Here is a 57,671-nt window from a genome sequence, read left to right on the forward strand (position 1 = left end):
TCCGCCGCTACATCATCTGGCGGAACAAGCACGCCGCCGACGAACGCCTCCGCAAGGTCGTGAACAGGGCGAACGTTGCCTGATGCGGCACTAGTACCAGCTGTTGGCCTGCCAGAAGGCCCAGGCGTTGCACGGAGAGCCGTAGCGGCCGTCGATGTAGCTAAGGCCCCACTTGATCTGGGTGAGGGGGTTGTCCTTCCAGTCGTCGCCCGCGACGTCCATCTTGGAGGCCGGCAGCGACTGCGGGATCCCGTAGGCGCCCGAGGACGGGTTGGTGGCGCTCCAGCGCCAGTTGCTCTCGTGGTCCCAGAGCGTCTCCAGGCAGGACCACTGCGCGGAGGTCGCCCAGGAGGTGTCCTTGTTGTTCATCAGCTCACGGCCGGCGGCCTTCACCGCGGCGATGTCGTCCCGGTCGACCGTCGTGGTGCTCGTGGCGCAGGTGTAGGTGGCCGGCTGGGCGGACAGCAGTTTCTGCGTCCAGCCACTGGTGTTGACCGGGTCGTCCAGGTGGTACGAGATGTCGGCACCGGAGCCGTCGGTCGGATTGGCGTCCTTGTACCAGTACATGGCGCCCGTCGCGAGGCGGCCGTAGTAGAGGCCGCCGCCGGGCGAGACCATCTGGTTGAAGCCGGACCAGCCGGCGGACTTCAGGGCGTTGCCCTTCCAGGAGCCCGCTCCGGCGACCGTGTAGTCGAGCAGCCGGCCGTCCTCGGTGGTGGCGGCGAGCCGGTCGTCACCGGTGGCGGTGAGGGTCTTCAGCACGAACCCGGTGTCGATCTCGGTGCGCGCGCCGATGTGCTGGGAGCCGGCGGGCTTGTCCTCGGTCACGTTGTAGCGCAGCAGCAGGCCGGCGGCGGTGGTGCCGTAGAGGTGGCCGTGGCCGTCGTAGGTGAGCTTGTCGTGGGTCCAGCCGCTGTCGGCGATCTTCACCGGCGCGTTCAGCAGGGCGAGGCTGGTGTTGTTGGTCTTGATGTCGACGCGGTAGAGGGCGCCGGCCGTCGAGGTGACGAGCACGGTGTTGAAGTTGAGCGTCGCCATGGCCTTCGGCTCGAAGCCGAGGTCAGGTCCGACGAGCACCTTGGCGAGGTCCCCGGTGGCCGGGTTGATGCTGCTGAAGGTCAGCCGGCCGTCGTCGAGGATGCCGTAGATGTTGACGCCGCCCGAGCAGGTGGTGGCCGCTTCGGCGGTGGGAGCGGTCACTGTGAGGAGTCCGGCGCTGAGAACGCCGGCGGTGAGCAGGCCCGCGATTCTACGGCCGTTCTTGCGGGTGTTCTTCATGTTCGTTTCCCCCTGGGGCGGTTGAGGTCGGGCATGCGGATGGTCGGACAGGCGTGGAAGGGCGGGCTGAGCGGCGTTCGCGGCTGCGGGTGGCCTACTGCCAGCCGGCGTCCGCCGGAGCGACCTGCCAGCCGGCGTCGGAGAGAACTGAGGAGGCCGCGGGTGTGTCCGCCTCGGGCTGGAACGCCAGGGCCGGAGCGGCGAGAGACGCCACGACGAGCAGGGTGGTCACCGCGGCGGCCTGGGCGATTCGAGTGCGAAGCATGACAGTTCGCGTTCCTTCCGGGTGTGAGTTCCGGACAGCCCGGATGACTCGGTGATCTGCGATGTGGCCGGTCGCCGTCGCGTTCCGCGGTGACGCTCGGTCCGGCCGGTGATCAATAGCTTCGTCGCAGCTCAGGCCGGTGAGAAGGGTTCATGGATGGACGGAAGGGGCCTTGGACTGATGCGTCCACGGGGGGCTTCGGTCCGGTTCGGCTCGTCTCCCGTTCAGTCCGCCGGATGGGGCAGGAAGGCGAGGGGCAGCAGGGGTACCCCGGCACCGGTCACGCGCGCGGTGTCCAACTGCGGTACGTCGCGCAGCAGTCGGTCGCAGACCCGTACGGCCCGGTCCTCCGCCTCTTCGAGCATGCCGGCCAGCAGATAGAAGCCGAGGGTGAGCGCGGAAGGTGAGCGGGGGTGGACGGCGACATGCTCGACGCGGTCCTCCGGAGCGATCGCGGATCGCACCAACGCCCGGATGTTCGGGGGAAGTTGCCGTCCCGAGGCCAGTTCCAGGTGCGCGTGGACGAGGTACATGCGCTTCAGCGTCTCAACGGAAAGCGTGTGCAACGCCGCCATGACGCTGGACGCTTGAGGCCACGGCCTGTTCCGGCCGGTCTCCGTGCCGACTTCGCGCCTCCGGTGGAGGCGCATCGTCGCCTGTTCGGGCTCTTCCGTCCCCCTGCCCGGTCGAGGAGTGGACGCAGCGTCAAGGAAGTGTGGACCGAGTGTTAACGACAGCGGGACGGGTCGAGGGCATTCTCTTCAGGGCCGTACTGAAGATGATCATGGGGGATCACATGCTGACCGCTCTCGGACTCGACCCTGTCGCGGAGACCGTGTACCGCGGCATGCTCAGACAGCCGGCGGACGGTGTCGCCGTGCTCGCCGACTCTCTGGAGTTGTCCGAACAGCAGGTGCGGGACGCCCTGGACACCCTGAGCGAGCTGGCCCTCGTGCGTCCCGCCGCGGGGCAGGCGGGACGGCTGCGCGCGGTCTCGCCCGACATCGGGATGGAGATCCTGATGGCCAGGCAGCAGGCCCAGCTCGCGGCCCACCAGCAGCGCCTCGAAGCCTCTCGGGCAGCCGCGGCCCAGCTCATCTCCGAGTACGCCGAACTCCGGCCGGCCGCCGCTCATCCGGGCGTGGAGCACCTCGTGGGCCTCGACCAGATCCGCGACCGACTGGCCGTGCTCACCCGTGAAGTGAGCGAGGAGTTCCTGGCGTTCGCCCCTGGCGGGCCCCAGACGGCGGAGAACATGGCGGCGTCACGGCCGCTCAACAAGGACCTGCTCGGCCGCGGGGTGCGCATGCGCACGATCTACCTGGACAGTGTGCGTGCCAGTCGGCCCACCGTGGAGCACGCCAACTGGCTCGCGGGGCTGGGCGGTCGGATCCGTACGGTGCCGTCCCTGCCGACGAGGATGATCCTCATGGACCGGCGTACGGCGATGATCTCGGTCAGCAGCGACGACACGGCCGCGGGCGCGGTTCTCCTCACCGGGCAGGGCACGCTCACCGCGTTGTGCGCGCTCTTCGAGACGACCTGGGAATCGGCCCAGCCGCTCGGTGAGGTCGTGCCCACCGACCCGCACGGACTCACCGGCCAGCAGACGACCGCCCTGCGCCTGCTGGCGGACGGCCACACCGACGAGACGATCGCCAAGCGGCTCGGCGTCTCGCACCGCACCGCCCGACGCATCGCCTCCGAACTGATGGACCGCCTCGGCGCTCGCAGCCGCTTCGAGGCCGGCGTACGCGCCGTCCAGCAGGGCTGGCTCCCGGCCTGCTCGTGACGGGCTGACTTCCAGCGCCGGTCGGGCCGTCCCGGCGGCCCCGCGAGGGGAGCTGTGACAGCTTCGTCCTCGCCCTGTACACCGGCCCGCGCTCGCCGGTGCGGAAGGCTGGCGGGCGCAACCGGAAGCCGTCCGCGGCGGTGTCGACTCGGCGCCGGTGCGGCCCGCGAAGACCGTCGAAGCCGCCATCCGGGGCTGAGACGCGGGCGAGGAAGTCACCGGCCGCAGGCGTTGCTTGGTGATGTGGCGTCAGCGCCCGTGTTGCTACCGTCATGCCACCAGCCCCTCGCCCGGGGCTGCACTCGGTGGGGAGGCGAAGATGCCAGGGCATCGACGGACACGGAGGGCGGCCCTCGCAGGCGCCCTGGCGCTGTGCGGTCTGCTGGGCGCCGGATGCTCGACAGCCGGGCACGGCCGGTCCGGCGGTGCGTCGTCCGACACCTCGCCGCGTACGGTGGCATCGGGGTCGTCCCCTGTATCCGGTCCGTGGCGGGCCTGGGACACCAAGCTCTCCCCCGCGGAGGCATCCGGTGTCTGCGGTGCGACGGCCCATCAGGTCGTCTGCGCGACCGGCTCCGGCGGATTCGTCGGGCGTTCCCGGGTTGACGGTCGTATCACCTGGACCGTGCCCGCGAGCGACCGCGGCAGGAGCGCCGGGCTGGTGGTCGACGCGGCGGACGAACGGGCCGTGACCGGAGTCGCGGGTCTGCTGCGTGCGGCGGATCTGCGGAGGGGTACGAGGGCGTGGACCCATCGGCTGCCTACCAGCAGCGCCTACGTGGCACTCGGTGCGGGGGACGGGGTCGTCTACGCGGTGGACGCAGCGGACCCCGCGTCCGGTACCGCCGTCCTCGACGCCGTTCGGGCATCCGACGGTACGGCCCTGTGGCACCGGACCGTGGCGTGGGAGCCGGGCGAGAGCATCACCGCCTTCCGGGGCCGTGTCTACGCCACCGACGGCACCCGGGTCACCGCCCGTGACGCCGGCACCGGCGACTCCGTGGCGGCAAGCCCCCGAAGCGTCGAGTGCCCGCACCTCGTCTCCGGCGGCCACTACCTGGTCTGCACCGGCAGCCGGCTCTCCGCCGGGGACATCTTCCCGCCCATGCGGCGCTTGGACCCGAGCACCCTCCGGCCGCTGCCCACCCCGAGGGACACGGGCGAGAAGCCCATGCGCGGGCTCATCTCCCCCGACGGGGTGCTGATGTTGTACGAGGCCCCCGCGGAGGACTCGAGCGCCGGCTACTGGAACGCCTACGACCTCGAAGGCCGGCGCAGGCTGTGGAGCTACTACGCCACCACGGAGGAGGGCGCCCTGGCCGGCGGCCGGTTCGTGACCTTCACCCCCGTCAACGATCGCGCCACGCGGGGACGCGTGATCGCGATCGACCTGCACGACGGCCCGCAGGCGACCGGGGCCGCCGCGCCGGGCATGTCGGCGCCGTACCCGCAGACCAGGGACGGCGAAAACCCCCTGCTCGTCGTCCCCGGCGGCAACCCACGCCACCTGGTCGTCACAGCGCGAACCCACGCCTCTCTGCGCGCACTTCCCCTGCCCTGAGCACCATTGTTGCGGCGACAAGAGCCTGTTCGAGCTTCACATTCGAACTCATCGGCTGGGCGGCACCCGCCCCGCTGTCGACGGGAGCCTTGTTCATCGCGCCGGCCGTGCGGATGCGGCCTCGCTTCGACAGGCCCACCAGAGCTCGGTGGCACTTCGTACTACACGGATCAACGCAACCCAACTCTCCCATGTCCGTCAGTCCGTCAGTCCGTCAGTCCGCCGGGGCCGGCGCCCGCCGTTCTGCTGGAAGTGGCCGCACACGAAGCGGCGCATGAACCCGGTTGCGACGGGCCGGGGAACTCGGTGGGATACATCCATGAACGGTGCGACAGATGATGTGAACCAGGCGATCGCGTGCGAGTTGCAGCTCATGGATCCGCATGTCCGAGCCTCGCGGGAGCTCGCCGGACAACTGCTGGACCCGGAGTTCGTGGAGGTCGGCGGGTCCGGACGACGGTGGACGTACGAGGCCATGCTCGCCGAACTGCCCAAGCATCCGGGTAGTTCAATGGATGCTCCCCGCTATGAGCCCTCAGACATCTCGGGAGTGCTGCTGGCTCCGGGGCTGGTCCATCTGACATTCGAGGCCGTGCTCGGTGAGCGCAGGACCAGACACAGTTCGATCTGGCGCAGGAGCGAGGGCGAGGCGGGCTGGCGGATGTACTACCACCAGGCCACACTCGTGCCGCCTGGTGTGGAGTAGGAGCCCAACAGACCGGCACCGGTCAGGTCGTTGGGAGCCGGCCGAAGCACGGCTGCTCGGGCTGCCGGCCCGGTGTGTCCCGAAGGTCCGCCGCTCGGGGGGGAGGTTGTCACGGCTCAGAGAGTCCCACTCAGCCGAGGAGAACTCCTCCTCGCCGCCGGTGTTCGGGGTGCGCGCCGCAGCAGGAGCAGATGGAAGCGAGATCCCTGGTCATGACGTGGAGCCCGGTGATCGGCTGCGCTCACCACGGACGGCCGGGGTGAGCGCCGAGCGCACGCCTTTTCGTGCGGACCCGCCGGTGGTCAGCCTGCCTCTGGCGGTAGGACGCCGTGGTCGGCCGTGTCGCTCAGTGGTGGGTCGGACGCAGGACCAGGCTGACGAAGCCGAAGGAGTCCCGGTAGGTGCGCAGCCATTCGCTGCGATGGGTGGTGGCTGTGGTCAGCGCCTGGGAACTGTGCGGATCGTCGGGGTGGTCCAGAGCCCACGAGGCCAGCGACCCCGTCCACGCCCATTCGTAGTCGTCGAACTCCCGGCGTGTGCTGATGTGGCCGTGGACGGGTGCCCACCCGTCAGCGATGACACGGTCCGTGGTGGTCGGCAGGTCAGCGAGGTCACCGAGCATGTCGACGGCGTCGGATGAGGGTGCCTGCTCCCAGAACCCGTCGCCGATCAGAACCCGACCGCCGGGAGCCAGGTGCTTGCGTGCCGCGGCAAGGGTGGCGAGCAGACCGCCGAAGGCATGGGTGGCCCCCACGCTGATCACCAGGTCGAAGGTGTGCGAGGCGGTGAAGGCCGCGGCATCCTCCTGGTGGAGGACGAGGCGCTCGTGAAGGCCGCGGACGCCCGCGTTCTCGCGAGCGTGCGCCAGCGAAACCTCGGAGGTGTCGACCCCCTCGGCCCGCAGGGTGTGTGCTCAGGGCTCGCAGGAGCCACTCTCCGCCACCGCAGCCGAGGTCGAGGACGCGCGCGTCACCGGGCGCGATCCCACGCTCCAGCAGCCGGCGTACCGAGTCGTCGTCGAGCGGGGCCGCGATCGGGTGATCCGCATGGGCGAGGCGCGAGAGCTGTTCACGGTTCACCGCCGCATCCTGCCAGGGGCGCACGCTGTGCGCACCTGCATTTCCTGCGGAGACGGAACGTCGGGTCGGCCAGGAACGCACACGAGGAGAGTGCTCGCGGGCGGAGCGAAGAAGCCGAAGGCAGACGCCGTACACCCTGGCCTCACTCCGAGCGAGGGAACCGATCGGCCCTGGCCTGCTGACACCGCTCCGGACGGGCGCCAGCAGGCCTGCTCGTAGCCGATTCCTGGCTCCAGCTGGGGAGTTGTCAGGCGCCGTCCATGCAGAAGACGCCCGGGGATGCTCAGTCGAGGCAGAACTCGTTGCCCTCGATGTCCTGCATCACCATGCACGACTCGTTGTCCTCGTCGGCGAGCAGGAGTCGCACGCGTGCCGCGCCGAGCGCCACGAGTCGTGCGCACTCGGCCTCGAGGGTGGCCAGGCGCTCTTCTCCGACGAGCCCGGTGGCGACCCGCACGTCGAGATGCAGTCGATTCTTGACGGTCTTGCCTTCGGGCACACGCTGAAAATACATTCGCGGGCCGACACCTGAGGGATCAACGCATGCGAACCAGGACCCCTGATCCCCGGGCGGCAGCGAGCGATCGAAATCGTCCCAGGTGGCGAACCCCTCCGGCGGAGGCGGTATGACGTACCCCAACACCTCGCACCAGAAGCGAGCGACGCGCTCGGGTTCGGCGCAGTCGAAGGTGACCTGGAACTTCTTGATCGTCGGCATCCGGCGCACGATAGCAGGGTGACATCCGATGCCGAAGCCTCAGCGGAACGGGGCGTGCTCAGCAAGTCGGCTCAGCTCGACGCACGGAGGCGGCGGTCCGCTGCCGACGGCGCGTAAGAACCCGCCGGCCAGGGGTGTACGCGCCCATCGCCCGGCCGCAGTGGCCGCAGTGGCCGCAGGCCGGCAGGAGGGCCCCGTCCCGGACGCGGTTGTGGAGGCCCGTCGGTGCAGGCCCGCTCGTGTCACAGATCGAGGATCACGTCGACGGGTGGTCGGGAGCAGCAGATGAGGACGTTGCCGTCGGCCGGGGCGTCGACGGGGTCGGGGGAGTAGTCGACCTGGCCGGTGAGGAGGGCGGTCTCGCAGGTATGGCACACGCCGCTGCGGCAGGACCACCGGACGGGGACGTCGCAGGCTTCGGCCAGCTCCAGGAGAGTGTCGTAGCCGGGGTCCCACGGGACGGTGAGGCCGCTGCGGGCGAAGGAGACCGTCGGTCCGGTTCCCGGTCCCGGCGGTCGGGTCGGAAGGTGGGGCGCCGGTGCGTCGGTGGGCACGATGCCGGGGGTGATGGCGGACACCGAGCCGAAGGTCTCCGTATGGATGCGGGCGGGGTCCGTGCCGCAGTCCACGAGCGCTTTGGTCATGTCGTCCATGAACGCGACGGGTCCGCAGATGTAGGCGTCTGCCTCCGGCGGCAGGCCCAGATCGGCGAGGACCTCGCGCGAGAGTCGGCCGGCGCTCTGGTAGTCCTCACCGAGGCGGTCGTCGGTGCGCGGCCTGCTGTAGGTGATGTGCTGGTGGCTTGCGGGCAGTTGAGCCAGCAGGGTGCGGGCTTCGTCGGCGAAGGGGTGCTCGCTTCCGTCGCGTGCCCCGTGGACCCACCACACCGGGCGTGGATCGCGTTGGTCGGCCAGGCTGTGCAGCATGGCCAGCACCGGGGTGGCTCCCACTCCGGCCGAGATCAGCACCAGGGGGGCCGGGGTGTCGCCCAGGACGAAGGTGCCTCGTGGGGCTGCCACCTCCAGAGTGTCGTGTACGGCCACGTGCTGACGCAGGTAGCCGCTGCCGGCGCCGTGAGGTTCCTGTTTGACGCTGATCCGGTAGTACGCCTCACCGGGTCTTCCCGACAGGGAGTAGCTGCGGATGACGGGCGGGCCGAGTGGGTCGGGTCGCATACGCACGGTGACGAATTGACCTGGCAGAGCCGGGGGCAGCGGATGGCCGTCCGGGGTGTCGAGGCGGAGCGAGAAGATGCGGGTGCTCTCCGGGACGATGTCGGTGACGGCGAGGGAGCGGAAGCCCGGCCAGGCCGGGGGCGGGCTGCCGGCAGCGGCGCTGAGGCCGGTGTTGCCTGTGGTCCTGCCCGTGCCGTCGTAGTCGTCGAGGAGCGACTGCATGGAGGTCTTCCAGCCGGGGCTCAGGCCGGGGATGCGCAGGGCCCGCTCGAGCTGCGGGCGGGGGTGGTCCGGCTTGTAGAGAAGCGCGTCGATCTCGGCCACCGTCATGGTCTCCGGGCCAGTGGCGATCTTGAGGATCTCGTCCCCCGCCTCGACGGTTCCCTCGGTGAGAACCTTCAGGTAGAACCCGGGACGCGCGTGGGCGACGAGCAGGGCGGGCATCCGGGGTTCGTTCATGCGCAGACCCACGCGGTAACAGGTCACGCGAGGCTGCGTCACCTCGAACACCGCGGAACCGATGCGGTATTGGTCGCCGACGCAGACCTCGTCGTCCGGCAGGCCGTCGACCGTGAAGTTCTCGCCGAACTGGCCGTAGGTGAAGTCGTCGCGCTGAAGGTGCTGCTGCCAGTGCCGGTAGGAGTCCAGCTGATAGACGAGGACAGCGCGATATGGGCCGCCGTGTCCGTTGAGATCGCCCTGTCCGTCGCCTTCGATGTTGAGCCGTCGGACCATGAGCGGCCCCGAGGCCGGTCGCTTCCAGATACCCGTGTGGGTGGTGCGGCCCTTCCAGGGCACGTCCTGCGGCATTCCCACATTCACCGCGACCAGTGTCGCCATGCGCGCATCTCCTGCCGGGTGGACATCCCCCGTGGCTACGCTAGTACGCCAAGTCGCGATGGCAACTCATGCGTCGTTGCCGTCTCAAGCCGGCGTGGCGACATTGGAATCCTCCGGGGGACCGGTCCTTGCGGGCTGATGGCGGAGGCTTGTGTGAACGCGGTCTCGTAGTCACCGGCCGCGAGGGCCCGATCAGTTGGGCGGGATCGTTGGCGTAGGTGTCCGAGTCGTCCGCCCTTTTGACGGGCTGGGCGTACACCGGTCCGCTCGCGTGAACGGCCCGCGTGGTCGTGGGCCGGCTCAGGTGCCCGCGGCGCGCGAGGGGGTGCGGGTCGCGTGACGCTGTGCGCGCAGCGTCTCCAGCAGGCGCAGCCAGACCTCGCTGACGGTGGGATAGCTGGGCACGACGTGCCAGAGCGTGGACAGCGGGACGCGTCCCACGATCGCCGTGGTCGCCGCGTGTACGAGCTCCGCCGTGTCCGCGCCGGCGAAGGTCGCTCCCACCACCAGGTCCTGGGAAGGGTCGACGACCAGCTTGGCGCGGCCGCGGTAGTCGGGGCGAAGGACGTAGGTTCCGGCGAGCGCGGCGAGGTCGTATTCGACGACTTCCGGGTCAAGGCCCTGCTCACGTGCCTGCTGTTCGGTGAGGCCGGCGCTGCCGACCTCGGTGGTGGTGAAGACGACCTGGGGCACGCAGGCGTGTCCGGCCGCCGCCGACGGCACGTCGATGAGGCCCGCACGGCGTGCGGCGATGACTTCTCCGGCGATGCGGGCCTGATACTTACCCATGTGGGTCAGCGGGGCGCGGCCGCACACGTCGCCGATCGCGTACAGCCAGTCACCGGCTGCATCGCGTACGGTCTGGTGGTCGTCGACTTCGAGGTATCCGCCGGGGGACACGCCGATGGTCTCCAGGCCGATGTCGTTGGTGTTGGGCGTACGGCCGGCCGCCACGAGGATCTCGTCGGCCACGATGAGCGTGCCGTCGTCGAGGGTCACGCTCACCTCACCGCCGTGGACCCTGCCCGTGCCCGTGTCGCGGGCGTCGGCGCGCTCGACCCCGGAAATGGTCCGCCCGGGACACAGCCGGACGCCCGCTTCCCGGAGGTCCTGGCCGACGAGGCGTCCCACGAAGGGTTCGTGGCGGGTCAGCAACTGCCCACCGCGGTGGACGACGCTCACCTCGGCTCCCAGACCGCGAAGCCAGGTGGCTGCCTCACAGGCGACCACGCCGCCGCCCAGGACGACCACGCGCTGCGGCACCTGCTTCATGTTCGTCGCGTCCCGGGAGTCCCAGGGCAGGGCAGCCCGCAGACCGGGAATGTCCGGCCGGGCGGGGCAGGAGCCGGTGTCGACGACGACGGCGTGTTCGGCCCTCAGGGTCCGGGTCCCGCCGTCCCGGAGACGGACCTCGATCGTCCGTTCACCGGCGAGCCTGCCATAGCCGTGCACCACGTCGATGCCGGTCTTCAGTGCCCAGGTCACCTGAGAGGTGTCGTCCAGATCGTTGATCACACGGTCGCGCATCTCGAACACGCCGGCCGGGTCGAGCCGCGCCGACACTCCGGGGAGGTGCGCGGCCGCTTCGACCACCTCCACGGGCCGCAGGAGGGCTTTGCTGGGCATGCATGCCCAGTAGGAGCATTCGCCGCCCACAAGCTGGTCCTCGACGAGCACCGAGGACAGCCCCGAGAACTGGCTCGCGTACTGGGCGGCGTTCTCGCCCGCCGCGGCGCCACCGAGGACGATCACATCCCAGGTCGAGCGATCCGGGTCCACGGCTGCGGTCATGAGCATCTCCCGGTGTGGTCGTGGTGCAGGGGCAGGGGCAGGGGTGCGATGTCGCGGTGCCGGCGGTCGATCCTCGGGCGGGGCGGAGGTCGGGTGCCTGCGCGGGCGCGGCAAACGGGGCCGCCGCGCGACGACCAGGAGGCGGCAGCCCTGTCCTCCCTCGTTGTCCTCGGACGCGACAGTGTGTGGATCCGGCGCGCGACGGGCCTGGGGGTCATTCCTCGCGTTCGAACTCCGCCTGGGCCCGTTGGGCGTCCAAGTCGTCCTGTGCGGTCCGGTAGATGTCGGTGACAATCTGCCTGGCGGCCCGGCCGTCCTGAGCTCCGGAGAGGCCCTGAACGCGGTCGGCCCACTCCTGCACCCCGTGAGGTGTCTCCTTGTTTTCCTTCATCTTTCGTTTGTACTCCTCTGTGGGGACGGCTGCCTTTCGTACCGCTTCGCCGGGGGCCGGTCCGGAGCCCGCGGACAACCGACGCGCCCGCCGACGTCGACACGGCCCCCGGCAGGAGGCCGGAGGTCGTCACCGGCGTGGCCTGCCCCGGCCGCCGTACCGGGCACTTTGCGGACACGGTCCGGCAGCGGCGCCGTAGGGAACACGCACGGCGCCGTGACCGCGGAGGGGCGTTCGCAGCGGCTGGTGCGGGCCGGACCGGGAGTCAGGGAATCGGGGTCCGGTGACCGGGCGAGGTTGTTCCGGCCCCGCCGGGCCACCGTTGCGGCTGTTCCAGCAGGGCGACGGCGTCCTCGCTCAGGGGGTGGGTTCCGCCGAGTCGGGCGCGCAGACTCTCTCGCCCAGGCGTGCGAAGTGCACCGCGGCGAGTCGTCCAACACGCGCAGGGCCTGGGCCTTGAGCAGCAGACGTACCCGATGTACAGGTGGTCCGGTGCGTGGACCTCGCCTGACGGGCGTGCGGCGGCCTTGCCTGACAGGCGTCCGGCGACGCCCGCCGGGGCGCACCGGCTGACACGTCACCAGTGTTGGCTGCCATCGACATCCGGTGGCGGAGCCGTCAACCGCCTGGAGACGGGGACGACCCAGCCGACGGCCGGTTGTCCGGCCGTGAGCTGGGGTGCGTGCCCGGCTCGTCGCTCAGTGACGCAGTGCCGCCGCGTCGGCCGCCGGGGCCACGCGTGCCGCGCTGCGGTACGCGCAGATGCCCAGGGCCAGCAGCCAGTAGCTGAGGAGGGCGCCCATCAGGGAGGTCGTGCCCCAGCCGTTCGCCGCGTAGAAGAACGCGGGGTCGTTGCCGAAGAACAGTGAGGGTACGAAGGCCAGGTTGAGGCCGGCCAGGAGGTAGGCGGAGCGGCCGGTCCAGCGCGGCAGCAGGTGGGTGCGGGTGACGGCATGGCCGAGCGCGGTCAGGAAGAGCGCCAGCATGAGCCGGGAGATGGAGCCGTAGAGGATGTGGGTGCCGCTCACGTCGATGGTCGGGTCGACCGGGTGGTCGACGGCGATCACCGCGCCTGCCTCGATGCCCATCGAGACGAGGGTGATCGTGGCGTACACGAGGCCCGTCGCGAAGGCGATCGAGCCCACCCACTCATGGGCCGGGCTGACCCGCCTGACCAGCTCCCGGAAGGCCGTCACGAACACGACCAGGACGGCGAGCGCGACGATTCCGACGAGGAGCCGGGACAGGACGTTGGCGTCCGGCGGCGGGCCGGAGTAGAGGAAGTACAGCGGCACCTGGACGATGAGGGCTCAAGCCGGGCCTGATCGTCCACAGCGTCTACAACGGCTACTGGTTCTGGGGGCGCCCCTCGCCCTACGACCTGTGGCGGGATCTCGCTGCGGTCACACGGGAGATCCGACCCGACTGGGACCTGAGCACTCCCGGCCTGCGCGAGGCATGGGACTCCGGTGACCACTCCGCCTTCCACGGCTGGGACAGGCGCCCCGCCGACGCGGGGGCGCAGGCCCGGTAGGGCGCTGCGAAGTCGGCGTGGGCCGCCTCGATGGCCTCGGGGTACGTCTGGGCTTGTCACGAACATCTTTCAGAAGGGGGCGACTCGCCTCTTCCCGCGAGAACGGCTCCTGAGAGCCGATCCAAGATCAACGGCGGCCCGGCGGCCCGTTCTTGATCTTGCTCCGGCAGAGGAACGTTTGTGAGAACGCCAGCCGCGTACGGCGCGTGTGGGGGCGGGTCAGCGGGTGCGTTCGTAGTGGCGGCGTGCTTTTTCGCGGTTGCCGCAGACGGCCATCGAGCACCGGCGGGCGCGGTTGGCGCGGCTGCGGTCGAGCAGGAACAGCCGGCACTCGTCGTTGGCGCAGGGGCGAAGCCTGCCGGGCAGTTGCTTCTCGGTGGCGGCCCAGGCGAGCACCACCTCGACGGCCAGCCGGGCATGCGGGGGTGATGGTGCTGGTCATGCAGGCCGGGCGTCGAGCGGCGCGGGAGCGGCTGCCGGGTGTCGGCGCATTCCGGGAACGTGGCGGAGGTCCCGGCCGGCTCGCCTCGGGGTTCGTCATGAGCTCGATGCGGCACCAGTGGGCATCGGCCTGACGGCGCCGCCACACCGGCCGGCGGACCCTTCACCGACTAGTTTTCTTGCCTTGACAAAAATAATTGTCGGAGAGATCCTGGAGCGGAGCTGGACGCTGCTGTGACGGAGCACCCGCTCTGCCTGAGCCAGTGGGTGAAGCCGAGCCGGACGCCCGAAAAACGAACAGACACCACAGACCCCAGGAAGAGTTGCCATGCGCACTGTGATCAGTACGGCCTTCGTCTCGCTCGACGGCGTCGTCGAGGCGCCCGGCGGCGAGCCCGGGTACCGCAACGCCGGTTGGACGTTCAAGGACATCGACTTCGTCCCCGAGGCCTTCGAGATCAAGGGGCGGGAACAGCAGGAGTCCAGCGCGGTGCTCATGGGCCGCGCCAGTTACGAGGCCTTCAGCCCTGTCTGGCCGAACATGCCGGAGTTCGCTCTGTACAAGACCATGCCGAAGTACGTCGTCTCCACCACCCTCACCGAAGACAAGCTCGTCTCCGACTGGGGCGAGACCACCATCCTGCGCTCCCTCGACGACGTCGCCGCCCTCAAGCAGACCGACGGCGGCCGGATCATCGTCCACGGCAGTGCCCAGCTGAACCAGGACCTCTCGGACGCCGGCCTCATCGACCGCTACCACCTGCTCGTCTTCCCCCTGTTGCTCGGCGCCGGCAAGCGCCTGTTCAGCACCACGGACAAGGACACCCAGAAGCTGAAGCTCGTCGAGCACGAGGCATACTCCAACGGCCTCCAGAAGAACGTCTTCGACGTCGTGCGCTGACCGCGCCGGGAGAGACCGGACGGGCTACGAGTGTCAGATCCGCTCGGGCTCCCCCGGGCAGATGGCACAGGGCCCCTTCCAGAGTGTCCCGGGCGTCCTCAAGGTCGGGACTCTCGACACGGTCGCCGCCGCCGGTCTCGTGCCGTACGTCGTCGGCGCGATCATCGCCCGCCTGCGAGTGGGCTCCCGTGACATCGCGGGCGGGATCGTGTTCCTGCTGACCGCGTCGGCGGCCTTGGTTCTGGGGCTGGTGCAGCACGGCGCCGGCTGACCGACTGGAGTCCTCCCGTGCGCTGCGCCTCGGCTGTCGTCGTTGCAGGGCGTCCGCCGCGTACGGTGGCCCCGCGCCCGCGGTGCGTGGCGGACGCGGGGCTGTGGTCCCTCGTCTCAGCGTGCGGTGAGCTTCCACAGATGGTCGGCGGTGCCGTTGTCGGTCCACTGAAGCACCTGGGCGCCGGGTGAGGTGCTCATGGCGTTCACCCCCAGCGGCTTGCCGCTGTTGTAGTTCACGATCTTGTAGTAGCCGTCGCGGGCCGGGACGAGCTGCCAGAGGTGGTCGGCGGTGCCGTTGTCGCCCCAGACCAGAGCGGTTCCGCCGTCGGCTGTGCTCATGCTGTCGATGCCGAGCAGCAGCCCGCTCTTCTGGTTGACGATCTTGTACAGGCCCGAACTCGCGGCCTGGAGCGTCCAGTTCTGGTCAGTGCCGGTCGTGGACGTCGCCTGGACCGCCGAAGTGCCCTGAGCGGTGGCGGCGTTCAGGGTGTCCAGCGCGAGACCGCTGTTCTTGTTGGTGATCTGGTAGCGGCCGGCCAGCGAGGTGCTGGTGCCGCTCGGAGTGACCACCAGATGGTAGCCGTCGGAGGCGTTCATGGTCACCGGCACGGTGATGGAGCCACCCGAGACGGTGTAGTCCGCGTCCGAGATCGTGATCGGGCCGGGGGAGGCGGTGGTGCGGCCACTGTCGGGGGAGTACTCCAGTTTCACGTGGACCGTGCCGCCGAAGGCGGACAGGGACGAGAGGCCGTTGACGGTCACCGCGCAGGAACCGGTGCAACCGCCGGCGACGACGCTGATCTGGTTGCCCGCCCCGTTGAGGGAGGCGATGCCGTCGATGCCCGTCTGGGCGGGCGGCGTGGTGACGAGCATGGTCCCGGACATGCCGCCGTACCACTTGTAGGTCCAGTACGAGCCGTTGGGTGATCCGCCGGTGTCCGTGAGGGTGTCGCCGAGGGTGCCGTAGTGGTTCCAGAAGGCGAGTTCGGCGTCGCGGACACCCGCCCGCTCGAACTTGGCGGCGTAACCGACGAGGGCGCCGGAGTTGCCCATCTCGGAGGGCGTGCCGTACTCCTCGATGTCGATCGGGCGGGGACTGATGCCGAGGCTCGACTCCAGGGAGCGGTACGCCGAGACGTGCGCGGCGATGTTCGCGCTGCCCTGGAGTTCGTGCCAGGCGATGACGTCCGGCACGGTGTTGTTGGCCTTGGCCTGGGTGAGGAAGGTGTTCATGTCGCTCTGTTTCCAGCTGGAGTAGCTGGGCCCCTGGATGGGCGTGGCGGTGTCCTTGGAGCGGATCTCCCTGTAGGTGGTGTTCCAGGCGGTGTTGAAGGGGCCGGCCTTGGCGGTGTCCCAGTTCAGGTCGGGCTCGTTCCAGATCGCCCAGGCGGCGATGTTCGTGGCGCCGGAGGACCGTACGGAGGCGATCTGGGTGTCGACGGCGGACAGCCAGTCGCTCATGCTGACCCACTTGTAGGGGAAGTCGGGGTACCAGTCCGGCATCCGTATGACGACCTTGGCGCCCGCCCGGGCCGCCTTGGGTGCCACGACGAGCGCGTCACCCGCCGGGGCGGGCTCGCCGTTGGGCAGTTGGTGGCCGCCGGGCGCCATCTGCACGAACGTGTTCGGTTTGAGGGCGCTGACCAGGCTGTCGGCGGGCGTGCCGTCGTCGGCGAGGCCGTAGAGGCTGCCGGTGCCGACATGCGTGACCGACCGCAGGGTCTGGTTGGCGTTGACGACCAGGGTGGTGGAGGAGGTGGGCGTGGCCTGGGCGGAGGGGGCCGTCAGGACGAGGGCGGTGGTGGCCAGGGCCGTGGCGATGACGGCGGCGGTGGTGCGGCCGGGGGCTGCTCTGTGGCGGTGGTGGGGGCTCAGGTATGACATCAGCGGCTCTCCTGGGAACGAAGGGGACGTGCCAGTCGTGCGGGCGCCGGGGCGGTTCGGGGATCGGCGACCGGTGTCGGTCGAGTGGGAGCTCGGGTGCGGGTGAGTGACAGCCCTCCTCGGTGCTGGATGCAAAGAGCGGGGGAGCGCGGCCCCGTGCCGGGGGCGGGCACGGGGGATCAGTCCTTGACCGCGCCCGCGGTCACGCCCGCTGCCACGTACCGCTGGGCGAGGACGAGCAGCACCGCCGCGGGCAGGGACGCGACGACGGCGGTCGCCATGATCGCGTTCCACTCCTGGTTGTTGTTGCCGATGTAGTGGTAGATGCCGAGGGTGATCGGTCGCCAGTCGCCGCCGCCGTCGAGGGTGTTGGCGAAGACGAAGTCGGACCAGGCCCACAGGAAGCTGAAGAGCGAGACCGTCACGATCGCGTTGCGGCTCACCGGCAGGACGACGGAGCGGAAGGTGCGCCAGGGGCCGGCTCCGTCGATGCGGGCCGCGGCGATGAGCTCGCCGGGGATGCCGGACATGAAGGCGGTGAAGATCATGACGCCGAAGGGCACGGCGATGGTCGAGTCGGCGATGATCAGACCCCACCAGGAGTTGAGCAGGCCGGCGTCGAGGAAGATGCCGTAGAAGCCCATCGCCATGACGATGCCGGGAATCATCTGGGCGACCAGCAGCACCAGTCCGAGGAGCCCTCCGCCGAGCGGCCGGAGTTTGGCCAGCGCGAAGCCGGCGGGGGCGGCGAGGACCAGGGTGAGGACGACCGTGCCCAGACCGATGAGCAGGCTGGTGCCGAGGTAGGGCATCTGGTCGTTGAGGACGGCGCGGTAGCCCTCGAAGGTGGGATGCAGGGGCAGCAGGTCGGGTGGACTCTTGCGCATGTCCTGCTGGGGGGTGAGCGAGACGTTGATCATCCAGTAGACGGGGAACAGCATCAGCCCGGTGAGAGCGAGACCGATGACGGTGTAGCGGCGGGAGCCCTTACGCGACGTCACGCTTCCTGCCTCCTCTGGACGCGGATGTACAGCAGGCCGAAGGCGAGGGCGATCAGGATGAGGATGTCGCCCACCGCCGCTCCCGGCCCGAACCTGGGCAGCAACGTGCCGAACCCGAGCTGGTACGACCACGTCGCCAGGGTGGACGACGCGTCACCCGGGCCGCCCTTGGTCATGATCCAGATCAGGTCGAACACCTTGAGGGTGTAGACGAGGCCGAGCAGCAGGGTGATCGCTGATACCGGGCGCAGGAGCGGGAAGGTGATGCGCCAAAACTGCTGCCAGGCGCCGGCCCCGTCCAGGGCGGCGGCCTCGTAGAGCTCGCCGGGGATGTTCTGCAGTCCGCTGTAGAGGATCACCAGGTTGAAGGGGATGCCGATCCAGATGTTGGCGATGATGACCGAGGCCAGCGCCCAGTTCGGTGAGGTGAGCCAGTCGACCGGGGCCACGCCCACCAGGTGGAGGGCGTGGTTGAGGACTCCGGACTCGCTGTTGAAGATCCATGACCAGGTCGACGCCGACACGATCAACGGCAGCAGCCAGGGGATGAGGAACAGTGCCCTGAGGGTGCCGGCCAGCCGGAAGTGACGGTTGAAGAAGACCGCGAGGGCGAGCCCGGCCACGTACTGGAAGGCGATCGACACGAAGGTGAAGATCATGGTGTGGCGCAGCGCGGGGCCGAAGGTGGGATCGTCCAGGACGGTACGGAAGTTGGCCAGCCCGGAGAAGGGCGCGTCCCCTGCCACGAACGAGCGGACGGTGTAGTCGCGCAGGCTCAGGTCGAGGTTGCGGTACAGGGGATAGACGTAGAACGCGGCGAGGTAGACGGCCAGCGGCGCGAGGAACGCCAGCGCGGTCAGCCGGCTTCTGCGGCGGCGGCGTCGGAACGCCGAGGCGTCCGTCCGGTTGCCGGTACCGGTCGCCGCGAAGCTGACCGGGGACCGCGGTGAGCGGTGGTCGACGCGGGCGGTGGTCATGCGAACTCCTGGATGCGGGTGGCCTGCCCGGAGCGGTGGTGTCCGGGCGGTTCGGGTTCCGTGCGGTCCTGGGAGGAACGGCCCGTGAGGACGTGCCCTACGGGACGTCGAAGGTCAGTTCTTGCCCTTGCCGGCGGCTGTCTGGGCGGCGGCGAGAGCTGCCTGAGGGCTCTGGCCACCGGAGAGGGCGGACTGTACGGCGGTCCACATCGGCTGGGAGATGGTCGGGTACCTGGTGCCCAGGCCGCCACTGGTGCGCCCGCGTGCCGCGGCCACCGCGTCGACCCACGGCTTGAGCTTGGGGTTGTCGGTGACCTGCTTGGCCTGCACCGCTGCGACGGGGGCGACGTAGGCCAGGGTGGTGTCCGTGGACAGCAGGTTGGCGGAGTTGGTCAGGCAGGTGACGATCTTCTTGGTGACGTCGTAGCGTCCGCTGTCCTTCTGCACGGGCACGGTGACGAACTCACCTCCGGTCGGCACCGGAGCCGCACCGCCGTTCTGGCCGGGGATGCTGATGACGCCGTAGTCGAACCCTGCCTTCTCCGCGTTGCCGAGCTGCCAGGTGCCGTTCTCGCTGAACGCGTAGTCGCCGGTGGCGAACTCCTGCCAGCTGGTGGTCTGGGTGTTCTGCAGGACGTCCTTGGGCGCGTAGCCGGCGTCGACCCACTGCTTCCACAGGTCCAACGCGGCAACGCCCTTGGCGGAGTCCAGCTCGGTGAGGTCGGCGCCGGAACCCCAGAACCAGGGCAGGAACTGGAAGCTGCCCTCCTCGGTGTTGATCGCGGAGAAGGTGATGCCCTTCTTGCCGGCGCCCTTGACCTTCTTGAGGGCCGCGGTCAGCGAAGTCCAGTCCTTGATGGAGGCGGGGTCGACGTGGGCGGCCGACAGGACCTTCGCGTTGTAGTAGAGCGCGAGGGTGTTGGCGCCGATGGGCACACCGTAGGAGGCGCCGTCGATCGTGCCCGCGCCGAGGATGTTCGCCTGGATCGACTTGGTGTCCAGGCCGAGATCGCTCGTCTTGTTGAGGATCCCCGCCTCCACCAGCGTGGAGACGACCGGGTTGTCCACCAGCATCACGTCGGGGGCGTTGCCCTGCTGGGCGGCGAGGAGCGCCTTGTTGCCCAGGTCCGTGGTGTCCATGCCGGTGCGCTTGATCGTGACCCCGGCGTCGGTACCGCACCCGGAGACGAGCTTGCTCCACGCCGAGGAGGCGTCGAACTGAGGGTAGGGGTCCCAGAAGGTGTACGTCCCCGCGGACGCGTCGGTGGAGCCCGACGAGCCGGAGCCGCCTCCGCAAGCAGTGACGGAGGTGAGCGCACCGATGGCGGCGATGGCGGCGATCAGGGTACGGCGGGTGTTTCTCACGGTGACCTCGTTGTCTCGGGATGGGGCGTAGCGGCGCGGGGAGAAGGGCGAAGGGGCGAGCGGCGGCGGGGGTCAGGAGATGGGCAGCCAGACGCGCATGCTGCCGTTGTGGCGGTTGGCCCACGCGTAGTACGGGATCGCGGTGAGTTCGAGGGACACGCCGGACTGTGGCGCGGGGCTGGTCTCCGCGCGCCGGTACGGCCACCAGCCCGCGTCAGGGAGCTGCCGCCGCCGGCCGGCGGCGATGACCGTGGTGACACCGCCGAGCAGGTCCGGGCGGTGCTTCAGCGCGAGGGGGCGGGTGGTGTCGAGGATGACGTCGTCGAGGCCGCCGCCGGGGTGGTCGACTCCTTCGAGGCAGTACACGAGGGGGCCGACCTCGATCGCGACGCAGCCGCGTACGGCGTCCACGCGTGGGTCCGCGGCTGTGAGGCGCGGCTCCAGGCCGAGTTCGAGGACGACACGGTCGCCGGGCGCCCAGACGCGCCGCAGCCGCAGCCAGCCGTCGGCCACGGGCGCGTCGCTCTGGTCGTACACCGCGTCTGCGCATCGGACGCGGAACTCGCGGCACCACTGGGGGACGCGCAGCGAGAGGGTCCAGGGACGGTCGGCCGGCGTCTCTTCGACGGTCAGGCCGATCGCGCCCTGCCACGGGTAGTCGGTCTCGGCGCTCACCACGACCGGGGCCCCGCCGAGGTCGCCGGCGTAGCGGCCGGTGACGTACTGGTGGATCTGCAGACCGCCGGCGTCACCGGAGGCGAGGTAGTGCTCCAGGGAGGCGAGCAGCCGCATCACGTTGGGCGGGCAGCAGGCGCAGCGGAACCAGCGGGTGCGGCGGGCCGACTGGTCGCCGCCGGGGTCGGTGTGGCCGTCGCGGACCTGGAGCGGGTTGACGTACAGCCAGCGCTCGCCGTCCAGCGAGACGCCGGCCAGGAAGCCGTTGTAGAGGGTGCGCTCGATCAGGTCGGAGTAGCGGGCCTCGCCGGTGAGCAGGGCCATTCGCCAGCTCCACTGGATCGAGGCGATGGCGGCGCAGGTCTCGCAGTAGGCGCGCTCGTTGGGCAGTTCGTACGGGTCGCCGAAGTCCTCCTCGTCGTGGTGGGCGCCCAGCCCTCCGGTCACATGCGTCTTGGTGGCGGCCATCGCCGTCCACAGGCGTTCCCCGGCGGCGCGCAGTTCGGCGTCCCCCGTCTCGGTCGCCAGGTCGGCCGCGGCGGCCAGCAGGTAGAGCTGGCGTACGGCGTGACCTTCGACCGTGGTCGCCTCGCGCAGGGGGACGCGGTCCTGGCAGTACGCCTCGTGACCGAGCAGGCCGTGGCCGAAGCGGTCGACGAAGTAGCCGGCGAGGTCCAGGTAGCGGCGTTCGCCGGTCTCCCGGTACAGCTCCACCAGGGCGGTCTCGACCTCGGGGTGGCCGTCGATGCCGTCGATGGGTCTGCCGCTGCCGGCCGGGCCGAAGACCGAGTCGATGTGGTCGGCGAACTTCCGTGCCACGTCGAGGAGTTCGGTGCGTCCGGTGGTTCGGTGGTGCGCGACGGCCGCCTGGATCAGGTGGCCCGCGCAGTACAGCTCGTGACCCCAGCGCAGGTCCTGGTAGCGCACGCCGTCCTTGAGGAGCTGGAACCAGGTGTTGAGGTAACCGTCGGGCTGCTGTGCGTCGGCGACGAGGGAGACGATCCGTTCGACGTCCGCCGCGAGGGGGCTGTCCTCTGCGCGGGCGTGCCGGGCGAGCTCCCAGGACGCGGCCTCCAGCCACTTGTAGACGTCCGAGTCCACGAACGGGTAGGCGCCCCGGAACTCGCCCTCGGCGACGCCCGCCGCCATCCGCAGGTTGTGCAGGTTGCCCGCCGACTCCAGCAGTCCGGGGCCCTGCGGGATGGAGGTGTGCGCGTTGACCTCGCGCCGGGTGTCCCAGAACCCGGCACGGACCTGAACGGTGGCAGGGGTCAGCGTGGCCTTGGCATCCGGGCCGATGCGGACCGGGCCGATGCGGATCGGGCCGGTGGGGACCAGTCCGGTGGGACCCTGGCCGGTCGGGGAGCTTCCCGCTTCGGACGAGGCCGAGGGCGTGGCGGAGGGCACGGCGGAAGGTGGGCGGGGCATGGCGCTCCGAGGAGGTAGAGGGGGAAGCGGGCGGGGCCGGCGCACGGGGGGTGTGAGGGCGTCCGCGACGGCGAGTGGCGTTCCGCTTCTCGGACCCGTTTGAGAAAACGTTTTTCTGCCGGAAACGTAGGTAGTGGGCGAGTCGCAGTCAAGGGGTGTGCCGCAAGTATTTCCAGGCTTCCTGTCAAGGCTGGCCTGTGGACGTGAACGGTGCCAGGATGGACGTCACCGATGTCATCGAGGAAAAGGATTGCGCGTGACCGCCGCTCCAGAGTCCCTGCCGGCCGGGCGGGCGAAGCTCACCGATGTCGCCAAGCTGGCCGGCGTCAGCGTCGGGACGGCCTCGAAAGCGCTGAGCGGCAGCGGCAGAATGCGCCCCGAGACCCGGCAGCGTGTCCTGGCCGCCGTGGAGGCGCTCGACTTCCGTCCCAACCAGCATGCGCAGAGCCTGCACACCGGCCGCAGCTGGACCGTCGGACTGATGACCACCGACGGCATCGGCCGCTTCAGCACACCCGTACTGCTCGGCGCCGAGGACGCGCTCGGCGCCGGCAAGATCTCGGTGCTCCTGTGCGACACCCGTGGCGACGCCATCCGCGAGCAGCATCATCTGCGCAACCTCACGGACCGGCGGGTGGACGGCATCATCGTCACCGGCCGGCGTACCGATCCGAGGCCGCCCCTCAAGGGCATCGACCCGATCCCCACGGTCTACGCGCTCTCTCCGTCCACCGACCCGGACGACATCTCCGTGGTGTCCGACGACCGCAGCGGAGCGCACCTGGCGATCGAGCACCTGCTGGCGACCGGCCGCACACGGATCGCGCACGTCACCGGGCCGGCGCACCATGCGGCTGCCAGGGACCGCGCTCACCACACCCTCGAGTTGCTGGCCCGTTCCTCGCTGGAACTGTCCACCGGCCGGGTCCATTTCGGCGAGTGGAGCGAGGCATGGGGACGCCGAGCCGCCGAGGCTGTCCTGCGCACCGCACCGGACACGGACGCGTTCTTCTGCGGCAACGACCAGATCGCCAGGGGCGTCGCCGACACCCTGCGCGAGAACGGCGTGGAGGTCCCCGGCAAGGTGGCGGTCGTGGGCTACGACAACTGGGACGTCATGGCTCTGGCCTGCCGCCCGCCGCTCACCACGATCGACACGGACCTTTCCGAGATCGGCCGGCAGGCGGCGCTGAGACTGCTGGACGCCATCGGCTCCCAGCCGGAGCCGGGCGTGCACACCGTTCCCTGCCGACTGGTCGTCCGCGAGTCCAGCTGAGCCGTCGCGGCGCGAGGAGGGCCGAGCCCGTCCGGTGCAGCGGGCATCGGCGGTGGCCAAGTACGCGCTGAACGAGCGGCGTTGACCGACGGACGCGGTCCGACGGCATGAAAGGTGCGGTTCCCGGCGGCCTGGCGGCCTGCTGCGGGCCCTGGCGGCGTTGACCGACGGGCGCGGTCCCACGGCATGAGAGGTGCGGTTCCCGGCGGCCTGCTGTGGGCCCTTGCTGATGGGCGGGCGGCAGGGCGGGCCGGGCGGGCGCAGGCCGGTCCACGCCGGCCCCCGGTGAGACACCAGGTGTCTGCCGCCGGCGGGGTCCGGCCAGGTCAGGACTCCAGCATGGTCAAGGCCCTTCTCACCGTGCCCACGGGTCGGACCGGGGACCCGGGGGGCCCAGCCCACACCGGAGTGTCCCGGGCCGTCGTCGGACCCGGTGGACGTGCGTGGGGGTGCCGCGTTTCACGTCAGGCGGATCGGGGGCGGCGGGCGGAGGCGTGGACGCGGATGCGCCGCAGCCGGTGCATGACCTCGCTGCCCCCGCGGCCGAAGTGGTCATGAAGCAGCCGGTATTCGGCGTACAGGCGGTCGTAGGCCGCGGCACGCTCGGCGTCGGGCAGGTGGACGTCCCGGTGGACCCGGCCCATGGCGTGGGCCGCGGCGCGGATGTCGGCGTGGGCGCCCGCGGCGACCGCGGCATGCATCGCGGCTCCGAGAGCCGCCCCCTGCGCGGAACCGATGACGCCCAGCGGACGCCGGGTGATGTCTGCGTAGATCTGCATCAGCAGCTCGTTCTTGGTGAGTCCGCCCGCGACGATCAGCTCACGTACCGGTACGCCGGATTCCTCGAAGGCGTCGATGATCGTGCGGGTGCCGAAGGCGGTCGCCTCCAGCAGGGCGCGGTAGACGTCCTCGGGCCGGGTCGACAGGGTCAGGCCCACCAGGACACCGCTGAGGTCGTGGTCGACCAGGACGGAACGGTTGCCGCTGTGCCAGTCCAGGGCCATCAGGCCGTGCTCGCCGACGTTCTGTGCCGCGGCGAGGGCCGTGAGGTGTTCGTGCGCGTCCCGGCCGAGGGCGGCGGCCTCCTGGGCGTACGACGCGGGGAACCCGGTGCGGACGAACCAGCCGAAGATGTCGCCGACGCCGCTCTGTCCCGCCTCGTATCCCCACAGCCCGGGCAGGATGCCGCCGTCGACCACGCCGCACATGCCGGGAATGGTGCCGAGCTGGTCCGAACTCATCAGATGACAGGTGGAGGTGCCCATGATGGCGACCATCTGTCCGGGTTCCACGGCGGCTGCCGCCGGCACGGTGACATGGGCGTCGATGTTGCCGACGCAGACCGTGGTGCCCTCCCGCAGGCCGGTCCAGGCGGCGGCCTCGGCGGTCAGCCCTCCCGCGGCGGTTCCGAGGGTGCCGGTCGGCTGGTCCAGCTTGTCGGCCACGAAGTCGGCGAATTCGGGGTGCAGGGCGGCGAGGTGGTCACGGGAAGGGTGGGCGCCGGCCTGGTACTGGCCCTTGTAGCCCGCGGAGCTGGCGTTGCGGACGTAGGTTCCGCACAGCCTCCACACGATCCAGTCGGCGGCCTCCAACCACCGTTCGGTGCGCCGGTAGACGTCAGGGTCCTCCTCCAGCACCTGCAGCGCCTTGGCGAACTGCCACTCCGAGGAGACCTTCCCGCCGTATCGCGCCAGCCACGGTTCCTTCCGTTCGAGTGCCAGTGCGGTGATCCGGTCCGCCTGGTCCTGGGCGGCGTGGTGGCGCCACAACTTCACGTAGGCGTGCGGGCGGGCGGTGTACTCGGGCAGTTCGCACAGGGGCGTGCCGTCGGCCAGCACCGGCAGCATCGTGCAGGAGGTGAAGTCCGTTCCGACGCCGATGACCTGCTCCGGCCGGACGCCGGCGCGGGCGAGGGCTTCGGGTACGGCGTGGCGCAGCACGTCGAGGTAGTCCGAGGGCACCTGTAGCGCCCAGTCGGGCGGCAGCGGCGTACCGTCAGGCAGGTCCCGGTCGAGAACAGCGTGCCGGTACGGGTGTTCCGCCACGCCCAGCTCCGCGCCGTCGCTGACGCGGACCACCAGGGCCCGTCCCGACAGGGTGCCGAAGTCGACCCCGATGACGCAGGGGGCCGGGCTCATCGATTCATCGTGCTGCGTGTGCACCGGCCGTCCTCCGTGACGTCGAATGGTGCGGGACAGACAGCCGAGTATTGTGCGAGACGGCCGTCATCATTCGCAACGCTGGACGCGCGGCGCGCCGGGACGGGGCGATGGCCGCGAACAAGATCCTCTGGAGATGCGGACGCTGAAGGGAAACGTATCTGCGGCCGCGTTGAGAAAATGATTGCTCACTTCGTGCCGTCGTCCTGACGCCCGTCTGTGGCTCCGGAGCTGACGGCATGGACCAGCGATCCAGTGGTCGGTTCACCCGAGGACCCTCACCCTCGGGTGAACCGCGGGGAGCCCGCTCGGACGCGCCCGGTCCCGCACCCGACTCAGCTCACAGAGCGGCGACTCGTCCCGGCACGCTTTCACCGCACGCCATGCGCGCCACGGGCGTTCGCGTCTCGCCGCGGCGGGACATGTGGCCCTCCTGCTGCGGACTGGGAATGGCGCCCAGCTCCCTACGACGATCGTGGATCGGGCTCGCGGCGCCAGGTGACGCCGTCCGGGTCGTAGTCGGTCCCGTCGTGCCATGCAGCGTCCGGCGTGAGAGAGACCTTGCCCTTGACGCGGCGCGCGGCGGTCACCTCCCCGGTGCCGCTCGCCACCACGCCCACCCGAAGGAACGTGTGCCGATGAGGAAGTGCCCGAGGCGGGGCATCAGGTCAGGTCGATCGCCGCGCAGTCGGCCTCGTATTCCGGTGTGCAGATCTCCTTGACCGTGTAGACGCCGTCCTTGATCACCGTGTCCTTGATGTTGTCCTTCGTGAGCGCGACCACGGGTACCAACATCGACGGGATGCTCTTCTGCGTGGGGCTGTCGATCGTGTCCCGGGTCAGTGCGTCGAAGGCGATCGCACGGCCCTGGACCTTGGCCACCGCCATCTCGGCGGCGTTGGTCGCTTCGAGCATGAACGACTTGTACACGGTCATGTACTGCTCGCCGGAGACGATCCGCTGCACCGCCGCCAGGTCCGCGTCCTGTCCGGTCACCGGAGGGATCCTGGTGGCTCCCGCCTTCTTCACCGCGTCGATGACCGCGGCCGCCATGCCGTCGTTCGCCGAGTAGACGGCGGCGATGTTGCTGAGCCCGACGGACTTGATCGCCTTGCGCATGTTCGCCTCGGCGACCGCCGGCAGCCACTCCTCGGTGTCGTACGACTTCGCGATGACCACGTTGTTCTCCAGCTCGGTCATCGCGCCCTTCTTGAACCGTGCCGTGTTCGGGTCGGCGGGAGAACCGTTCATCATGACGATCTTGCTGGTGGAGGCCTTGCCGCCGAGCGCCTCGATGAGAGAGCGGCCCTGCACCTCACCCACGAGCTCGTTGTCGTGGGACACGTAGGCGTCGATCGGCCCCTCGGCGAGCCGGTCGTAGGCGATCACGGGGATGTCGGCGTCCTTGGCCTTCTCGATGCCCGGTGCGATGGCCTTCGCGTCCACCGCGTCCACGAGCAGTACGTCCACCTTGGCGGCGATCATCTCCGCGAGCTGCTTGCTCTGTGTCGCCTCGCTCGCACCGGCGTTGGCGTAGCGGACCTTGCCCTTGCCGTTCGTGAGGGAGGCGATCCGCTGCGTGATGAGGGGACGGTCGAACTTCTCGAAGCGCGTCGTGTCCCGGTCGGGCAGGAGAAGCCCCACCGTGATGTCGTCGCCCTTCTTCGAGACCGCCGAGGAGTTGTCCCCGCCGATGGCGCCGCACGCGGTCAGCGAGAGGGCGGACGCGGAAGCTGCCAGTGCCGCGGCGAAGCCGCGCGCGGTGAGATGGCCGGGTCGAGTGTTCACTTCAAGTGCCTTCCGGGGCGATGAAGCCGCCCGGCGACCAGATGACGTGGACCGACGCGGCGACGGTACCACTCTGCGATCAGCGCGTGCTGGGCAGTAGGGGTTGCCGGGGCTTCGTACAGGTTCTCCCCCGGGCGCACCGCTGTTCCACGCTTGATTGCCGCAGTACCTCCACATCGGAGGCCGGACACCCTCCGTGTCACGGACGCCCCGTCCGGCGGCGCACTCTTCGCTCAGCCAGGTGGGTTCCCACGAGATCCCGCTGGACGACGCCGTACGGCCGGCCTCCCGCGCCGCCGACCACGACGTGCAGGTCGAACTGCAGGTGCGGCCTCAAGTCCCGCACGTGTTCCAGTCGTTCGCCGTGATGCTCGACGAGGCCGACGCGGCACTGCGGGCCGCCGCGGCCTTTCGGCCGAGCCCACGGGGCCGCCACCCGGACCACGCGGGCCGCCTCGCCGCGGCCGTGAACGCGACAGCCGGCTCGCCGATCTCCTCGACGCCGTTCCGGCCCGGGTCCTGGATCCGGGCTGGGGCCCGGCACGGGCAGCCTCTGGCCGCGCCCGACGTACATCTGCACGAGACGCAGCCGAACAGCGTCGCGCGCCGCCCCGACCTGACCGTCCGTACCACCCGTACAAGAGGCGGGCGTTCAATGCGCGCGCCGGGTGGGGAAGTCCGTGCTGTGCGATCCCTCATCCCCTTCGAACGGAGCCGACATGGAGTACCCGGATCTCTCCACACTGCCCGCGGAACTGCAGGAGGCCGTGACCAGCAACGGCTCGCTCAACGTGTTCCGGATGATGATGCACTCACCGGTCCTGGCGCCGGACGTGCTGGCCTTGGGAGACGCCGTCCTGAAGCGGAACTCGCTGCCGGACTCGCTGCGCGAGCTCGCCATCGTCCGCGTGGGTCATGTCTACGGGGCGGCCTACGAGATCCATCACCACGAGAACATCGCCCGTCTCGTCGGACTCGGTGAGAAAGCGGTCTCCGCCGCCACGACCGGCTCCACCGAGGGACTGTCCGCACCCGAAGCCGCCATTCTCACCGCCACGGACCGGCTGCTCACCCGCCACACCCTCGACACCGCCGCCCGCGACGAGGTGCTTGCGTTCCTGACGGTGAACCAGCTCGCCGACCTCGTCATCACCGTCGGCTTCTACCAGTTCGTCTGCAACTTCCTCAACACCTTCGAGGTGACGACCGCGGGGGAGACCCCGCCCTACGGGGACGTGCCCCCGGCCGGAACCGACGCGGACGGCTGAGACCCGCACGCCGCTTCGGCGGCGTACTGCGCCGGCTGGTCAGGGGCATGGTCGGCGGGGCGGTAAGTGCCTGTGTCTGAACTGGGCAGCCAAATAGCTGTCAGGGGCCGCGGGTTCTTGGGTACTGTCTCGCTCCATGGACCCGGAGTGCCCCCTGGTTCGCGAGGTTTTTCCTGAGCTGGTCAGCGAGCTGGTGGCGCTTCTGGAAGAAGACGGCGAGAACGAACTGGCCATCTGCGCGTGGGATCTCCGTCTGGTCGCGGAGTGCAGTTGCGGCGACGACTTCTGCCAGAGCTTCAAGACGGAGCCACATCCGGACGGACAGCCGTACGGACAGGGACATCGATGTGTGCCCCTGTTGTCCTCGGAGGGCATGCTCGTCTTGGACGTCGTGTTCGGGCGGATCATGTACGTCGAGGTGCTCGACAGGAAGCCGCTTCGGGACATGCGAGTTCGCCGGCCTGAGTAGCCTGCATAGCCGGACAGTCTGACCGGGCCACGGTGTTGGTGGGCGCATGGGGTCTGTCAAGCGATACGGGGCCCGCCTCGATAGTGATCAGTCCCGCTGGGCTTTCAGGAATGCCGGCTGGCCGGCCCGGCGGGTGATGCGCCTGGTCGTGAGGGCGACTGCGGCCAAGGTGATCGGCGCCGCGGCGTGCTGGATGAGCCGTTCGTAGTCGCGGGCGCGTCGGCGTGCATGACCCAGGCGATCGAACGTTCGACCACCCAACGGCGGGGGCAGGACGACGAACCCGACCGCGTCCTTGGGGCGACTGACGGTCTTGACCGTTCAGGTACTTCTTCGCCCAGGTCACGAGCTGTCCGGCATGGGCCGAGTCGGCCCAGAGGATCGTGATCTCCGGGTGCATCAGCCGCAGCCGGAACAGCACTTCCTTCGCCGCGTCGTGGTCGGTCATGTCGGCCGGGTGACCTTGGCGAAAAGCAGCAGGCCCTTGCTGTCCACGACCAGGTGGCGCTTGCGGCCGTTGATCTTCGTCACCGCGTGCCCGGCTACCCGAAAGGGCAGAGGACGATTGCCCTCAGCGGCCACTCCTGCTGCCCCGCGGCGTACACGGGCGTGCTTGAAGCGCCGTTCGCCAGCGGTCTACGGTGAGCTGTTGTGCCTCCGGCGAGGGGTACGCCGCCGATGCGAGGGGAACGTTTGCCGTGCGTGTGCGCGAGGGACAAGAGAAGGCCGAGGCCGCCGGACACGTGATCCGTCCGCCCGTGGACAGCGCGCGCGAGCACCAGGTGGCCCCAGCCCAGGGCCCGATGACTCCCGCCCGGGCGATGGCAATCCAGCGCTCCGCGGGCAACGCGGCGGTCAGCCGGATGGTGGGGGAGAGCGGAGCGGCGGGGCCGAGGATCCCCTGGGCCGCGTCAGGGACGCGCTCCAAGCGGAACCAGGACGAATCCGGCATCGAGCGGGGCGAGAGCCCGCCGCAGCAACAGCAGCGCACCGGGAAGGATCAGCAGGCGACCCGGACCACGCGCAGCGGAAGGGCCGGGACGGCGGTCAAGGGCGGCGAGAAGGCGGGGGAGCCGGAGGAGATCGGCAATCCCACCCTCACGTTCACCTCCCAGTACGACGGCCCCGCCAAGCAGACACTCGACGGCGACGCGGCGATCGGCTTCCAGCAGGTGGCGACGCTGCGCCGGGCGAACGGGATGACGACGCCGGCGGCAGACGCGTACGACTTCTGGCAGGAAGTCACCGACGAGAACCACCAGATCACGCCGAACGCGGTGAACTACCGTCCCAAGAGGGACAAGCGCCAGTGGGTCGTCGATGGTCCCTTCCGTCCGCCCTACAACACGGAAGACGGAAACATCGTCAACGCGGCCGATCACATCTCCTTCGACGACAGCCCCGGATTCTCGGGCGGCGCGAGGATGTCCGCCGGCTACTGGCTCTCCGACTACGAGGTCAGGTTCCGCTGGAAGGTCCGCCGCAAGCTGGGCGGCCGGTTCACCAAGGCGGAACCGTTCTGGACCAGCGACGAGATGGTCCACCGGGTGCAGTCGGAGTTCGACCCCGAGCACCCTGAGGCGTCGGCGCCCATCAACGCCACCGCGGCGGGTAACCGCACGTGGAACGTCGAACTGCCCAACTGAGACCTGCCCGCCCCGCACGGTGTGCGGGGCGCGCGCAATCCGTCGCGCCCTCTTGCACGTCGGCCGCGGCGAGAGTGCGAGCGCCGCTCGCCGGCGTGGGAGCGGCCGGACAGTCCGTCAGGTGTCGACGGCCGCCGTCTCGCCTGCCTTCTGCTTCTGCCCGCCTCCCACCGACCTGGTCTGCCCCGGCCTCGCGATGTCCACGATGGACGCGAGGCCGGAGTCGATGAGTCTGGCCGCGCGGTGGACGTCGGCGGTCACCGCCGCACGGACCTCTTCGGGGGCGTGCAAGCCGTCGAGGTGTTTTCTCAGACTCGGAAACTGGATGGGCCACAGTCCGAGCAGGGCGGTCGCGGCGATCTGTGGCTCCGGGTCCTGGGGGCCGTCCCGGTGCGCTGGGCCAGCACCTCGGCCGCGGCGGTGACCAGTCGTTCGGTCATGTCGTGGTGGTAGGCCCGCAGTGAAGGCGTGGACCTGGTGAGCGCGCCGAAGCGCCGGACCGTGGCGGTGGCCTGCGCTCGGTCGTCCTGTGCGGCGATCCAGGACGTCATGGTTACGTCGCCCGCGGCGGCGAGCAGGCGGTCGTGGTTCTTCCTGGCGTCGGCCCGCAGCTGTCCCTCTTGACTATCCGGATCGGTGATCCATATTATCTGGATCAGTGGTCCGGATAACCGGATCGCTGATCCGATCGGCGTATCCCGCGGTGCGGACAGGAGAAAATCATGTCGACACACACGATGAGGGCGATCCGGCTGCACGAGTTCGGCGGCCCTGAGGTGCTGCGCCACGAGGAGGTGCCCGTTCCCGAACCGAAGTCGGGTGAGGTGCTCGTCCGCGTGCACGCGGTCGGCGTCAACCCTCCGGACTGGTATGCGCGCGAAGGGATGCCCGACGTGCCTCCCGAGCTGAAGCCGCCGCTCGCTCTCCCCCTGATTCCGGGGACGGACGTCTCGGGTGTCGTGGAAGCCGTCGCCGCCGACGTCGACGGTTTCGCGGTCGGCGACGAGGTGTTCGGCCTCTTGCGCTTCCCCACCACCCTGCAGGGCAACGCGTACGCCGAGTACGTCACCGCTCCGGCGTCGGACCTCGCTCGCAAACCGGATGCCGTCGACCACGTGCACGCGGCGGGCCTGCCCATGGCGGTGTTGACGGCGTGGCAGTTCCTGATCGAGCTCGGGCACGATCACCCCTCGCCGTTCCAGGAAGCCCCGCACCGCCCGATGGCTCTCGACAGCGGAACGACGGTCCTCGTCAACGGCGCTGCCGGTGGCGTGGGGCACCTCGCTCTCCAACTGGCCAGGTGGAAGGGGGCCCACGTCATCGCCGTGGCCTCCGGCGCCCACGAGGAGTTCCTGCGCGAGCTCGGCGCCGACGAGTTCATCGACTACACCAAGGATCGTCCCGAGGACGTCGTCCGTGGCGTCGATCTCGTCCTGGACACCGTCGGGGGACCCCGCAGCCGGCGCTTCCTGCGCACCCTCAGGCGCGGCGGGTCTCTCTACCCGGTCTACTTCGGCGAGTTCGACGACGAGGAGATCGCGAAGCTGGGCGTCACGGTCACGGCCACCCAGGTCCGCTCGAACGGCGCGCAGCTCGCCGGGATCGGGCGCCTGGTCGAGGACGGCACGATCCACGTGGCGATCGACAGCGCCTTCCCGCTCGAGGACGCCAGGGCGGCGCACGAGCGAGCAGCCCAGGGGCACCTCCGGGGCAAGATCGTGCTGACGGTCGTATAGGCGCGAAGGCCGCTCCCGGCCGGGGAAGCACCAGCCTCGCCGCGATACGTCCGGGCGAGGCGGCCCCCGGCCTGGCGGAGCGGCGGACGCCGACGCGGCGCCGGCAACGCCTGCCTCATGCTGACGTCGAACGCGGGGCATGGAAGCCACTGGTTCGTAGGGGAAGCCGGCGTTCTACCTGCTGGAGACCGCCATCGAGTGCTGGCTGCTGAACGCCCGGCACATGAAGGACGTCCCCGGCCGAAAGACCGACGTCGCGGATTCCGAGTGGGTCTGCAGGAGGGTCGAACAGGCCTCGTCCGGCCCTCGTTCGTCCCGCCGCCGGAGATCCGGCAACCGCGCGACCTGACCGGCTGCCGCACCGAGGTCATCCGCGAACGCACCCGCGAGGCCCAGCGACTGGAGAAGCTCCTCGAAGACGCCGGGATGCAGCTGTCCGCCGTCGTCTCCGGCCTGCTGGGCTAGTCGGCCCGCGCGATGCTGGAGGCGGTGGTCCCCGGCGAGCGTGATCCGCGGGTGCCGGCGAAGATGGTAAAGGCCGGCATGCGGGCCGAACGCGAGATCCTGGCCCAGGCACTGACGGCCGCTTCACCGATCACCATGCTTTCCTGCCCGGGGGCTCGGGCGACAGGGGAGGTATGGCACGCGTGGGCCGGGACGTGTGGTGAGACGGCGAGCCGGGTGTGGCACGCGTTGGCCAGGGCGTGCGTCAAGGCGGGCAGCCTCCCGAGCACCTGGGCCGCGTCTTGGATTTCCCCTGTCCTGTCCCGGGAGCTGTCACAGGCTTCCGGAATCCGGCGCGGGCGGGCATGGTCTGACCATGGAAGCGAACAGCCGCATGTCGGACGGAGAACGGGAGTTGTCGGTCGGGGAACCGGAGCCGCTCGGCCCGGATTCGCTGACCTGGAAGTATCTCGGAGACTGGCGCGGACTTCTCACCGCGCTGTGGGCCGGGTCCATGCAGAACATGCATCCCGGGCTCGGCGCGGGCGTGGAGGAGCACTCGCGGTTCTTCGAGGAGCGCTGGCAGCGGCTGTTCCGTTCGCTCTATCCCATCAACGGAGTCGTGTACGACGGCCCACGCGCCCATCGGACCGCGCTCGAAGTACGCGGCTACCACGCCCGGATCAAGGGCGTCGATGCCCGGGGGCGCCGGTACCACGCGCTTGACCCGGACACCTTCTACTGGGCGCACTCCACGTTCTTCATCAGCACGATCCTGATCGCGGAACACTTCGCCGGCGGCATCAGTGAGGCGGACAAGCGCCGGCTTTTCGACGAGCACGTTCAGTGGTACCGGCTGTACGGCATGAGCATGCGGCCGGTGCCGGAGAGCTGGCCGGACTTCCAGCGCTACTGGAAGCACATGTGTACCGAAGTCCTGGAGGACAACAAGGCCACCCGGGACGTGCTCGACATCGCCCGCATCGCGAGGCCACCGTTCCTGCCGTGGCTGCCCAACCTGATCTGGCGCCCGGTCGGCGCGCTGATCGGGCGAGGTTTCCTCTGGTTCACCATCGGGCTCTACGACCGGGAGGTCCGGGAGCTGCTCGGCTTCACCTGGTCGCAGGCGGACGCCCGGCGCCACCGCGGGGTCTGCCGGGTGGTCAACGCCCTGTTCCAGCTTGTCCCGCACGACCGCCGCTACCACCCGCGAGCCCGGGCGGGCTGGCGTCGCGCACGGGGCCGGTCGGCGGCTGACGCCGCGCCGACGCAGACGCCCCGACGGAACCTGCCTCCGCCGTCCGAGCGCGGCAAGCCGGAGCACTACGCGCCGGACGTGTAGACGCGGTTCGACCCGACGAAGCTCCGCTCTCCACGGCGGGGCAGCCGGAGGCGACACCGGATCCGGTAGACGCGGTTCGACCGGACGAGTCTCCGCTCTCCACGGCGGCGCGGCCGGAGGCGACACCTGGTCCGGTCGTGCCTGGGCAGCGTGGGGGAGTCGGCAGGCGCTGCGTTTCAGGGCTTGCGAGTGGTGGGGATGGCGCATGCCGCCGTACTGCCGGGCAGCCGATGGCGGTTGTCGGCAACGAGACGGTAGATGCCGTGGGCGACCCGGCGGACCAGCGGGAGTCGCAGGATCGCTCCGAGAACGACATAGCCGCCCCCTGCGCTCGACAGAAGCCTGGCGACCGCCTGCGCGCCTCCGTACACCGTTCCGTCCGGGGTCACCCACAGTGCTTCGTACTCGGCGCGTTGTTCGCTGACTCCCAGATCACCCAGCGGTGCGCGCTGCCTGGACGTCACCTCACAGCGTGGCCTGATCCATTTCCGGGCGAAGGCAACCGAGGTCGTGCAGAAACCGCAGTCGCCGTCGTAGACAAGCACAGGTCGTGTACGCATGAGGTCCATGGTGCCGTGTCCGGGAGCCGGAATACCGCCGTGGACACCCGGAGGGCGGCAGCGCGTCGTGATGCGGGGTTACGCGAAGTCTCGCCCGGCCGGAGATATGGCGGCGGGCCGGAGGGCCCGGCTGTCCGCTGCCGGCGGTAATCGCCTTTCGCGCCGGGCCGACGACAGCTACTCTCCCTCGTGCAGCGAGTGGCCCCCGAGGAGCTGGGACATGGTCGGTCTTCCGAGCGCGCTTTGACAGCTTAGGCCGTGATCGGCCTGTCATCGCGTGCTGCCCTTGACACTGCGGCACAGCGAGCCTTTTTCCAGCCTGAATCGTCGGTGCACCTCTTGTGCGCGGGCGACGGGCCTCGTTGTCGGCAATCCAGGGGATCCTCGTGCCGTCTGCTCCTTCCGGTGTATCCGATTCCGATCGGCCTGTCGCGTCGGGTCTGTGGCGGGACGGCGACTTCCGCAGGCTCTGGGTGGGGCAGACGGCCTCCCAACTCGGCGAGCAGGCAGGTCTGGTGGTCCTGCCGCTCTTCGCCGTCCTGACGCTCGACGCCGGTGCCGGCCAGCTGGGCGTCCTGCGCGCGATGGGGCAGGCGCCGATCCTGCTGCTCTCGCTCTTCGTCGGCGCGTGGGTCGACAGGTGGCGGACCCGTACGGTGATGGTGCTGACGGACGTCGGCCGGACCCTGGCGCTGGCTGTCACCGCCCTGTCCGGCCTCCTCGGTTGGCTCGGTCTGCCGACGCTGTTCGTGGTCGCCTTCGCCGTGGGAGTCCTGTCCGTGTTCTTCGACGTGGCCTACCAGGCGTCTCTCGTACGGTTGGTGGAACGGGATCAGTTGGTGCCGGGCAACAGCGCGCTTGAGGGCAGCAGGTCCGCGGCACAGATCGGCGGCCCCGCCCTCGGTGGTGCGTTGATGTCACTGCTGTCGGCGCCGATCGCAGCCGCTTTCAGCGCGCTGTTCTTCGCGGTGTCGTTCCTGACGATCCGGCGGATCCGGCGCACCGAATCGCTTCCGGAGAGCTCGGGGCGTCCGCCTCTGGTCTGGCGGCGTATCCACGAGGGTCTCCGTTTCGTCGTGAGGCAGCCCTTGTTGCGGGCTGTGTGCCTCGCCTCAGCCGCCTTTCAGTTCTGCCTTGCGGCCATGATGACCGTCTATCTGCTCTTCATGCCGCGGGAACTGCATCTGTCGGGCGCCGCCGTCGGGCTGGCGCTTGCCGCGACGGGGCCGGGCGCGCTTCTGGGCTCGGTGCTGGCCGCCCGTCTGCCGCGTCGGTTCGGCCATGGCGTGGTGCTCGTGTCTGCGGCGGCACTTGGCGACGGGTTGTTCCTGTGCGTGCCTGCGGTGCGTGGCTCGTCCGCGGTGACTGTTCCCGCGCTGCTGGCGATCAACTTCCTGTGCGGTACGGGCGGCCAGTTGGTGAGTGTCACGGTCATGGCTGTCCGGCAGGCCGTCACTCCGGACGGGATGCAGGGTCGCGTGGCGGCGACGATCACCTTCGTGGGGATGGGGATGACCCCACTCGGCTCGCTGCTCGGCGGAGTTGTCGCGGTGGCGTGGGGGCTGCGCACCAGCCTCCTGGTGACGGCCGCAGGCATGATGTTCTCCCCACTGCTGATCGCCCTGTCCCCGCTCGGCCGACTGGGACGGACGCTCCCGGCCTCGGACGCACTCTCGCCCGACGACGACCCGCAGTCGGACGCAGAATGCGGGCGTCGGCACGTGTCCTGAAAGACGCGCCTGCTCAACCGTTCGTGTGTGTGACCGTGAACGTCGATGCCTTGGCGTCGTAGGTCGTGTCCCCGTCCTCGGCGGTGACCAGGGCGGCCGTGTTCCAGGTGCCGGTGGGCATGGTGACGGCGTCTTCGGTGGCGTTGATCCGCGCGGTGTAGGTGCATACCGAGGTGCGTGTCGAGGTCGCCTCGCAGGTGGCGCTCTCGACGTGCTTCATCTCGGCAGCCTTGGGGTCCAGCTTCGAACTCCGGGGCCAGGCAAGGACCTTCACGTTCCTGATGCCGGAGTTGTCGCTCACGGTCGCGGTGAAGGTGAAGGTCTTGGTGCCGCTGGTTCCCAGCACGACCGAGGTGGCGGTGGCTTTGTCGATCGTCGGGTGCGTGGCGGCGGCGTCGGCGGTGCCGACCAGGGCGACGGTGGCGACGGCCACGCCGCCCAGGACGGCGACACCGGCGAGCGAGGAGAGCACCAGGCGTGCGGACATGTGAATCCTCCATGAACGGATCAGAGTCAGGTCGAGCGGGAGGCCGGATCGTGTGCTTCCCGCTGCTTGCTGTGTCCATGGTGTGGCGTGCGGCATGCGCAGGGCATGAGTACGTCTACTCACCCGCTACTCGAACGGGCGCCTTGAGTACGGGAGTTACCCGGGCAGCGCCCCACCCGGCCGGATGATGTCCCTGGCCACAGCTGTGGTGCCTCCTGACCGACCGCGGCAGCCGAGCGGACCGGTCGGGCCCCGCCTCCGACAGAGGGCCGCCGCTTGGGCAGGTCCTCCCGGTCGCCGGAGCTCAGCGGCTACGGGTCACCCGACCAACGCCTGTTCCAGGGTGGAGTAGCAGTCGATGACCTGGTCGATACTCACCATGGTCAGCACCCGCGCGACGGACGGCTGCGGAGCGGCCAGTCTCAGCCAGCCCCCGGCCTCCTCGGCAGCCTTCTGCGCTTCGATGACGGTGTTGATGCCTGCGGAGTCCAGGAAGGACACCTCGCTCAGGTCGACGACGACTCGCGGTGCCGCAGCGTTTTCGCGTACTGCCAAGGTGTCACGGAGCGATGCGCCGTTGGCGAAGTCGATGTCGCCCCTCACGCGCACCACGGTGACGCCCTTGCCGGTGGTGGAACGGTTGATCGACAGCGATGCGGGCACTGCATCTCCTTGGTCGGTTGGTGCGTCTGCGGCGAGAAGCGGTCTTCCAGCCTGAGTGGTCGACTGTCGGCTACCGGTCTTTCCGGTGCTGCGGCCTGTGCGGATGCACCGCGTGCGCACTCGCGGAGGGACCGGGTGCTCTCGCGTCCGCTCACGCACTGACGGTGCCGGGCGCGAGCCCCGGCCGAGCGACAGCCGGGTCACCCCGCAGCCGCCGAGCCGGATCGGTCACCCGTCAGAACGGTGACCGCCGATCCCGATCGACCCTGCAGGTCCCCGGGAGCTGCAAGATCAGGCAGACGGAGACACGCCGGTTGCGGCTCGGTTCGTCGGCGTGTTCGGGGCGGATTCCGCCGGAGCCGTCAGCGTTCGTCCTCGCGGCTGTCCTGAGCGCCTGCGGGAGCGTCGGCGGCGCGGCGTCGGCGTAGGTGCCATATGACGGCCGCGGTCACGACGGCGAGTGCCAACACCACGGCGATGCCCCGGCCGGCCAGGCCCTCGACGCGCGTGTAGGCGGCACCCGCGAAGTAGCCGAGCAGAGTGAAACCAACGCCCCAGGCCAGGCCGCCGAGGGCGTTGTAGAACAGGAAACGGCGGTAGGGCATCCGGGACACGCCGGCCAGCGCGGGCATCATCGCGCGGAAGAACGCGACGAAGCGGCCGAAGAAGACCGCCACGGGACCACGGCGGCGGATCATCTCCTGCGCTTTCCCGACGCGGTCGGCATGGCGGTTCAGGGCACGGGTGCCGAGGATGCGTGGGCCCACGTGGCGCCCGACCTCGTAGCCGACGCTGTCGCCTGCGATCGCGGCCAGGACCACGACGAGGGCGAGCCACCACACCGACACCTTGCCCTGACTGGCCAGGACGCCGCCGATGACCACTGCCGTCTCACCGGGCAGCACGAAGCCGAAGAACAGGGCGTCCTCGGCGAAGACGAGGGCGGCCACGACGGCGTAGACCACCGGTCCGGACAGCCCGCTGAGCCAGTCGGTGATGGTGTGCATGCACCCATCCTCCTCTCACGCCCGGCGGGGCCCGGCGCGGCGGGCGCCGATCGGACGACGGCGACCGGACGAAACCCTACAAGGTGTAGTAGCTCGGGTGGGAGTCGTCGTTCCGTCGTCCGGGCTCCGTCACCACGCCATCCGCTCGTCGTACGGCGGCCACTTTCGGTTCTGCGTCGCGGTCGGGAAAGGGAAGTTGCGGTGTTCCTGGCGGCGATCGCTCTCGGACTCGCGCCGCGCACACGTCGCTGATCCAGCCGCACGATCTGGCCGTGGACCGTACGATCCAGACCGACACCCGCACAGCCTTCGGTCGAGCACGGCAGCTGCGCGGCCCCGGCCACAACCTCCGGGGACGAGGCTGCTGTCAACACTGCAGGTGTGGGGCGCGCCGGTGCCCACGGTTCACCCAGGCAGCCGTGGGGCGGCTGTGCCCCGGTCAACCATGGCCGCGGGCGCCGGTCGCCGCCGATGCTGGTCCTTCTGGCTGGCGCCAGGGTGGGATCTCGTCGTGTTTCGGTTCTCCGCTGGGCAGGGACAGCAGCAGTCCGAGGGGGTAGAGGCGGCTGAAACGGATGGCGGCTGCGGCGACACCGCAGAGCACGAAGACGGCGATCAGGTGCCAGGCGATGCCGAGCGCGATGCAGGCGAATGCCAGACCCACGACGCCGGCCAGCAGGAGGACCAGACCACAGGTGGTGACCAGCAGCCTCCGGAGGCGTTTCTTACGGCCGCGTGCTTGCTCCCAGGTGGCGTCGGAGCGGGTCAGGATGTCGACGAGCGCTTTGGCGTAGACCACGTTGAGGAATTGGTCGAAGAGCACTTCCGGCACGATCGCAACGGCGAGCAGGAGGGCCTTCCACCCGCCGCGTTTGACTGCCCAGACGCGTTCGAAGGCCGCGAAGCCGGTGACCGTGGCCCAGAACCACGGCACTCCGGGGAACCCTTTGGTGACGGTGTAGTACCCCAGGACGGTGAGGAAGAAGGGCACGAAGGCCGCGCTCAGATAGGTGAGCGCCTGCCGGCACGCGTAGGGCAGTATGGCGCGGGTGAGGCCGTAGGCCCTGAGGTTGTCCAGGGCGCCGCGTTGCCACCGTAGCCGCTGGTAGTAGAGCCGGGACCAGGTGGGCATGAGTTCGGTGCCGACGATGCAGGCGCAGGGGGACACACAGCGGTATCCGAGGTGTTTGAGCGCAAGGGTCAGTTCGTTGTCCTCGGTCAGCGACTCCACGTCGTAGACGTCGTTTCCCCGGGGCAGGGTGTTCTCGGTGCGGGCTCGGTGGACGTGGCGCAGGCCCCTGGCCTGATAGAGGGAGGCGGTGCCGGTCAGGACGTCGGCACGGCCGCGGCGGCGGTGGAGTTCGCGTGCGTAGCGCACGTACTCGTTGTCCTGGAGGTGGCAGACCAGACCGTGCAGGGGGTAGCCGAAGAAGATGGCGCCTACGCCCCCTACGGGTGGGAGACCGGGTTCTTGCTCGTGCAGGCGGCGGGCTGCCCTGGCGATGAACTCGGGGGACAAGGAGGTGTCGGAGTCCATGATCATGACGGCGTCGTCGTCGGACAGCCGTGGCAGTAATTCGTCCAGGACCTGGTTGAGGGCACCGGCCTTGGCCTGCGTGTTCCCGACCGATTCAACGACCCTCGCGCCGTGGGCCGCGCTGATCTGAGCGGTGCGGTCCGTGCATCGGTCGGCGACGACGATGACCTCGTCCGCGGGTCTGGTCTGGGCCGCGAGCGACTGGAGGGTTTCGGCGATGAGCGCTTCTTCGTCGTGGGCGGGGACCAGCACGACGATCCGTCCAGGACCGGCACGGCGAAGGTCGGGTATGTGTCCCGGCTGGGTCAGACCCCTGGCGGTCAGGTCTCTGCGCTGACGTACGAACGCAGGCCCCCAGGCCTCTTTGCGCGTCTCCCCCCGCGTCGGCCGGCCCACCAGTGACACCTCGACTCTCGGTGGCGCCCATCAGCGAGGCGGACTTCCGCGACGCAGCCTGCGGTGAGGAGGATCGGGTTCCTGCTCCTGAGTGGCGCCGGGTTGCTTGATGATGGCGGCAGCGGCGGATCCCGGCGTCGATGAGGCGGCTGTCGTCGTCGGGGCGCCGCGGCAGTCGCCCGCTCCAGGGCCTGATCCGGACCGCCGCCCGGCTCTGTTCGCCGGGAAGGACGGTGGTTGCCCTACAGTCGATTCTCCCCGGTCAGGGCCGCCCGGCAAGTGGATCACTGCGGTCAGGCATCGTTCCTGCCGGTCAGAATCCCTTGACGAACTCGAGTACGTACCACTTGCTCGTGGTGGCGTTGTAGATCGCGGTGAGGAAGTCCCGTTTGTTGGCCGTGGTCGTGAGGGTGACGGTGGGGATGGTGGAGCCCTTGACGAAGGCCGAACTGAGGGTGAGGGTGCGGTTTCCGGTGGCGTCCTGGATGAGTTCCCAGGTGATGCGTTGGCCGTTGGTGGGGTTGGTCGGTGTGCCCAGGGTTCTGTTGCCCTGGAGGGTGACGCGGAAGAGGGTGCCGAGTGCCGCGTTGGTGGCGATGGTGGGAGCGTCGGTGAGTGTGACCGGGGCGGGGTTGACCTTGGCGTCGACGTAGTCCTTGCGCGTCAGTTGGTCGGCCGATGTCGGCGCGGTGCCGGAGGAGACGCTGCCTTCGTAGAAGGCGGAGTCCGCGCCGTAGACGAACCCGGTGGCGACGGTGCCGCCGGCGGTGTCGTTGATGACGTTGGTGCTGCCCGCCAGCGACAGGGGTTTCACGTTGCTGCAGTCGCCGAGGGTGGCCGAGCAGCCGGAGTCGACCTTGACCGAGTTGACGGCCGTGCCGGTGGGTGAGTTCTCGGCGAATCCGAGGATGCTGACCCCTCGGGCGCCGCCGGTGACCCAGATGCTGACGTTGGGGCTGTTGTAGGTGAAGGAGTCGAACAGGCCCACGCCGATCGCTGCGTTGATCTTCCAGCTGTAACCGTCGTATCCGGTGCCGCGGTTGACTGCGGATTCAGCGCCGCATCCGGTGAAGCTGATGCCCTGGCTTCCGATGCCGGTCACCTCGTAGCCGATGCCGCAGTGGTCCGCGGCGCAGCCGACGAAGGAACAGTAGGCCATCGTGTCGAGACGGAAGCCGGCGTTGGTGACGATGTCGGCGTAGCAGGAGATGAACGAGCAGCTCGTCCCCGCCGCACCTCCGGAGACGCCGTGAATGTCCCAGCCGTGATTTCCGTTGTTGGCCGACGTCACTCCGGTGAACGTGGACACGATCGGGTTGGACAGCTCGATTCCGGTGTTGCCGAAGAACTTCACCGTCATCCGGGAGAACGACAGCGAGACGGTCGCGGGGTTCGCCGATCGCGCCAGCAGGATCCCCTTACCGCTGCCGCTGCCCGGCCCCTGGACGGTGAGATCCCGGATGGTCAGCCTCGTGATGTCCGAGCCGGTGAGGCCGTTGGCCGTGGTGCTGCTCTGCGCGATCACCGACGAGCCATCGCTGACACCCTGGAGAACCAGGTTGGAGCGAGTCACCAAAGCGGAGGAGATCTTGTAGGTGCCCGCGGGGAAGACGACAGTTCCGCCGGATGAGGGCACCGCATTGATCGCGGACTGGATTGCGGTGGTGTCATCGGTGACGCCATTGGCGGTCGCACCGTAGTCCAGGACATTGAACCAGTAACTGGTGGCCATGATGGTCTCCGTCGCTTGCATCGTCGACGAGGGGTGCTGAGCCGGGACAGGGGAACACCGGATTCGCTACTCGGCCCGGAAGAGGCGATCAGAGTGATCGCAACCGAGGCTTCAAGGAGGCCGCCCCCGGCAGAGCAGCCCGTTCTCCGGGAGCGGCCCCGTGATCGGCTGTCAGGGGCGGCCGAGGGGTGCGATCGCCGAGCCGCCGTCCGATTACGCTGCAGATGCGAATGATTACGACACGACAGCGTACTGACTCCGGAACGACCCGTGAAGTGCTCACATGTCGCTACATGCGTCCTTCGGTCTGGTGATCGACGACGCGGTGTCGCGTTCGGCGTTGCCCGGTGGTCAGGTCGAACGTCCTGGCCGCCGGGCCGTCGCGGAGGGATCTGGGAACGGGGCCGACACCCGTTCCCCCGATCCGCGGACGCACATCACAACACTGCGGATCGCCACGTGGGCAAGGCTGTCCGACGGCCTCGCCACAGCGACCTGCCAAGACGTCCATCAACTTCAGATCGCGAAGCCTCCGTCGACGCTGATCGTGGTTCCGGTGATGTAGCGGGCGTCCCTGCTGGTCAGGTAGGTGACGGTGGCAGCGATGTCGTCCTCCGCCTCCCAGGCGACCCCGTGTCCTGGCTCGCCTGTGCTGTGGCGTTTCCATGCGGCCCTTGGTTCGTTGGCAGGTGTGGGGCATCCATGTGGCCTGCCTCGGGGGTGAGGGAGAGGGGGCGTTGATGGAGGCAGAGGGAGTCCATCATTCCTACGGCGTTCGGCGGGTATTGCGCGGTATCGATGTCGCGCTGCCCGCGGGGTCGGTGGTGGGCATCGTCGGCGAGAACGGGGCGGGCAAGTCGACGCTGTTGAAGATCCTTTCGGGGGAGCTCCGGCCGGACCGGGGCGTGGTCCGGCACGGTGGGCGGTTCGGGTACTGCCCTCAGCAGGTGGTGCTCAACGACGTGTTCACGGTGCGTCAGCATCTGGAGCTCTTCGCTGCGGCTTATGACGTTCCGGATCTGCGGCGGGCGGAGGAGGTCATGGTGATCCTGGGTTTCGCCCAGTACGCCGGGGCCCTGGTGGGGACGCTCAGTGGCGGCACGCGGCAGAAGCTGAATCTGACGCTCGCGGTGATGCACGACCCGCGGGTGCTGCTGCTGGACGAGCCGTACCAGGGGTTCGACTGGGAGACGTACCTGCGTTTCTGGGATCTGGTCGGGGACCTGCGTGCGGCCGGCCGATCGGTTCTCGTCGTCTCGCATCTGGCCTACGACACCGATCGGCTCGATCAGGTGTGGCGGTTGCGGGACGGTGTGCTGCACGGACGGCAGGAGGAGGTGCGGTGAGGCGAGGGGTGCGGCTGTTCAAGACCGCCACGCGTTATGGCCTGGTGGAGCACGCCAGGAACCGGTTCGCGATGCTGCTCGTGGCGGTGTTCCTTCCTGTGTGGGTCGTCATGACGGGCTGGGCTGTCGCCAAGGAGCCGGTGCGGTTCCGGCTGCACAGCACCAGTCACGTGTTGACCGCCGACGGTGACAAGATCACCCAGATCACCGGGGCGCTGAACGGGGTCACGCTGATCATCGGATTCATGATGTTCGCGGCGACGTTCAGCAATGGGGCATTCGACCGCCGTCTGTCCATGGCCGGGTTTCCCCGGGTTCCGCTGGGGCTGGCGAAGGTCGCCTGCCTGGTCATCGCGTCGGTGGCCGTCTGTTCGTACGCCACCGCGGTCATCTGCTGCTTCTGGTCGCCCCGGCAGCCCGTGCTGCTCGGCGCGGCGCTGTTCGGCACGGCGATGACCTACGGCGCGCTGGGCGTCGCCCTCGGCACGCTCCTGCGCCGCGAGGTGGAGGGCATGTTCGCCATTGTGATGATCAGTGTCGTGGACCTGGGCTTGCAGAATCCCCTCGCCAGCGGAGCGGACAGCGGCATGGTGCGCTGGCTGCCCTCATACGGTGCCATGCAGGCTGCGACGGCCGCAGGCTTCTCCACCACCGTGCCCGCCGTGGACTTCGCCGTCCAGCTGGCCTGGTTCACCGCCGGCGCCCTCATTGGCCTGCTTGCCTTCCATCGGCGTACCCGGTCTGCGCTGACAGCCGCTGCGCGGATTGGCCGGCAGGCGGATGCCGACCCGGTGCCGTTCGGTAAGGCGGCGAATCCATGAGGGCGGTGTCCCTGTGCAAACAGCCCGCACAGGGACACCGTGTTTCTGCAGCCCCCGGGACTAACGGGTGGACGGGGCCGGGGCGGCAGGCCGGCTGATCTCACGACGCAGACGCTCCAGGTCCGGTCCCGCGGCCGTGGTCTTCGGCTGGTACCTTTCGGACTCGTCCTGCCGCAGATCGAAGAACAGTTTCAACATGTCGTAGATCGCCGCATACCGGTCACCCCGGCCGGAGAGGCCGGGCAACGTGCGGAAGAGCACGGGCACGTACTTGTATACCGCGTTGAATTGGGCACGTTTCTCCGCCACTTGGCGCTCCACCCGCTCGATGGCTTCCGCGCGGCTGCACCCCATCTCGTGACGGATCGCCCTGACCAGGTTGTAGGGGACCTGCTCAGCCTCGTCCTGGTCCACGCCCGCCAGGTCGTTCTCGGCGAAGACGACGAAGAAGCCGAGGTCCTCAAGTCGTCGGACCAGGCGGTGGCTGCGCACCGCCGCTGGCATCTCCCGGTCCTGCACGATCTCCGAGCACGCCAGGCCGACCTCGAAGCCACCGGTCGACCTCCGCAGCGGCAGCCAGTCCGCTGGTGAGGGGATGTAGCCGCTGATGCGGTGGCGTGCCTCACGCTCGCAGGCGTGGAGCCATTCCTCGATGTTGTCGAGCAATGCCTCCTGCCATCGCACAGTCCTGCCTTTACACAGGCGTGGCCACAACCGCGCCCAGGACGTCGGGATCGCGCCGTGCGTCCACGGTGCGCCCGGGGACTGGCGCAATGTCGCCACCAGCCCTTCCCTCAGCGCGGTGACAGCGCGCGGGTCCGTCAGCTGCGGATCCTCGAACAGGTCGTCCCACACACCGAACAGCATGCCCAACGCTGCGCTGGTCTTCCTCCTTTCGAAGAGGTCGTCGTCATTGCCGTCGGCGTTGCCGGCCTCATCCGCCACCCGAGGAAGGATCCGCTCAATCATCGACAGAGCGCCCGACAGCCGGTGATGGTCAGCCTCGGCCGGGGTGGCGGCGATGCCGGTCTCCACGAGCCAGCCCTTCAGCCACCTCGTGACCTGCTCGGCGTGCGCGCTGTTCTGGGGCTGAGGGGCCTGCCGGACCTGGTGGGGGATAACCGCGGGACGGGAAGCAGTGGGCCGGTCGAGTACGGCCCGAGCGTAGGCCGTCAGACCATCGAGCGCACAAGAGTGATCGGGAAGGCGGGAAAGCTGATCAGCGGCCTCGGTCATGTGTGCGTCGGCCACCGCCTGCGCCTCCTGCACGGCCCCGGAGGCGACAACGAGGTCCCGGGCACGTGCGGCTTCCTCCTGTGTCATCTCCTTGCCCAAAAGGCGGCCGAGGTCGCGGTCGCGGGAAACCGCGCGGATCACAGGCAGGGTGTAGACACCCTCGGACAGATCGGTGTTGACGGGCTTGCCCAACTCCTCAACGGTTGACGTCAGATCGAGAATGTCATCGCGTAACTGATAGGCGTGCCCGAACTGCCAGCCGAACCCGGCCAGCGCCTCCTCCCAGTCATCCTGTCGACCACGGCCCCCGCTCGCCTGCATCGCCCCCAGCCGGCAGGCCAGGGCGAACAACTGCGCCGTCTTGCCGGCGATCGCGTCGAGGTAGGCCTGTTCGCTGCGCGAGGCCGCATACAGGTCGGCCGCCTCCATCACCATGCCGGCGCACATCCGTTCGTTCGCCATCGTTCCCTCGACGACTTCGCGCTGACCAAGCTGCGCCAGCATGTTCAGGCCGGTGAGCATCACGCAGTCCCCGGCGAGGATGGCCAGGTGGTCACCCCATACCGCGTTGGCGCTGGGGCGGCCGCGGCGCTCGTGAGCGTGGTCCACGACGTCATCGTGGTAGAGCGCGCCCAGGTGCAGCATCTCGACGGCTGCGGCGGCGCGCACTGCCCGGTCATCGGCCGGCCTCGAAGGATCCGTCAGAACGTAGTACGAGAGCAGAGCAAGGGTGGGACGGACCAGGCCGCGGGACGTACCGGGCCCTTCCTGTGTGAGCGCGTCGAGTTCGGGCCTGCCCTGGATACGCACCGGTCCCAGAGCGTCACGGACCCTGTCCAAGTCCGCCTCCAGACACGGAAAAGCAGCAGGGTCAATCCCAGAAGGTGGCATTGTGCGCTCCTGACACTGGTCGGTGTTCACCGAGCGCGAGGACAGCCGACACGCAGCAGCAGAACGTCGCAGTACCCGCTCCCCGTGGTGACCCCTCCACGCCTCGCAGCCAGGAAACAGGAGACTGTCGCCGTACGCGTCCTTTCCTGCGCTAAACCACCTAATCGCATGAGCTGTCCGCTCTGTGGGTGGTGATCGCCATCGCACCGACAGAGATGACTACCCGCCCGAGAAGGTCGCCTTCCAGATGCGCACGCCGATCTGGTGCCGCGGCCAAGCCTCGCAGGTTGGGGACGCCTGCCGTCAGGTGATCGATCAGCTGCTGGAGGTCAATGCCCTCTACCGGCTCCGGGCCGCCCAGGGCATGCTCGGACCGCGCAAGAGGTACGGCGTCGTCTCCTGGTGCCAGACGCAGCGCGTCCAGCGGCGCGGTCCAGGAACTGCGGCTCGTCTCCAGCGCGCAGATCACCGAGTACGGTCAGCCGGGAACGGGAATGTGCTGGTCCTACCAGCGACGGTTCCACCAGCGACCGGACCGGGCCGTCCGCGCAACACGGCGTCCGCCAGCTCGAACAATGCGTCCGCACGCCTGGCCGGACAGGAGTAGAACTCGGCCCGGAAGCGTGACAGTTCCGCAAACGGATCTGCCGGACGACGTGATGCGGCCGACTCATCCCCACGGCCTTCGTGCTGAGCGTGGTGTGTTCCTTGGTCGGATCACATGCTCAGCCGAAGGCCGCCTGCGTGTACGGCAGTTACCACTCCGAGTGATCAAGTGCGAGGAGTCGTTCGGACCCGAGGTCAAAGATCAAGCCAGTGCCCGCTTGCATCTGGTGGCCTGCCTCGCGCACCTCGGCCCGGTGCCCGGCCGGGCGGGCGTGCGGGACGGCGAACGGCGCACCGAACCGGTCGTCTGAGCGGCCGTCGGGTCGCGGGGTGGACCGCTCGCCAAAGCGGCAGTGGATCGACCGGCCGTGCGGATACATCGCGCCCGCGAACATCGAGTCGATCTCGGCGGCGGCCTCCGCGAGGCTGCCGCAGCACAGTGTGAGGAGCAGGCCGCCCGCGATCAGCGGCAGGCGCCACGGGTGCCGGGGCGGGGTCAGCAGGGCCTTGACCCGGCGCGGCACCGGGCCCCCGTCGGCGGCCAGGACCCCACGGCGACGGCGGGCGCCGGAGGTGGCGAGGGCCGCCCGGGCGACGGCGCGGGCCACCACCGTTCGGTCCCCGGTCGTTGCCGCGGCCTCCTCGTCGGCCCAGCGTTCCAGGACGAAGGCGCCGGAGGAGGCGAGGGGGCGCAGGAGTGGGTTCACGGCGGCCGCGAGACGCCAGGTGATCAGGAAGACGTGGTGGCGGTGGCGCAGATGGGCGCGTTCGTGGGCCAGCAGGGCTTGCCGTTCGGCGTCGTCGAGGGCGCGCAGCATGCCGCGGGAGATCACGATCCGGCCCGGGGCCCCGGGCAGCGCGTACGCCTCCGGCACCGGGTCGTCGATCACGGTGAGTTCGCCGTCGGGCAGCCGTCGGCCGTCGCGACGCGCCTGCAGCAGCCCTCGCAGTTGCCTGTGCGCACAGACGCCCAGCGCGACAGCGCTCGTGGCCAGGGCCAGTCCACCGGCCACGGCCACCGTCAGCCACACCGGGTCCTCTGCCCGGAGCGCGCTGACGGACCACGGCCCCTGCTCGGCGACCTCGGGTATCTGCCCCACTCCGGTGAACGCCAGCAGCGCCAGGGCTCCGACCCACCCCGCGGCCGTCACCAACGCGGCGCTGGTCAGCGCCCAGGCCGCCGGGCGCGGCGGGAGACGGGGTGCCAGCCAGGGGGCGAACACGGCGAGCAGCGCGCTCACCACGAAGGGGACGTAGACGCTGAACCGCACCGGTTCACGACTCCCTGGGCTCGCCGTGGCCACCCAGCAGCCGCTGCAGCAGCCGCTCGTCGTCCGCCGACAACTCGTCGACGAAGCGGGACAGGACGGCCTCGCGGTCCGAGCCCTGTTCGAGGAGCGAGCGCATCTGCCCGGCGGTGTGTGTGGCCTCGTCCCGCGCCGGTGCGAAGGCGTAACCGCGGCCCGACTTGCGCCGGGTGACCAGGCCCTTGTCCACCAGGCGGGACAGGATCGTCAGCACCGTGGTGTACGCCAGGTCTCCGGGCAGCCGTTCATTGACCTGGGCGGCTGTCAGCGGGCTGTCCGCTGCCCACAGGGCTCCGAGCACGTCGCTCTCCAGCTCCCCGGGAGCCCGCCTGCGGCCGTCGGCCTCGCCCTGGTTGTCGCCAGCCATGCCGTCACGCGCCTTCCTCGTTCCCCGACACCTCGCCGCCTGCGTTCGGCGGCCGGCTGTCGGCCGAACGGCGGGGCCCAAATCTACTACGCCGTGTAGAAGAATGACCGGCCGGCCTCCCGATCGAGCTACTACATGCTGTAGAGCTCTATCTACTACATGTTGTAGAGTCTGGCTTCCGCCCCGCGCCGTCCCAGCGCACGAGGTGTGCTCGCTGACGTCATGGAGGTTGATCGTTCGTGCCGTACCCCAGCAGTTCGGTGCACTTGGCGGACGGCCGGTGGGACCCGACGGGTCCGCCGCCAGCGAGGCGACCGACGGCCGTGTCCGGTGGTGTCCTGCCCCATCCCCGGCAGCCGGACCGGTTCGGTCGCATCGTGATCGTCTCGGCGAGTGTGGGAGCCGGACACGACGGTGCCGCCGCCGAGCTCTCCGACCGCCTCGCGGCACACGGCTGCACGGTGGACCGGCTCGACTTCCTCGACCTGCTGCCGGCCCACATCGGCAGGGCGGCCAGCAGCGGTTACCACCGGATGCTGATCCACGCCCCCGCCGCCTACCAGCGGATCTATGCCGCCACCGACCGGGCGGGCGGCAGCGGCCCGGGAGTGCGGGCCCTGCTGCGCAGCGCGGAGCAGCGGATCATGCGGGCACTGCCCTCGGACACCCGCGCGGTGGTGTCCACCTACCCCGGCGCCAGTCAGGTCCTCGGAGCGCTGCGGCTCAGGGGCCGGCTCACGATCCCCGCGATCACCTACCTCACCGACTTCTCCGTGCACCCGCTGTGGGTCGCGCGAGGTATCGACCTCCACCTCGCCGCCCACCCCGTCCCTGCCGAGCAGGCCCGGGCCCGCGGCGCCGCCCGCGTCCTGGCGACCGGCCCGCTCGTGGCCCAGCGCTTCGGACCGGCCACCGACCGGGAGCGGGCGCAGGCCCGCGCCCGCTTCGGGCTGCCCGCGGCGGCGCCGCTGGCGCTCCTGGTCGCCGGGTCCTGGGGTGTCGGCCCCGTCGAACAGGTGGCCCGCGAGATCCGGGACAGCGGCGTCGCGGTACCGGTCGTCGTCTGCGGCCGCAACCAGGCCCTGTCCGGGCGACTGCGGGCAGCGGGCATCGAGCACGCGTACGGCTGGGTGGCGGACATGCCCGGCCTGATGCACGCGGCGGACGTCCTCGTCCAGAACGCCGGCGGGCTCACCTCGCTTGAGGCGTTGGCCGCCGGCCTGCCGGTGGCCAGCTACGGCTGCATACCGGGCCACGGCCAGACCAACGCCGCCGCCCTGCACGAGGCCGGCCTCGCCACCTGGATACGCGAACCCGCCGACCTCACGACCGTCCTGACCGAGTTGCTGGACGGCCCGCTCGGCGACCGCCAGCGCGCCGCCGGTCTCGCCCTGTTCGCCACCGCCCCGGGCGGCGGACCGGTGGCCGCGATCCTCCGGGCCTGCGGAGTCGGCGCCGCGGGCCCGGACCCCGCCCCCGGCGCTCCGCCCTCGTCCAGCCGTACGACCGTCCGCCACGAGCGCCGCGCCGTGCGACGGATCGTCGCCACCGGCACCTTGGCCACCGTGCTGTGGGGCACCGCCGTAGGCACGGGCATCGCCGCCACCCACAGCGGAGGAAGCGTCCTGCAGGCCATCGACCACGGTCTGGACCAGGTGAGACTCGACCGGCCCCCGGACGCACACCACCGCTCCACGGCCGACGGAGACAACCGGTGATCACCGCACGTACCACCCGCGTGCTCGCCGGTGTCGCGCTGCCCGCCCTCACCCTCGCGTACGCCGCCCCGGTCGTCTCCACCGTCGGGCCGCTGCGCAACCGCCTCATGCCCCGGCTGGCGGGACGTGGCCGCAGCGAGCACGTCGCTCTGACCTTCGACGACGGCCCCGACCCGCTGTCCACCCCGTTCTTCCTCCGTCTCCTGGACGCGCGCGGGATCCGCGCCACCTTCTTCCTCCTCGGCTCCGCGGCCTCGCGCAGCCCTGGCCTCGTAGCGGAGCTGGCCGCCGCCGGGCACGAGATCGCCCTCCACGGCTGGACGCACCGGCCACTGCTGCTGCGCGGCCCCCGCTCCACCTACGGCGACCTCGCCCGCGCCCGTGACACCGTCGGCGACCTCACCGGACGCCCGCCGCTGCTCTTCCGGCCCCCTTACGGCGTGATGACCACCGGTGCCCACCTCGCCGCCCGCCGGCTCGGCCTCACCCCGACGCTGTGGACCTGCTGGGGCGAGGACTGGACGGCCCGGGCCACGCCCGACTCCGTCCACCGCTCGGTCACCGGGGACCTCGACGGCGGCGGCACGATCCTCCTCCACGACTCCGACTGCACGTCCGCCCCGGGCTCTTGGCACAACACCCTCGGCGCCCTGCCCCGGATCCTCGACACCTGCGAGGAGCGCGGCCTGACCGTCGGGCCCCTGCGTGACCACGGCGTGGGCGGGGTGGGCGGTCAGCCCTTCGCCGGGCGACCGGCCCCTGTCCGCCTCACCCCCGAGGAAGGCGGGCCGCGTGAGCGTGATCAGCGTCAACCCCGGCTGCCGTACGCGCAGTGGGGGAGAGGCTGACGCAATGCCCCGGTCCCCGTGGCCCTCGTCGGAGGTGTCGCCCTCCGGACCGCGCCTGCCCGGCGGCTGCCGCGAGCCGCACCAGGTGTTCCCGCTCCGCTCGGCCCGCTCGGCGCGCGCCGCCTGGCTGTCGGCGTACAACCGCCGCCCGCGCAGCGGGAAGGCGGTGAACCACACGCCGGTCGTGAGGCCCCGGCAGACCAGCAGATCCTCAGCCGATGTGACGAACCGGCCGATCCCCGTACTCGGCACGTCGGACTCCGGCAAGGAGCACGGCGTCTCACACAGCGGGGGGTTGGGGAGGGCAGAGGTGAGGGATCGGCGAGTGCGGGTACTCGTCGCCTCGGCACAACGCACGCAAGCTCTCAGGAGGTACCCATGGGCAAGCTGGGCGACATGGCGAACAAGGCCAAGGAGATGGCGAAGAGCCACCCGGACCAGGCCGACAAGGGCGTCGCGGGCGCTGAGCGCGTGGTCGACGAGCGTACGGGCGACAAGTACGACGCTCAGACCGACAAGGCCGCCGACGCGGCGCGCCGTGCCTATCAGGGCGGCGAGACGACGCAGCGGTAGCCGTCTGCCCGTAGTTCGACCCCGGCCCCCGGCGTTACGCGTCGGGGGCCGGGGTGTTGCCGGCGGGCAGATGCCTGGTGTCAGCCGATCCGCCTGCGAGCCGGGAGTCAGGAGGCTTCGGTGCCCCACCGGCGGGCTTCTGGTGTCGAGCTCCGGGCTCAACTCGTGCAGCAACGTGCCGAAAAGGCTGCTCCGGGCTCAAGTCATGCAGCAACTTGCCGAAAAGGCTGATGGTGCGCGCGTATCGGGGTACGCGCGTCACATGGCACGGGAAACTGATCACATCGAGTCCGTACGGGCACTGCGGCAACTGCGCCGGATCCGCACCTTCTACGCCGGGGGTGCCGTCCTGTGGGCGGCATCGGCTGGGTTGACGGGATGGGACAACCCGGGAAGCCGGCCCATGTGGGTGTCGGCGATTCTCCTGGTCGTCTTCACCGGTCTGCTGGCCGTGACCTCGGTGTGGCTGTGGCGTCAGCAGGCTGCCCGTGCGGGTGGGGCCGTGCACCATGCCGCTCCGCGGAGGATGGGCGGGCGCAGTCACGCCAACGCCTGAGTGCCGGCCGCCGCTCCCGTCGGCGTCGGGCAACCCTTCCGGGCGTACCCGGCCTACCCCGCCCCCGGCCGTTCGAGCACGGACGGCCGGCCCGGTCCGGCGTCCCGGGTGTGCGGGGAGGCGTCGAGGGTGGTGTCAGCGGAGCGGGAGCGCCCGCGTGTGCTCGATGCGTACGGCGTCAAGCGCTCGTGGGTCGAGGCCGAGCAGCCGCAGGATGGTCGGGGCGATCTGCGTGGTCCGTACCGTGCCGCCGAAGCGCACACCGTGCGGGGCGGCCGCGCCGGAGACGATGAGCGGGACGCCCAGATCGTCGGCGTGGGCGCCGCCGTGCTCGGCGATCTTGCTCTTGCCGCCGGTGTAGACGACGCCGTACCGGGCGATGCCGACCAGGTCGGGCACGCGCGAGTCGCCCGGGCGGGCGTGGAAGTAGTGGGCGGCGTCCGCACCGGCGTACAGGGTCTTCAGGCCGCTCGCCGTGAAGGGCTTGGCAGCGCCGTCGATGTCGTTGCCGGTGCCGGACTGGGCGAGCAGGTATGCCTTGGCGAAGTCGGTGGCGGTCCTGGTGCGGTCGGTGAGCCAGATGAGCATGGCGTCGTCGTCGACCGCGTGCGCCACGAGGTCACCGGAGCCGGGACGGGCTGCCTTCCAGGCGGCGTTGAGGCCGTCGAGCAGGGGGCCGTCGTCGACACGCGTCAACGCCTTCGGGTCAGTGGGGGACTGCCCGTGCTTCGAGGACAGGATGACGGTGGTGCCGCCGTCGAGGTTCGTCCTGCGGAGTTCGGTGAGGAAGGCACCGATCCGCCGGTCCACGAAGGCGAGGTTCCTCGCCAGCAACGGGCCGGGCACGCCCCTCGCCTGGTAGCCGCCCGTCAGCCCGTCGGACTCGGGCAGTTTCTGGGCGGTCGAGACGGACTGGAAGTTCATGCCGAACACAGCCGGGGTGCCCGCCCGGTGGGCGCGGCTGTGGTCGTAGCCGTCGATCTCGTTCAGGACGGCCTGTGCCTTGTAGCCGTCGTACTGCTCGGTCGCCGCGTTGTCCTTGGTCCAGTCACCCGCCGGGTAGCCGATGGCGGTGCTGTTGATCTCGGGGGTGAACAGGTCCTGGATGCCGTCACCGGAAGGGCCGTTGAGGATCTCGTACGCGGCATGCTTGTCGGACCACGCGGTCCGCAGCCCGGCCTCGCGGACCACGTTGAAGACCGTGTTCACCTTCAGATACGAGTGCGGGTACACCGGCGTGCAGCTCCTCGGGTCGACGGGCAGCTTCGACGTGTCGATGAGACTGGTGGGGGCCCCGGTCATTTGCAGGATGCTGCCGGGCAGACCGTTCAGGCCCTGGCCCGCGTCGAGGGAGTCCTTGTCCCTGTCGAGATCCTCGGTGAGGTCGACTTCGGCGCCGGGCTTGGCGCCGGCGCAGGTGGTCGTGCCTGCCGGCAGGAGCGTGGAGCTGTACGTGTCGTCGTAATAGACGCCCGTGGTCCGGGGGTTGCCGCCCGTGAGCTGGCCGACCATGCCCGGGAACGAGTCCGAGGGGATGGTCGTTCTCGCGTGCGTGTACTCCACCCCGCCCGCGGCGAGCCGGGCGAGCGCCGACCGGGGGTGCCGGTGGACGTACCACGCCAGGTCGGACTGGTGCAGGCCGTCGACGGACAACAGCAGGACGTGACGGGCACCGGGGTGTGCCGGGGCGGGAACGCGTGCCGAAGCGGGCGCGGTGGCCGCGGCGGTGAGGGCGCCGACAGCCGCGAGCGCGGCGGCAGCAGCCGTGACGGTACGAGCGGGGCGAAGCGGACGTGGGAACAAGGGGGCCTCCTCGTCGCTGTGCGAGGCAGGGGAAGCCTGCGCACCTGGCACCCCACATCCGAGAGGGCGAACGTGTACGGAAGCGGACTTTCGCACCGGGTCCCGCTCAAGAAACGGATCAGCGCAAGCAAAGACGCCGGCACGCCCGCATGCCGTCAGGGCGGCCGTTGGCGTCGTAGCCGTCTCTGCCGTGCGGGCGGTTCAGCGTCAGGTTCACCGGCCGAGTGCCAGTGGTCGCTGGCGGTCCGTTCCGCCGATCAAGGAAACTTCACGGTGTGCCGAGAACGTTCGCCGCAACTGCCGATCCGCAGGCCCGCGGCACCCGACGTCTCGGTGAACACCGACCAACCGATCCTGTGAAGGGAACCCCGCCATGGACTACCGCCTCGAACTGATCCCGCTCCCGGTCACCGACGTCGACCGCGCCAAGAGCTTCTACGCCGATCGCCTCGGCTTCGACGTCGACCTCGACTTCAGCCCGAACGACAGCTTCCGCGTCGTCCAACTGACGCCGCCGGGGTCGTCCTGTTCGATCGCCATCGGCGTCGGCATCGTCGGCACGCCTGCGGGCTCGGTCCAGGGTCTGCACCTCGTCGTCGACGACATCCACGCCGCGCGGACCGAGTTGGTCGGGCGCGGAGTCGAAGTCGCCGAGGTGGTGGACATGAGCGCGCCGGGCAAACCGACCGTCTCCTACGCGGCGTTCACCGACCCGGACGGCAATGGCTGGACCTTGCAGCAGCTCCCCAGCTGACGCGCGGCCGCCAGGCCGTCAGCCTTCAGTCCTTCAGGCCGCCAGATCGTCAGGCCGCCAGGTCGTCAGGTCGCCGGACCCTCAGTCGGCACAGCACCGGCCCGCAGACCGAACCCGGTCGCTCCGTCGGCATGCTGTACCGCGGTGCAGCAACGTCAGGGCGGGACGTGGATATAGATCCGATGTATCTACGCCGAGAGTGTTGACCCTGCGCGCGCTTACCCCTACTTTCCCTGCATGTTTCCAACACGTCAGAGGGGCTGGTCATGAGGGGCGCCACATCGATGCGATTAGTCATCGGACCTTGGCGGGTGATTGCGGCGCTCGTCTGCGTGCTCTTGCCTGCCTGGGGACTGACGGGACAGGCGCACGCGGCGACCGCCGTCACCTACTTCGTCTCGCCCACCGGAAGCGACAGCAACGCGGGCACCAGTGCGGCGGAACCGTTCCGCACGCTCACCAAGGCGCAGACCGCGGTCCGGGCCATCGACAAGTCGACCTCCGGCCCGGTCACCGTGACCTTGGCGGGCGGTGTCTACCGGCTCACCAAGACACTGACCTTCACCGCAGCGGACTCCGGCGGCGGGTCGGCGGGAACCGTCTGGTGGAAGGCGGCGTCCGGACAGTCTCCGGTCGTCAGCGGTGGAGTCCGGGTCAGCGGATGGACCAAGGGCAGCGGCGGGATCTGGTCCGCTCCGGCCCCGGCCGACCTGGACACCCGACAGCTGTACGTCAACGGCACGAGGGCCCGGCGCGCCACGGGCACGCTCCCGGTGACGGTCACCCAGACGGCTACGGGATACACCACCGCGTCCGGTGACCCCATGGCCGGGTGGCGCAACCCGTCGGCGATCGAGTTCGTCTACCGGGGCGGCCTCGGGGCGTGGACCGAGCCGCGCTGCCCGGTCGCCTCCGTCACCGGCACCGCCATCACCATGGCCCAGCCCTGCTGGAACAACTCCACCCAGCGGGTCATGCGCACCGACGACTCCGGCCGCACGGTGAACCTGGTCGGCCGCAAGTCGATCACCGAGGCCCCGACTGCGGTGGAGAACGCCTACGAACTGCTCGACAAAGCGGGCGAGTTCTACCTGGACAGGAGCCAGCACCGGTTCTACTACCTGCCGCGCTCCGGGGAGGACCTGACCACCGCGGACGTCGAGGCGCCGTCGCTGGGCACCCTGGTGGCGAGTTCCGGCAAGGCGTCCGACGAGCCGACCCACATCGGCTTCCAGGGCATCCAGTTCAGCTACGCCGCCTACACGACGTCCAACACCGGCACGGGCTTCTCCGAGATCCAGGCCACCTACCAGGTCACCGGCGCGAGCGGCTACGCCACCCAGGGTCTGTGCGACTTCGTGTCGGGAGGCACGTGCCCGTACGGCAACTGGACGAAGATGCCCGGTGCGGTCCGCTTCACGTACGACAAGAACATCCACTTCGACCACGACTACTTCGTCCATCTCGGCGCGGCCGGGCTCGATCTGGGCGACGGCTCCCAGGGCGACACGGTCACCGCGTGCGTGTTCACCGATGTCTCCGGCAACGGCCTCGACCTGGGCGGTGTCGACATCCCGCAGCCCAGCGACGCGACGCGGCACACCAGCGGCATCACCGTGAAGGACAGCCACTTCTACGACATCGCCGCGGAATACCACGGCGGGGTCGCGATCGACGCCGGGTACATCGAGACGTCGACCATCACCCACAACCAGATCGACCACGTGCCCTACACGGCGATCTCCATCGGCTGGGGCGGCTGGCCCGACAAGGTGAAGCTGCCCGCGCAACCGAACTACTCCCACCACAACACCATCTCGTACAACCTGATCTACGACCACATGTCGCTGCTCGGCGACGGCGGCGCCGTCTACACCAACGGAATCACCGGCACGTCGATGGCGACCGGTGAGCACGTCACCGGAAACGTGGTCCACGACCAGCTCAACACCTCCGGCGGCCATGTCCTGTACACCGACAACGGCGCCAGCTATGTGTCGATCCTCGGCAACGCGGTGTGGAACATCAACGTCTCGCCGTGGGGCAGCAAGCACACGAACTACACGCTGAACGACGGGACGTACGACCCGACGGACATCGAGGGCGACTACTGGCCGGCCGGTCCGTCCGACTACGACCAGAAGGGAGTCGTGATCAAGGACAACCACAACATCACGGACCCGGACCAGATCCCGTCGACCGTCATCGCGGCCGGCGGCGTCGAGTCGGCGTACAAGTCGATCCTCGGTTGGCAGCCCGCCTGACCCCGGATCGCGTCACGGCGGACGCCGCCAGGTACGGGGACGGCGTCCGCTGTGTCACGACCTGGGGAGAGGAGCCACGACCCAGCGGTGACAGGAGTCCCCATCGGTCACGGGATCGGTCCCTCGAACCCGGTGGTGTCCGAATTCGCCCAGTGGCCCGAGGGCTTGACGGCGCCAAGCAAGGAGCGCCTTGGTCGCACGCCGGGCTTGTCCGCCGACTGAACCACGCCGGGACCGGCGGTAACCCCGACGCGCTCCGGTTCTGA

Annotated in this window: 46 protein-coding genes and 7 pseudogenes; 22 read left to right on the top strand and 31 right to left on the bottom strand. The window is 69.8% G+C overall.

Annotated elements, in window-relative coordinates; all coding sequences use genetic code 11:
• Nucleotides 1-83, top strand: a pseudogene (locus tag AC07AZ_RS34425) (transposase); the annotation flags it as partial.
• A gap of 7 nt (nt 84-90) precedes the next feature.
• On the opposite strand, the gene AC07AZ_RS34430 reads toward AC07AZ_RS34425, so the two are convergent.
• From AC07AZ_RS34430 to AC07AZ_RS34440, 3 genes are all read right to left on the bottom strand, one after another.
• On the bottom strand, nt 91-1,278 hold the full coding sequence (locus AC07AZ_RS34430; protein ID WP_478854676.1) for an aggregation-promoting factor C-terminal-like domain-containing protein: 1,188 nt from the start codon (nt 1,276-1,278) through the stop codon (nt 91-93).
• A 94-nt stretch (nt 1,279-1,372) separates the two neighbouring features.
• On the bottom strand, nt 1,373-1,543 hold the full coding sequence (locus AC07AZ_RS34435; protein WP_478854677.1) for a hypothetical protein: 171 nt from the start codon (nt 1,541-1,543) through the stop codon (nt 1,373-1,375).
• A 224-nt stretch (nt 1,544-1,767) separates the two neighbouring features.
• Nucleotides 1,768-2,076, bottom strand: a complete 309-nt coding sequence (locus AC07AZ_RS34440) for a hypothetical protein (RefSeq protein WP_478854678.1) — start codon at nt 2,074-2,076, stop codon at nt 1,768-1,770.
• Nucleotides 2,077-2,339: 263 nt separating this feature from the next.
• On the opposite strand from AC07AZ_RS34440, the gene AC07AZ_RS34445 reads away from it, so the two are divergent.
• From AC07AZ_RS34445 to AC07AZ_RS34455, 3 genes are all read left to right on the top strand, one after another.
• A complete protein-coding gene (locus AC07AZ_RS34445; RefSeq protein WP_478854728.1) occupies nt 2,340-3,335 on the top strand; it encodes a helix-turn-helix domain-containing protein in 996 nt (331 codons plus the stop codon).
• A gap of 454 nt (nt 3,336-3,789) precedes the next feature.
• Nucleotides 3,790-4,896 carry an outer membrane protein assembly factor BamB family protein gene (locus AC07AZ_RS34450; RefSeq protein WP_478854729.1) on the top strand — a complete coding sequence of 369 codons (1,107 nt, stop codon included), beginning with the start codon at nt 3,790-3,792 and terminating at the stop codon, nt 4,894-4,896.
• 319 nt (nt 4,897-5,215) lie between these two features.
• Entirely contained in the window at nt 5,216-5,602 is a 387-nt protein-coding gene (locus tag AC07AZ_RS34455; protein ID WP_478854679.1) for a nuclear transport factor 2 family protein, read from the top strand.
• Between the two features lie 346 nt (nt 5,603-5,948).
• On the opposite strand, the pseudogene AC07AZ_RS34460 reads toward AC07AZ_RS34455, so the two are convergent.
• The 7 genes and pseudogenes from AC07AZ_RS34460 to AC07AZ_RS34490 form a co-directional block, all read right to left on the bottom strand.
• Nucleotides 5,949-6,681 (bottom strand): annotated as a pseudogene (locus AC07AZ_RS34460) (SAM-dependent methyltransferase).
• A gap of 283 nt (nt 6,682-6,964) precedes the next feature.
• A complete protein-coding gene (locus tag AC07AZ_RS34465; RefSeq protein ID WP_478854680.1) occupies nt 6,965-7,399 on the bottom strand; it encodes a VOC family protein in 435 nt (144 codons plus the stop codon).
• A 242-nt stretch (nt 7,400-7,641) separates the two neighbouring features.
• Complete coding sequence (locus AC07AZ_RS34470; protein WP_478854681.1) at nt 7,642-9,414, bottom strand: MOSC domain-containing protein; 1,773 nt, start codon at nt 9,412-9,414, stop codon at nt 7,642-7,644.
• Nucleotides 9,415-9,714: 300 nt separating this feature from the next.
• Nucleotides 9,715-11,205: a dihydrolipoyl dehydrogenase family protein gene (locus AC07AZ_RS34475; RefSeq protein ID WP_478854682.1), complete on the bottom strand. Its 1,491-nt coding sequence runs from the start codon at nt 11,203-11,205 to the stop codon at nt 9,715-9,717.
• 214 nt (nt 11,206-11,419) lie between these two features.
• The gene (locus tag AC07AZ_RS34480; protein ID WP_478854683.1) at nt 11,420-11,596 is read right to left on the bottom strand and encodes a hypothetical protein; all 177 of its coding nucleotides are present in this window, start codon (nt 11,594-11,596) and stop codon (nt 11,420-11,422) included.
• A 698-nt stretch (nt 11,597-12,294) separates the two neighbouring features.
• On the bottom strand, nt 12,295-12,891 hold the full coding sequence (locus tag AC07AZ_RS34485; protein WP_478854684.1) for a hypothetical protein: 597 nt from the start codon (nt 12,889-12,891) through the stop codon (nt 12,295-12,297).
• A 458-nt stretch (nt 12,892-13,349) separates the two neighbouring features.
• Nucleotides 13,350-13,559, bottom strand: a pseudogene (locus tag AC07AZ_RS34490) (CGNR zinc finger domain-containing protein); the annotation flags it as partial.
• A 340-nt stretch (nt 13,560-13,899) separates the two neighbouring features.
• Here AC07AZ_RS34490 and AC07AZ_RS34495 point away from each other — a divergent pair.
• Both AC07AZ_RS34495 and AC07AZ_RS34500 read left to right on the top strand, forming a co-directional pair.
• Complete coding sequence (locus AC07AZ_RS34495) at nt 13,900-14,472, top strand: dihydrofolate reductase family protein (RefSeq protein WP_478854685.1); 573 nt, start codon at nt 13,900-13,902, stop codon at nt 14,470-14,472.
• Nucleotides 14,473-14,569: 97 nt separating this feature from the next.
• A pseudogene (locus AC07AZ_RS34500) lies at nt 14,570-14,743 on the top strand (DoxX family protein); the annotation flags it as partial.
• A 116-nt stretch (nt 14,744-14,859) separates the two neighbouring features.
• Here the strand turns inward: AC07AZ_RS34500 and AC07AZ_RS34505 are convergent.
• From AC07AZ_RS34505 to AC07AZ_RS34525, 5 genes are all read right to left on the bottom strand, one after another.
• Entirely contained in the window at nt 14,860-16,629 is a 1,770-nt protein-coding gene (locus AC07AZ_RS34505) for an RICIN domain-containing protein (protein WP_478854686.1), read from the bottom strand.
• Between the two features lie 179 nt (nt 16,630-16,808).
• The gene (locus AC07AZ_RS34510) at nt 16,809-17,570 is read right to left on the bottom strand and encodes a carbohydrate ABC transporter permease (protein WP_478854730.1); all 762 of its coding nucleotides are present in this window, start codon (nt 17,568-17,570) and stop codon (nt 16,809-16,811) included.
• A 56-nt stretch (nt 17,571-17,626) separates the two neighbouring features.
• Nucleotides 17,627-18,607: a carbohydrate ABC transporter permease gene (locus AC07AZ_RS34515; protein ID WP_478854687.1), complete on the bottom strand. Its 981-nt coding sequence runs from the start codon at nt 18,605-18,607 to the stop codon at nt 17,627-17,629.
• A gap of 114 nt (nt 18,608-18,721) precedes the next feature.
• Nucleotides 18,722-19,972, bottom strand: a complete 1,251-nt coding sequence (locus tag AC07AZ_RS34520; RefSeq protein ID WP_478854688.1) for a sugar ABC transporter substrate-binding protein — start codon at nt 19,970-19,972, stop codon at nt 18,722-18,724.
• A gap of 72 nt (nt 19,973-20,044) precedes the next feature.
• Nucleotides 20,045-22,075 (bottom strand): glycoside hydrolase family 127 protein, encoded by a 2,031-nt coding sequence (locus AC07AZ_RS34525; RefSeq protein WP_478854689.1) that lies wholly within the window; start codon nt 22,073-22,075, stop codon nt 20,045-20,047.
• Between the two features lie 256 nt (nt 22,076-22,331).
• Here AC07AZ_RS34525 and AC07AZ_RS34530 point away from each other — a divergent pair, with 256 nt between their 5' ends.
• Nucleotides 22,332-23,351, top strand: a complete 1,020-nt coding sequence (locus AC07AZ_RS34530; RefSeq protein WP_478854690.1) for a LacI family DNA-binding transcriptional regulator — start codon at nt 22,332-22,334, stop codon at nt 23,349-23,351.
• Between the two features lie 464 nt (nt 23,352-23,815).
• Here the strand turns inward: AC07AZ_RS34530 and araB are convergent, their stop codons facing one another.
• From araB to AC07AZ_RS34545, 3 genes are all read right to left on the bottom strand, one after another.
• Nucleotides 23,816-25,489 carry a ribulokinase gene (araB, locus tag AC07AZ_RS34535; RefSeq protein WP_478854691.1) on the bottom strand — a complete coding sequence of 558 codons (1,674 nt, stop codon included), beginning with the start codon at nt 25,487-25,489 and terminating at the stop codon, nt 23,816-23,818.
• A 485-nt stretch (nt 25,490-25,974) separates the two neighbouring features.
• Nucleotides 25,975-26,121, bottom strand: a complete 147-nt coding sequence (locus AC07AZ_RS34540) for a hypothetical protein (RefSeq protein WP_478854692.1) — start codon at nt 26,119-26,121, stop codon at nt 25,975-25,977.
• Nucleotides 26,122-26,173: 52 nt separating this feature from the next.
• Nucleotides 26,174-27,298 (bottom strand): sugar ABC transporter substrate-binding protein, encoded by a 1,125-nt coding sequence (locus AC07AZ_RS34545; protein WP_478854693.1) that lies wholly within the window; start codon nt 27,296-27,298, stop codon nt 26,174-26,176.
• Nucleotides 27,299-28,017: 719 nt separating this feature from the next.
• Between AC07AZ_RS34545 and AC07AZ_RS34550 the strand changes: the two genes are divergently transcribed.
• Nucleotides 28,018-28,566, top strand: a complete 549-nt coding sequence (locus AC07AZ_RS34550) for a carboxymuconolactone decarboxylase family protein (protein WP_478854694.1) — start codon at nt 28,018-28,020, stop codon at nt 28,564-28,566.
• A 136-nt stretch (nt 28,567-28,702) separates the two neighbouring features.
• The gene (locus AC07AZ_RS34555) at nt 28,703-29,035 is read left to right on the top strand and encodes a hypothetical protein (protein ID WP_478854695.1); all 333 of its coding nucleotides are present in this window, start codon (nt 28,703-28,705) and stop codon (nt 29,033-29,035) included.
• On the opposite strand, the pseudogene AC07AZ_RS34560 reads toward AC07AZ_RS34555, so the two are convergent.
• Nucleotides 28,971-29,560 (bottom strand): annotated as a pseudogene (locus AC07AZ_RS34560) (transposase); the annotation flags it as partial. The gene AC07AZ_RS34555 and the pseudogene AC07AZ_RS34560 overlap by 65 nt on opposite strands.
• A gap of 173 nt (nt 29,561-29,733) precedes the next feature.
• Between AC07AZ_RS34560 and AC07AZ_RS34565 the strand changes: the two are divergent.
• Nucleotides 29,734-30,681 (top strand): hypothetical protein, encoded by a 948-nt coding sequence (locus AC07AZ_RS34565; protein WP_478854696.1) that lies wholly within the window; start codon nt 29,734-29,736, stop codon nt 30,679-30,681.
• A 117-nt stretch (nt 30,682-30,798) separates the two neighbouring features.
• Here the strand turns inward: AC07AZ_RS34565 and AC07AZ_RS34570 are convergent, their stop codons facing one another.
• Nucleotides 30,799-30,942 carry a hypothetical protein gene (locus AC07AZ_RS34570; RefSeq protein WP_478854697.1) on the bottom strand — a complete coding sequence of 48 codons (144 nt, stop codon included), beginning with the start codon at nt 30,940-30,942 and terminating at the stop codon, nt 30,799-30,801.
• 461 nt (nt 30,943-31,403) lie between these two features.
• Between AC07AZ_RS34570 and AC07AZ_RS34575 the strand changes: the two genes are divergently transcribed.
• The 3 genes and pseudogenes from AC07AZ_RS34575 (at nt 31,404) to AC07AZ_RS34585 (ending at nt 34,203) form a co-directional block, all read left to right on the top strand.
• Nucleotides 31,404-32,417 carry an NADP-dependent oxidoreductase gene (locus tag AC07AZ_RS34575; protein ID WP_478854698.1) on the top strand — a complete coding sequence of 338 codons (1,014 nt, stop codon included), beginning with the start codon at nt 31,404-31,406 and terminating at the stop codon, nt 32,415-32,417.
• Nucleotides 32,418-32,553: 136 nt separating this feature from the next.
• Nucleotides 32,554-33,049, top strand: a pseudogene (locus AC07AZ_RS34580) (IS110 family transposase); the annotation flags it as partial.
• A gap of 188 nt (nt 33,050-33,237) precedes the next feature.
• Complete coding sequence (locus AC07AZ_RS34585) at nt 33,238-34,203, top strand: oxygenase MpaB family protein (RefSeq protein WP_478854699.1); 966 nt, start codon at nt 33,238-33,240, stop codon at nt 34,201-34,203.
• A gap of 176 nt (nt 34,204-34,379) precedes the next feature.
• On the opposite strand, the gene AC07AZ_RS34590 is transcribed toward AC07AZ_RS34585, so the two are convergent.
• Complete coding sequence (locus AC07AZ_RS34590; protein ID WP_478854700.1) at nt 34,380-34,763, bottom strand: thiol-disulfide oxidoreductase DCC family protein; 384 nt, start codon at nt 34,761-34,763, stop codon at nt 34,380-34,382.
• Nucleotides 34,764-35,149: 386 nt separating this feature from the next.
• Here AC07AZ_RS34590 and AC07AZ_RS34595 point away from each other — a divergent pair, with 386 nt between their 5' ends.
• Nucleotides 35,150-36,493 (top strand): MFS transporter, encoded by a 1,344-nt coding sequence (locus tag AC07AZ_RS34595; protein ID WP_478854731.1) that lies wholly within the window; start codon nt 35,150-35,152, stop codon nt 36,491-36,493.
• 13 nt (nt 36,494-36,506) lie between these two features.
• Here AC07AZ_RS34595 and AC07AZ_RS34600 read toward each other — a convergent pair whose 3' ends face one another.
• From AC07AZ_RS34600 to AC07AZ_RS34620, 5 genes are all read right to left on the bottom strand, one after another.
• Entirely contained in the window at nt 36,507-36,980 is a 474-nt protein-coding gene (locus AC07AZ_RS34600) for a DUF5707 domain-containing protein (RefSeq protein ID WP_478854701.1), read from the bottom strand.
• 318 nt (nt 36,981-37,298) lie between these two features.
• On the bottom strand, nt 37,299-37,643 hold the full coding sequence (locus tag AC07AZ_RS34605; RefSeq protein WP_478854702.1) for an STAS domain-containing protein: 345 nt from the start codon (nt 37,641-37,643) through the stop codon (nt 37,299-37,301).
• A gap of 362 nt (nt 37,644-38,005) precedes the next feature.
• A complete protein-coding gene (locus AC07AZ_RS34610; RefSeq protein ID WP_478854703.1) occupies nt 38,006-38,650 on the bottom strand; it encodes a DedA family protein in 645 nt (214 codons plus the stop codon).
• A 439-nt stretch (nt 38,651-39,089) separates the two neighbouring features.
• Nucleotides 39,090-40,592 carry a glycosyltransferase family 2 protein gene (locus AC07AZ_RS34615; protein WP_478854704.1) on the bottom strand — a complete coding sequence of 501 codons (1,503 nt, stop codon included), beginning with the start codon at nt 40,590-40,592 and terminating at the stop codon, nt 39,090-39,092.
• Between the two features lie 304 nt (nt 40,593-40,896).
• Nucleotides 40,897-42,315: a glycosyl hydrolase family 28-related protein gene (locus AC07AZ_RS34620; protein WP_478854705.1), complete on the bottom strand. Its 1,419-nt coding sequence runs from the start codon at nt 42,313-42,315 to the stop codon at nt 40,897-40,899.
• Nucleotides 42,316-43,055: 740 nt separating this feature from the next.
• On the opposite strand from AC07AZ_RS34620, the gene AC07AZ_RS34625 reads away from it, so the two are divergent.
• The gene (locus AC07AZ_RS34625; protein WP_478854706.1) at nt 43,056-43,661 is read left to right on the top strand and encodes an ABC transporter ATP-binding protein; all 606 of its coding nucleotides are present in this window, start codon (nt 43,056-43,058) and stop codon (nt 43,659-43,661) included.
• Between the two features lie 8 nt (nt 43,662-43,669).
• Nucleotides 43,670-44,482 (top strand): ABC transporter permease, encoded by an 813-nt coding sequence (locus tag AC07AZ_RS34630; RefSeq protein WP_478854707.1) that lies wholly within the window; start codon nt 43,670-43,672, stop codon nt 44,480-44,482.
• 60 nt (nt 44,483-44,542) lie between these two features.
• Here the strand turns inward: AC07AZ_RS34630 and AC07AZ_RS34635 are convergent, their stop codons facing one another.
• The 4 genes and pseudogenes from AC07AZ_RS34635 to AC07AZ_RS34650 form a co-directional block, all read right to left on the bottom strand.
• Nucleotides 44,543-46,528 (bottom strand): polyprenyl synthetase family protein, encoded by a 1,986-nt coding sequence (locus AC07AZ_RS34635; protein ID WP_478854708.1) that lies wholly within the window; start codon nt 46,526-46,528, stop codon nt 44,543-44,545.
• 472 nt (nt 46,529-47,000) lie between these two features.
• Nucleotides 47,001-47,283 (bottom strand): annotated as a pseudogene (locus AC07AZ_RS34640) (NF041680 family putative transposase); the annotation flags it as partial.
• An 81-nt stretch (nt 47,284-47,364) separates the two neighbouring features.
• Complete coding sequence (locus tag AC07AZ_RS34645; RefSeq protein ID WP_478854709.1) at nt 47,365-48,486, bottom strand: M56 family metallopeptidase; 1,122 nt, start codon at nt 48,484-48,486, stop codon at nt 47,365-47,367.
• A gap of 4 nt (nt 48,487-48,490) precedes the next feature.
• Nucleotides 48,491-48,889, bottom strand: coding sequence for a BlaI/MecI/CopY family transcriptional regulator (locus AC07AZ_RS34650; protein WP_478854710.1), 399 nt, complete (start codon nt 48,887-48,889; stop codon nt 48,491-48,493).
• 323 nt (nt 48,890-49,212) lie between these two features.
• On the opposite strand from AC07AZ_RS34650, the gene AC07AZ_RS34655 reads away from it, so the two are divergent.
• From AC07AZ_RS34655 to AC07AZ_RS34670, 4 genes are all read left to right on the top strand, one after another.
• Complete coding sequence (locus AC07AZ_RS34655) at nt 49,213-50,607, top strand: MGDG synthase family glycosyltransferase (protein WP_478854711.1); 1,395 nt, start codon at nt 49,213-49,215, stop codon at nt 50,605-50,607.
• Nucleotides 50,604-51,455 carry a polysaccharide deacetylase family protein gene (locus AC07AZ_RS34660; protein WP_478854712.1) on the top strand — a complete coding sequence of 284 codons (852 nt, stop codon included), beginning with the start codon at nt 50,604-50,606 and terminating at the stop codon, nt 51,453-51,455. Before AC07AZ_RS34655 ends, AC07AZ_RS34660 begins: the two co-directional genes overlap by 4 nt.
• 378 nt (nt 51,456-51,833) lie before the next feature.
• Nucleotides 51,834-52,028, top strand: a complete 195-nt coding sequence (locus AC07AZ_RS34665; protein WP_478854713.1) for an antitoxin — start codon at nt 51,834-51,836, stop codon at nt 52,026-52,028.
• A 262-nt stretch (nt 52,029-52,290) separates the two neighbouring features.
• Complete coding sequence (locus tag AC07AZ_RS34670) at nt 52,291-52,584, top strand: hypothetical protein (protein WP_478854714.1); 294 nt, start codon at nt 52,291-52,293, stop codon at nt 52,582-52,584.
• Between the two features lie 135 nt (nt 52,585-52,719).
• Here the strand turns inward: AC07AZ_RS34670 and AC07AZ_RS34675 are convergent, their stop codons facing one another.
• Nucleotides 52,720-54,387, bottom strand: coding sequence for an alkaline phosphatase family protein (locus tag AC07AZ_RS34675; RefSeq protein ID WP_478854715.1), 1,668 nt, complete (start codon nt 54,385-54,387; stop codon nt 52,720-52,722).
• Nucleotides 54,388-54,760: 373 nt separating this feature from the next.
• On the opposite strand from AC07AZ_RS34675, the gene AC07AZ_RS34680 reads away from it, so the two are divergent.
• Together AC07AZ_RS34680 and AC07AZ_RS34685 are read left to right on the top strand one after the other, a co-directional pair.
• Entirely contained in the window at nt 54,761-55,141 is a 381-nt protein-coding gene (locus tag AC07AZ_RS34680) for a VOC family protein (RefSeq protein WP_478854716.1), read from the top strand.
• A gap of 332 nt (nt 55,142-55,473) precedes the next feature.
• Complete coding sequence (locus AC07AZ_RS34685) at nt 55,474-57,405, top strand: right-handed parallel beta-helix repeat-containing protein (protein WP_478854717.1); 1,932 nt, start codon at nt 55,474-55,476, stop codon at nt 57,403-57,405.
• Nucleotides 57,406-57,671: the final 266 nt, after the last annotated feature.

It is taken from the genome of Streptomyces sp. NPDC043878 (genome assembly GCF_056435735.1).

Coding starts and splice junctions, on each gene's coding strand:
- AC07AZ_RS34430 (WP_478854676.1), bottom strand. CDS start 1,278: ATGAAGAACACCCGCAAGAACGGCCGTAGAATCGCGGGCCTGCTCACC.
- AC07AZ_RS34435 (WP_478854677.1), bottom strand. CDS start 1,543: ATGCTTCGCACTCGAATCGCCCAGGCCGCCGCGGTGACCACCCTGCTC.
- AC07AZ_RS34440 (WP_478854678.1), bottom strand. CDS start 2,076: ATGTACCTCGTCCACGCGCACCTGGAACTGGCCTCGGGACGGCAACTT.
- AC07AZ_RS34445 (WP_478854728.1), top strand. CDS start 2,340: ATGCTGACCGCTCTCGGACTCGACCCTGTCGCGGAGACCGTGTACCGC.
- AC07AZ_RS34455 (WP_478854679.1), top strand. CDS start 5,216: ATGAACGGTGCGACAGATGATGTGAACCAGGCGATCGCGTGCGAGTTG.
- AC07AZ_RS34465 (WP_478854680.1), bottom strand. CDS start 7,399: ATGCCGACGATCAAGAAGTTCCAGGTCACCTTCGACTGCGCCGAACCC.
- AC07AZ_RS34470 (WP_478854681.1), bottom strand. CDS start 9,414: ATGGCGACACTGGTCGCGGTGAATGTGGGAATGCCGCAGGACGTGCCC.
- AC07AZ_RS34475 (WP_478854682.1), bottom strand. CDS start 11,205: ATGACCGCAGCCGTGGACCCGGATCGCTCGACCTGGGATGTGATCGTC.
- AC07AZ_RS34480 (WP_478854683.1), bottom strand. CDS start 11,596: ATGAAGGAAAACAAGGAGACACCTCACGGGGTGCAGGAGTGGGCCGAC.
- AC07AZ_RS34495 (WP_478854685.1), top strand. CDS start 13,900: ATGCGCACTGTGATCAGTACGGCCTTCGTCTCGCTCGACGGCGTCGTC.
- AC07AZ_RS34505 (WP_478854686.1), bottom strand. CDS start 16,629: ATGTCATACCTGAGCCCCCACCACCGCCACAGAGCAGCCCCCGGCCGC.
- AC07AZ_RS34510 (WP_478854730.1), bottom strand. CDS start 17,570: ATGCTGTTCCCCGTCTACTGGATGATCAACGTCTCGCTCACCCCCCAG.
- AC07AZ_RS34515 (WP_478854687.1), bottom strand. CDS start 18,607: ATGACCACCGCCCGCGTCGACCACCGCTCACCGCGGTCCCCGGTCAGC.
- AC07AZ_RS34525 (WP_478854689.1), bottom strand. CDS start 22,075: ATGCCCCGCCCACCTTCCGCCGTGCCCTCCGCCACGCCCTCGGCCTCG.
- araB (WP_478854691.1), bottom strand. CDS start 25,489: ATGAGCCCGGCCCCCTGCGTCATCGGGGTCGACTTCGGCACCCTGTCG.
- AC07AZ_RS34550 (WP_478854694.1), top strand. CDS start 28,018: ATGGAGTACCCGGATCTCTCCACACTGCCCGCGGAACTGCAGGAGGCC.
- AC07AZ_RS34555 (WP_478854695.1), top strand. CDS start 28,703: ATGGACCCGGAGTGCCCCCTGGTTCGCGAGGTTTTTCCTGAGCTGGTC.
- AC07AZ_RS34575 (WP_478854698.1), top strand. CDS start 31,404: ATGTCGACACACACGATGAGGGCGATCCGGCTGCACGAGTTCGGCGGC.
- AC07AZ_RS34585 (WP_478854699.1), top strand. CDS start 33,238: ATGGAAGCGAACAGCCGCATGTCGGACGGAGAACGGGAGTTGTCGGTC.
- AC07AZ_RS34590 (WP_478854700.1), bottom strand. CDS start 34,763: ATGCGTACACGACCTGTGCTTGTCTACGACGGCGACTGCGGTTTCTGC.
- AC07AZ_RS34600 (WP_478854701.1), bottom strand. CDS start 36,980: ATGTCCGCACGCCTGGTGCTCTCCTCGCTCGCCGGTGTCGCCGTCCTG.
- AC07AZ_RS34610 (WP_478854703.1), bottom strand. CDS start 38,650: ATGCACACCATCACCGACTGGCTCAGCGGGCTGTCCGGACCGGTGGTC.
- AC07AZ_RS34620 (WP_478854705.1), bottom strand. CDS start 42,315: ATGGCCACCAGTTACTGGTTCAATGTCCTGGACTACGGTGCGACCGCC.
- AC07AZ_RS34625 (WP_478854706.1), top strand. CDS start 43,056: ATGGAGGCAGAGGGAGTCCATCATTCCTACGGCGTTCGGCGGGTATTG.
- AC07AZ_RS34650 (WP_478854710.1), bottom strand. CDS start 48,889: ATGGCTGGCGACAACCAGGGCGAGGCCGACGGCCGCAGGCGGGCTCCC.
- AC07AZ_RS34665 (WP_478854713.1), top strand. CDS start 51,834: ATGGGCAAGCTGGGCGACATGGCGAACAAGGCCAAGGAGATGGCGAAG.
- AC07AZ_RS34670 (WP_478854714.1), top strand. CDS start 52,291: ATGGCACGGGAAACTGATCACATCGAGTCCGTACGGGCACTGCGGCAA.
- AC07AZ_RS34680 (WP_478854716.1), top strand. CDS start 54,761: ATGGACTACCGCCTCGAACTGATCCCGCTCCCGGTCACCGACGTCGAC.